General features: G+C 70.0%; 60 protein-coding genes (1 of these 60 running past the window's edge). 24 read left to right on the top strand and 36 right to left on the bottom strand.

Annotated elements, in window-relative coordinates; all coding sequences use genetic code 11:
* Positions 1-110 precede the first annotated feature (110 nt).
* Complete coding sequence (locus NL112_RS07305; RefSeq protein ID WP_255151984.1) at positions 111-566, bottom strand: ferritin-like domain-containing protein; 456 nt, start codon at positions 564-566, stop codon at positions 111-113.
* 116 nt (positions 567-682) lie between these two features.
* Between NL112_RS07305 and NL112_RS07300 the strand changes: the two genes are divergently transcribed.
* Positions 683-1,225 carry a DUF3592 domain-containing protein gene (locus NL112_RS07300; protein WP_255151983.1) on the top strand — a complete coding sequence of 181 codons (543 nt, stop codon included), beginning with the start codon at positions 683-685 and terminating at the stop codon, positions 1,223-1,225.
* A gap of 45 nt (positions 1,226-1,270) precedes the next feature.
* Here NL112_RS07300 and NL112_RS07295 read toward each other — a convergent pair whose 3' ends face one another.
* Together NL112_RS07295 and NL112_RS07290 are read right to left on the bottom strand one after the other, a co-directional pair.
* The gene (locus NL112_RS07295; RefSeq protein ID WP_255151981.1) at positions 1,271-1,816 is read right to left on the bottom strand and encodes a DUF8054 family protein; all 546 of its coding nucleotides are present in this window, start codon (positions 1,814-1,816) and stop codon (positions 1,271-1,273) included.
* On the bottom strand, positions 1,813-2,577 hold the full coding sequence (locus NL112_RS07290) for a nucleotide-binding protein (RefSeq protein ID WP_255151980.1): 765 nt from the start codon (positions 2,575-2,577) through the stop codon (positions 1,813-1,815). The genes NL112_RS07295 and NL112_RS07290 overlap by 4 nt, the downstream gene beginning before the upstream one ends.
* Before the next feature lie 144 nt (positions 2,578-2,721).
* Here NL112_RS07290 and NL112_RS07285 point away from each other — a divergent pair, with 144 nt between their 5' ends.
* Positions 2,722-2,868, top strand: a complete 147-nt coding sequence (locus NL112_RS07285) for a hypothetical protein (RefSeq protein ID WP_255151979.1) — start codon at positions 2,722-2,724, stop codon at positions 2,866-2,868.
* Positions 2,869-2,934: 66 nt separating this feature from the next.
* Complete coding sequence (locus NL112_RS07280) at positions 2,935-4,176, top strand: hypothetical protein (RefSeq protein WP_255151978.1); 1,242 nt, start codon at positions 2,935-2,937, stop codon at positions 4,174-4,176.
* A 9-nt stretch (positions 4,177-4,185) separates the two neighbouring features.
* Here NL112_RS07280 and ygfZ read toward each other — a convergent pair whose 3' ends face one another.
* The 3 genes from ygfZ to NL112_RS07265 form a co-directional block, all read right to left on the bottom strand.
* Positions 4,186-5,271 carry a CAF17-like 4Fe-4S cluster assembly/insertion protein YgfZ gene (gene ygfZ, locus NL112_RS07275; protein ID WP_255151977.1) on the bottom strand — a complete coding sequence of 362 codons (1,086 nt, stop codon included), beginning with the start codon at positions 5,269-5,271 and terminating at the stop codon, positions 4,186-4,188.
* Between the two features lie 51 nt (positions 5,272-5,322).
* A complete protein-coding gene (locus tag NL112_RS07270; protein ID WP_255151976.1) occupies positions 5,323-6,648 on the bottom strand; it encodes an arylsulfotransferase family protein in 1,326 nt (441 codons plus the stop codon).
* Between the two features lie 62 nt (positions 6,649-6,710).
* Positions 6,711-7,004, bottom strand: a complete 294-nt coding sequence (locus tag NL112_RS07265; RefSeq protein ID WP_255151975.1) for a DUF6432 family protein — start codon at positions 7,002-7,004, stop codon at positions 6,711-6,713.
* A gap of 124 nt (positions 7,005-7,128) precedes the next feature.
* Here NL112_RS07265 and NL112_RS07260 point away from each other — a divergent pair, with 124 nt between their 5' ends.
* Positions 7,129-7,809 (top strand): DUF7093 family protein, encoded by a 681-nt coding sequence (locus NL112_RS07260; RefSeq protein ID WP_255151974.1) that lies wholly within the window; start codon positions 7,129-7,131, stop codon positions 7,807-7,809.
* A gap of 45 nt (positions 7,810-7,854) precedes the next feature.
* Positions 7,855-8,250: a DUF5611 family protein gene (locus NL112_RS07255; RefSeq protein WP_255151973.1), complete on the top strand. Its 396-nt coding sequence runs from the start codon at positions 7,855-7,857 to the stop codon at positions 8,248-8,250.
* 1 nt (position 8,251) lies between these two features.
* On the opposite strand, the gene NL112_RS07250 is transcribed toward NL112_RS07255, so the two are convergent.
* From NL112_RS07250 to NL112_RS07240, 3 genes are all read right to left on the bottom strand, one after another.
* Positions 8,252-8,875, bottom strand: coding sequence for a hypothetical protein (locus tag NL112_RS07250; RefSeq protein ID WP_255151972.1), 624 nt, complete (start codon positions 8,873-8,875; stop codon positions 8,252-8,254).
* A gap of 37 nt (positions 8,876-8,912) precedes the next feature.
* Positions 8,913-9,089 (bottom strand): hypothetical protein, encoded by a 177-nt coding sequence (locus tag NL112_RS07245; protein ID WP_255151971.1) that lies wholly within the window; start codon positions 9,087-9,089, stop codon positions 8,913-8,915.
* A gap of 69 nt (positions 9,090-9,158) precedes the next feature.
* The gene (locus NL112_RS07240; RefSeq protein WP_255151969.1) at positions 9,159-9,737 is read right to left on the bottom strand and encodes a DoxX family membrane protein; all 579 of its coding nucleotides are present in this window, start codon (positions 9,735-9,737) and stop codon (positions 9,159-9,161) included.
* A gap of 41 nt (positions 9,738-9,778) precedes the next feature.
* Here NL112_RS07240 and NL112_RS07235 point away from each other — a divergent pair, with 41 nt between their 5' ends.
* Positions 9,779-10,894 carry a DUF7972 family membrane protein gene (locus NL112_RS07235; protein ID WP_255151968.1) on the top strand — a complete coding sequence of 372 codons (1,116 nt, stop codon included), beginning with the start codon at positions 9,779-9,781 and terminating at the stop codon, positions 10,892-10,894.
* Here NL112_RS07235 and NL112_RS07230 read toward each other — a convergent pair.
* Together NL112_RS07230 and NL112_RS07225 are read right to left on the bottom strand one after the other, a co-directional pair.
* Positions 10,891-11,691, bottom strand: a complete 801-nt coding sequence (locus NL112_RS07230) for an ABC transporter permease (RefSeq protein WP_255151967.1) — start codon at positions 11,689-11,691, stop codon at positions 10,891-10,893. The genes NL112_RS07235 and NL112_RS07230 overlap by 4 nt on opposite strands.
* Entirely contained in the window at positions 11,688-12,629 is a 942-nt protein-coding gene (locus NL112_RS07225) for an ABC transporter ATP-binding protein (RefSeq protein WP_255151966.1), read from the bottom strand. The genes NL112_RS07230 and NL112_RS07225 overlap by 4 nt, the downstream gene beginning before the upstream one ends.
* A 107-nt stretch (positions 12,630-12,736) precedes the next feature.
* On the opposite strand from NL112_RS07225, the gene NL112_RS07220 reads away from it, so the two are divergent.
* Positions 12,737-14,686 carry a S15 peptidase family protein gene (locus NL112_RS07220; RefSeq protein WP_255151965.1) on the top strand — a complete coding sequence of 650 codons (1,950 nt, stop codon included), beginning with the start codon at positions 12,737-12,739 and terminating at the stop codon, positions 14,684-14,686.
* A 6-nt stretch (positions 14,687-14,692) separates the two neighbouring features.
* Here NL112_RS07220 and NL112_RS07215 read toward each other — a convergent pair whose 3' ends face one another.
* Complete coding sequence (locus NL112_RS07215; protein WP_255151964.1) at positions 14,693-15,046, bottom strand: cell division protein SepF; 354 nt, start codon at positions 15,044-15,046, stop codon at positions 14,693-14,695.
* Between the two features lie 160 nt (positions 15,047-15,206).
* Here NL112_RS07215 and NL112_RS07210 point away from each other — a divergent pair, with 160 nt between their 5' ends.
* Genes NL112_RS07210 through NL112_RS07200 form a run of 3 tightly spaced genes read left to right on the top strand, consistent with a single transcriptional unit; the run spans position 15,207 to position 17,506 of the window.
* Positions 15,207-16,415 carry a S8 family peptidase gene (locus NL112_RS07210; protein ID WP_255151962.1) on the top strand — a complete coding sequence of 403 codons (1,209 nt, stop codon included), beginning with the start codon at positions 15,207-15,209 and terminating at the stop codon, positions 16,413-16,415.
* 44 nt (positions 16,416-16,459) lie between these two features.
* Complete coding sequence (locus NL112_RS07205) at positions 16,460-17,158, top strand: DUF1028 domain-containing protein (RefSeq protein WP_255151961.1); 699 nt, start codon at positions 16,460-16,462, stop codon at positions 17,156-17,158.
* Positions 17,159-17,506, top strand: a complete 348-nt coding sequence (locus NL112_RS07200; protein WP_255151960.1) for a YrdB family protein — start codon at positions 17,159-17,161, stop codon at positions 17,504-17,506.
* 21 nt (positions 17,507-17,527) lie between these two features.
* Here the strand turns inward: NL112_RS07200 and NL112_RS07195 are convergent, their stop codons facing one another.
* The 3 genes from NL112_RS07195 to NL112_RS07185 all read right to left on the bottom strand — a co-directional run bounded on the left by NL112_RS07195 (position 17,528) and on the right by NL112_RS07185 (position 19,489).
* Complete coding sequence (locus NL112_RS07195; protein ID WP_255151959.1) at positions 17,528-18,373, bottom strand: M14 family metallopeptidase; 846 nt, start codon at positions 18,371-18,373, stop codon at positions 17,528-17,530.
* Between the two features lie 72 nt (positions 18,374-18,445).
* Positions 18,446-18,925, bottom strand: a complete 480-nt coding sequence (locus NL112_RS07190) for an RNA-binding protein (RefSeq protein WP_255151958.1) — start codon at positions 18,923-18,925, stop codon at positions 18,446-18,448.
* A 66-nt stretch (positions 18,926-18,991) separates the two neighbouring features.
* Positions 18,992-19,489 carry a metallophosphoesterase family protein gene (locus NL112_RS07185; protein WP_255151957.1) on the bottom strand — a complete coding sequence of 166 codons (498 nt, stop codon included), beginning with the start codon at positions 19,487-19,489 and terminating at the stop codon, positions 18,992-18,994.
* Positions 19,490-19,546: 57 nt separating this feature from the next.
* Here NL112_RS07185 and NL112_RS07180 point away from each other — a divergent pair, with 57 nt between their 5' ends.
* Together NL112_RS07180 and NL112_RS07175 are read left to right on the top strand one after the other, a co-directional pair.
* Positions 19,547-20,776 (top strand): eIF2B alpha/beta/delta subunit family protein, encoded by a 1,230-nt coding sequence (locus NL112_RS07180; RefSeq protein ID WP_255151956.1) that lies wholly within the window; start codon positions 19,547-19,549, stop codon positions 20,774-20,776.
* A 66-nt stretch (positions 20,777-20,842) separates the two neighbouring features.
* On the top strand, positions 20,843-21,367 hold the full coding sequence (locus NL112_RS07175) for a GNAT family N-acetyltransferase (RefSeq protein ID WP_255151955.1): 525 nt from the start codon (positions 20,843-20,845) through the stop codon (positions 21,365-21,367).
* A 15-nt stretch (positions 21,368-21,382) separates the two neighbouring features.
* Here NL112_RS07175 and NL112_RS07170 read toward each other — a convergent pair whose 3' ends face one another.
* Together NL112_RS07170 and NL112_RS07165 are read right to left on the bottom strand one after the other, a co-directional pair.
* Positions 21,383-22,354, bottom strand: a complete 972-nt coding sequence (locus tag NL112_RS07170) for a DUF7351 domain-containing protein (protein ID WP_255151954.1) — start codon at positions 22,352-22,354, stop codon at positions 21,383-21,385.
* Between the two features lie 67 nt (positions 22,355-22,421).
* Complete coding sequence (locus NL112_RS07165) at positions 22,422-23,675, bottom strand: MFS transporter (RefSeq protein ID WP_255151953.1); 1,254 nt, start codon at positions 23,673-23,675, stop codon at positions 22,422-22,424.
* A gap of 356 nt (positions 23,676-24,031) precedes the next feature.
* On the opposite strand from NL112_RS07165, the gene NL112_RS07160 reads away from it, so the two are divergent.
* Positions 24,032-24,730 (top strand): class I SAM-dependent methyltransferase, encoded by a 699-nt coding sequence (locus tag NL112_RS07160; RefSeq protein ID WP_255151952.1) that lies wholly within the window; start codon positions 24,032-24,034, stop codon positions 24,728-24,730.
* Here NL112_RS07160 and NL112_RS07155 read toward each other — a convergent pair.
* Entirely contained in the window at positions 24,727-25,101 is a 375-nt protein-coding gene (locus tag NL112_RS07155; RefSeq protein ID WP_255151951.1) for a GerW family sporulation protein, read from the bottom strand. The genes NL112_RS07160 and NL112_RS07155 overlap by 4 nt on opposite strands.
* Before the next feature lie 76 nt (positions 25,102-25,177).
* On the opposite strand from NL112_RS07155, the gene engB reads away from it, so the two are divergent.
* Together engB and NL112_RS07145 are read left to right on the top strand one after the other, a co-directional pair.
* Entirely contained in the window at positions 25,178-25,798 is a 621-nt protein-coding gene (gene engB, locus NL112_RS07150; protein ID WP_255151950.1) for a GTP-binding protein EngB, read from the top strand.
* Between the two features lie 363 nt (positions 25,799-26,161).
* Entirely contained in the window at positions 26,162-26,812 is a 651-nt protein-coding gene (locus tag NL112_RS07145) for a hypothetical protein (protein ID WP_255151949.1), read from the top strand.
* 7 nt (positions 26,813-26,819) lie between these two features.
* Here the strand turns inward: NL112_RS07145 and NL112_RS07140 are convergent, their stop codons facing one another.
* On the bottom strand, positions 26,820-27,593 hold the full coding sequence (locus tag NL112_RS07140; protein ID WP_255151947.1) for a PHP domain-containing protein: 774 nt from the start codon (positions 27,591-27,593) through the stop codon (positions 26,820-26,822).
* Between the two features lie 84 nt (positions 27,594-27,677).
* Here NL112_RS07140 and NL112_RS07135 point away from each other — a divergent pair, with 84 nt between their 5' ends.
* Positions 27,678-27,977 (top strand): hypothetical protein, encoded by a 300-nt coding sequence (locus NL112_RS07135; protein WP_255151946.1) that lies wholly within the window; start codon positions 27,678-27,680, stop codon positions 27,975-27,977.
* 96 nt (positions 27,978-28,073) lie between these two features.
* Here NL112_RS07135 and NL112_RS07130 read toward each other — a convergent pair whose 3' ends face one another.
* Together NL112_RS07130 and NL112_RS07125 are read right to left on the bottom strand one after the other, a co-directional pair.
* Positions 28,074-29,924, bottom strand: a complete 1,851-nt coding sequence (locus NL112_RS07130) for a ribosome biogenesis/translation initiation ATPase RLI (protein ID WP_255151944.1) — start codon at positions 29,922-29,924, stop codon at positions 28,074-28,076.
* 1 nt (position 29,925) lies between these two features.
* Positions 29,926-30,240 carry an EMC6-like membrane protein gene (locus tag NL112_RS07125; RefSeq protein ID WP_255151943.1) on the bottom strand — a complete coding sequence of 105 codons (315 nt, stop codon included), beginning with the start codon at positions 30,238-30,240 and terminating at the stop codon, positions 29,926-29,928.
* A 226-nt stretch (positions 30,241-30,466) separates the two neighbouring features.
* Here NL112_RS07125 and NL112_RS07120 point away from each other — a divergent pair, with 226 nt between their 5' ends.
* Both NL112_RS07120 and NL112_RS07115 read left to right on the top strand, forming a co-directional pair.
* A complete protein-coding gene (locus NL112_RS07120) occupies positions 30,467-30,754 on the top strand; it encodes a MarR family transcriptional regulator (RefSeq protein ID WP_255151942.1) in 288 nt (95 codons plus the stop codon).
* 256 nt (positions 30,755-31,010) lie between these two features.
* The gene (locus NL112_RS07115; protein WP_255151941.1) at positions 31,011-31,721 is read left to right on the top strand and encodes an SDR family oxidoreductase; all 711 of its coding nucleotides are present in this window, start codon (positions 31,011-31,013) and stop codon (positions 31,719-31,721) included.
* A gap of 18 nt (positions 31,722-31,739) precedes the next feature.
* Here the strand turns inward: NL112_RS07115 and NL112_RS07110 are convergent, their stop codons facing one another.
* The 3 genes from NL112_RS07110 to NL112_RS07100 all read right to left on the bottom strand — a co-directional run bounded on the left by NL112_RS07110 (position 31,740) and on the right by NL112_RS07100 (position 35,261).
* Positions 31,740-32,633, bottom strand: a complete 894-nt coding sequence (locus NL112_RS07110; RefSeq protein WP_255151940.1) for a universal stress protein — start codon at positions 32,631-32,633, stop codon at positions 31,740-31,742.
* 115 nt (positions 32,634-32,748) lie between these two features.
* Entirely contained in the window at positions 32,749-34,590 is a 1,842-nt protein-coding gene (locus NL112_RS07105) for a PINc/VapC family ATPase (protein ID WP_255151939.1), read from the bottom strand.
* Between the two features lie 74 nt (positions 34,591-34,664).
* Positions 34,665-35,261 (bottom strand): riboflavin synthase, encoded by a 597-nt coding sequence (locus tag NL112_RS07100; RefSeq protein WP_255151938.1) that lies wholly within the window; start codon positions 35,259-35,261, stop codon positions 34,665-34,667.
* 90 nt (positions 35,262-35,351) lie between these two features.
* Here NL112_RS07100 and NL112_RS07095 point away from each other — a divergent pair, with 90 nt between their 5' ends.
* Positions 35,352-35,600, top strand: coding sequence for a DUF7533 family protein (locus tag NL112_RS07095; RefSeq protein ID WP_255151937.1), 249 nt, complete (start codon positions 35,352-35,354; stop codon positions 35,598-35,600).
* A gap of 173 nt (positions 35,601-35,773) precedes the next feature.
* Positions 35,774-35,863 carry a DUF7533 family protein gene (locus NL112_RS22965; protein WP_434084197.1) on the top strand — a complete coding sequence of 30 codons (90 nt, stop codon included), beginning with the start codon at positions 35,774-35,776 and terminating at the stop codon, positions 35,861-35,863.
* A 23-nt stretch (positions 35,864-35,886) separates the two neighbouring features.
* Here NL112_RS22965 and NL112_RS07090 read toward each other — a convergent pair whose 3' ends face one another.
* Positions 35,887-37,734 (bottom strand): UvrD-helicase domain-containing protein, encoded by a 1,848-nt coding sequence (locus NL112_RS07090; protein ID WP_255151936.1) that lies wholly within the window; start codon positions 37,732-37,734, stop codon positions 35,887-35,889.
* Positions 37,735-37,838: 104 nt separating this feature from the next.
* Here NL112_RS07090 and NL112_RS07085 point away from each other — a divergent pair, with 104 nt between their 5' ends.
* Positions 37,839-38,771 (top strand): EamA family transporter, encoded by a 933-nt coding sequence (locus NL112_RS07085; RefSeq protein WP_255151935.1) that lies wholly within the window; start codon positions 37,839-37,841, stop codon positions 38,769-38,771.
* 39 nt (positions 38,772-38,810) lie between these two features.
* Here the strand turns inward: NL112_RS07085 and NL112_RS07080 are convergent, their stop codons facing one another.
* The 7 genes from NL112_RS07080 to NL112_RS07050 all read right to left on the bottom strand — a co-directional run bounded on the left by NL112_RS07080 (position 38,811) and on the right by NL112_RS07050 (position 46,197).
* Complete coding sequence (locus tag NL112_RS07080) at positions 38,811-38,978, bottom strand: HVO_0416 family zinc finger protein (protein ID WP_255151934.1); 168 nt, start codon at positions 38,976-38,978, stop codon at positions 38,811-38,813.
* A 153-nt stretch (positions 38,979-39,131) separates the two neighbouring features.
* Positions 39,132-40,634, bottom strand: a complete 1,503-nt coding sequence (locus NL112_RS07075) for a carboxypeptidase M32 (RefSeq protein WP_255151933.1) — start codon at positions 40,632-40,634, stop codon at positions 39,132-39,134.
* A gap of 48 nt (positions 40,635-40,682) precedes the next feature.
* Positions 40,683-41,888 (bottom strand): branched-chain amino acid ABC transporter permease, encoded by a 1,206-nt coding sequence (locus tag NL112_RS07070; RefSeq protein WP_255152585.1) that lies wholly within the window; start codon positions 41,886-41,888, stop codon positions 40,683-40,685.
* Positions 41,889-42,009: 121 nt separating this feature from the next.
* Complete coding sequence (locus NL112_RS07065) at positions 42,010-43,278, bottom strand: branched-chain amino acid ABC transporter permease (protein WP_255151932.1); 1,269 nt, start codon at positions 43,276-43,278, stop codon at positions 42,010-42,012.
* Positions 43,275-43,985 (bottom strand): ABC transporter ATP-binding protein, encoded by a 711-nt coding sequence (locus NL112_RS07060; RefSeq protein ID WP_255151931.1) that lies wholly within the window; start codon positions 43,983-43,985, stop codon positions 43,275-43,277. The genes NL112_RS07065 and NL112_RS07060 overlap by 4 nt, the downstream gene beginning before the upstream one ends.
* Positions 43,982-44,782 carry an ABC transporter ATP-binding protein gene (locus tag NL112_RS07055; protein WP_255151930.1) on the bottom strand — a complete coding sequence of 267 codons (801 nt, stop codon included), beginning with the start codon at positions 44,780-44,782 and terminating at the stop codon, positions 43,982-43,984. The genes NL112_RS07060 and NL112_RS07055 overlap by 4 nt, the downstream gene beginning before the upstream one ends.
* The gene (locus NL112_RS07050) at positions 44,782-46,197 is read right to left on the bottom strand and encodes an ABC transporter substrate-binding protein (protein WP_255151929.1); all 1,416 of its coding nucleotides are present in this window, start codon (positions 46,195-46,197) and stop codon (positions 44,782-44,784) included. The genes NL112_RS07055 and NL112_RS07050 overlap by 1 nt, the downstream gene beginning before the upstream one ends.
* 93 nt (positions 46,198-46,290) lie before the next feature.
* On the opposite strand from NL112_RS07050, the gene NL112_RS07045 reads away from it, so the two are divergent.
* A complete protein-coding gene (locus NL112_RS07045) occupies positions 46,291-47,202 on the top strand; it encodes an alpha/beta hydrolase (protein ID WP_255151928.1) in 912 nt (303 codons plus the stop codon).
* 1 nt (position 47,203) lies between these two features.
* Here NL112_RS07045 and NL112_RS07040 read toward each other — a convergent pair whose 3' ends face one another.
* Together NL112_RS07040 and NL112_RS07035 are read right to left on the bottom strand one after the other, a co-directional pair.
* Positions 47,204-47,908: a helix-turn-helix domain-containing protein gene (locus NL112_RS07040; RefSeq protein WP_255151927.1), complete on the bottom strand. Its 705-nt coding sequence runs from the start codon at positions 47,906-47,908 to the stop codon at positions 47,204-47,206.
* Between the two features lie 162 nt (positions 47,909-48,070).
* Positions 48,071-49,153 carry a PrsW family intramembrane metalloprotease gene (locus NL112_RS07035; protein ID WP_255151926.1) on the bottom strand — a complete coding sequence of 361 codons (1,083 nt, stop codon included), beginning with the start codon at positions 49,151-49,153 and terminating at the stop codon, positions 48,071-48,073.
* Positions 49,154-49,257: 104 nt separating this feature from the next.
* Here NL112_RS07035 and NL112_RS07030 point away from each other — a divergent pair, with 104 nt between their 5' ends.
* Complete coding sequence (locus NL112_RS07030) at positions 49,258-49,626, top strand: DUF7532 family protein (protein WP_255151925.1); 369 nt, start codon at positions 49,258-49,260, stop codon at positions 49,624-49,626.
* A complete protein-coding gene (locus NL112_RS07025; RefSeq protein ID WP_255151924.1) occupies positions 49,623-50,996 on the top strand; it encodes a ribonuclease FAU-1 family protein in 1,374 nt (457 codons plus the stop codon). The genes NL112_RS07030 and NL112_RS07025 overlap by 4 nt, the downstream gene beginning before the upstream one ends.
* Here the strand turns inward: NL112_RS07025 and NL112_RS07020 are convergent.
* Positions 50,993-52,432 (bottom strand): LVIVD repeat-containing protein, encoded by a 1,440-nt coding sequence (locus tag NL112_RS07020; RefSeq protein WP_255151923.1) that lies wholly within the window; start codon positions 52,430-52,432, stop codon positions 50,993-50,995. The two genes, NL112_RS07025 and NL112_RS07020, sit on opposite strands and share 4 nt — an antisense overlap.
* A 57-nt stretch (positions 52,433-52,489) precedes the next feature.
* A protein-coding gene (locus NL112_RS07015) for a bifunctional metallophosphatase/5'-nucleotidase (RefSeq protein WP_255151922.1) crosses the window boundary here: on the bottom strand, positions 52,490-53,555 show its 3' portion. Its footprint extends 881 nt past the window's final position; 1,066 of the gene's 1,947 nt are visible here — the last part of the coding sequence; the start codon falls outside the window, past its right edge — the gene reads right to left on this strand; the stop codon is at positions 52,490-52,492.

Here is a 53,555-nt window from a genome sequence, read left to right as displayed (position 1 = left end):
CGGGAGTGGGTCACGGTTGAAATCGACCGGTGAGTGGGTGGAAAAAGCTTAGTTGTCGGAATAAAAACCCGTAATTAGCCGGCGCGTCGCCCGCCGCTCGACACGGCGCGTCAGTCCCGTCGGTACTCCTTCTCGAAGCCGCGGAACTCGGTGTGGTGGGCTTCCTCGTCGCCGAGCAGTTCGACGGCGAGGTCCTCGGTGAGCGGGTCGTCCGCCTCCTCGGCGGCGTCGATGAGTTCCCGGTACGTCTCGATAGCGTCCTTCTCCGCGTCGAGCACGCCCCGAATGACCGAGAGTACGTCCGTCGAGTCCTCGGGCGGCTGGAGCGAGTCCTGCCGGGCCGTGAACTCCGAGGATGCGGGCGGCCGAGCGTCGAGTTGCTTGAGCCGCTGGCCGATGCGCTCGGCGTGGCCGAGTTCCTCCTGGATGTCCTGCTGGAGGCTCTCCTTTATCTCTTCGGCGCGGACGCCGTCGAGCACGATGGCGTTCGTCTGGTAGTTCATCACCGTCTCCATCTCGTCGCCGTACGCCTTGCGTAGCAGTTCGATGACGCGGTCGGAGGTCATTGCACCTCCCAGTTCGTGCTCGACGGGCAAAATAGGAGGTGGCGCCGACCCGCGGCCGTCGCGTGAGCGGGCCGGGCGACCCCTAGAAATAATAAACTGGTTGCCAAGTCCTCGGTGTGAGGAACGTACTACGGGCCATCGCGGTGGCCGCAGGGGTGGTGTTCCTGCTCGGGGGCGTCGTCTTCGCGGGCCTGCCGATACAGAACGAACTCCAGCGCAACCAGGTCGTCGCCAGCGCCGAACCGGTCGACGCGACGGTGCTGTCGACGAACGTGACACACAGAGTCGGCGGCGGGATAGACCGCAACGACGAGGCCGACCCGTACTACTCGGTCACCGTCCGGTACCGGTACACGGTCGACGGAACGACGTACGACGGGAGCAACGTCACGCCACCGGGCGCGACGGACAGCGGGACGGACCTGCGGAAGCCCACCCGGTCGGCCGCGGAGTCGTTCGTCGACGACTACGAGGTGAACTCGACGGTGACGGCGTACCACCTCCCGGACGACCCCTCGACGTCGTTCTTGGTGAAGCGGACGACGCCGATGGTTCAGCTAGCAATTCCGGCCGCATTCGGGCTGTTCTTCGGAGTTCCCGGTGCCGTCCTGCTCGGCCTCGGCCTCGGCGTCCTCGACCTCGGGTTCCTGCGTAGGTGACGCCACCCGGCACGGCCACGCGGTGGCACGACCCCCGGACCGGTATCACTCCTCGACCGCGTCGTCGAACCCCCACTCCTCGGCGCGGCGCTCGGCCTCCTCGCGGGCCTCCTCGCGGATAGCCTCGATGCGCTCGGTGTCCGCGAGGAACGCCTCGACGGGGTCGTCGGCCGCATCGCGGTCACCCGCCCCGTCGCGGTCGGCCGGGGCCGCCCGCCGGGTGCGCTCCGCGAGGGCCGGCGCGCCGGCCACCTGCTCGGCGGGGGCACCGGGCGCGACCCGGAGTTCCTCGACGTCGTGAACGGCGTCGAGGTCGCCCGGCGACGACTCGTACAGTTCGACGCGATACGGGCCGGGTTCGGCCAGCGCGCCCAGCGCGGCGGAGCCACCCCGGTCGCTCTCGACGTGGTAGGCGACGACGGGAACGCCGGCCTCGAAGGTGAGCACGGCCCCCTCTCGGCGGGGGTCGAGGACGGCCGTCGGCGCGAGCACGGCGTAGCCCGTGAGTCGGCGGTCCAGCGCCGCCTCCAGCGCCGCGCGGGCGTCGGGCACGACCCGCGAGCGCACCAGTTCGCCGTCGGGGACGTTCATGGCGGGTCGGGGATGACGGCCGACCGGAACCGGTCCGCGACGGCCCCCTCGTCGCCGGGGCGCACGTCGAGCACGGCGGCCGCCTCGCGGTAGGCGGCGGCGGCCCGCGAGTCGGGTGCGTGGGCAAGCAGGGGTTCGCCCGCGCTCCGCGCCCGGCGGACGGCGTCGCTGTCGGGCACCTGCGCCAGCGTCGGCCCCTCGAAGTAGCGGTCGGCCTTCTCGACGGTCCCGTCGGCGTCCTCGCGCACCTTGTTGAACAGCACGCCGGCCACGCCCGTCCCGTAGGAGAGCGCGTACTCCTGCACTTTGAGGCCGTCCGACAGCGCCGGCACCGTCGGTTCGAGCACGACGACGGTGCGGTCGGCCAGCACGACCGGCAGGACGGCTGATTTCGAGGCGAGCGTCGCCGGCGAGTCCAGCAGGAGGACGTCGGCGTCCGCGGCGAGGTCGGCCACGACGTCCCGGAGTCGTTCGGGGTCGGCGGCCTCGAACGCCGCAAGCGACGTGCCACAGGGGACGACCCGCATCCCGAACCGCTCGTAGGTCGCCGCCTCCACGTCGGCACCGCCCGTGACGAGCACGTCGTGGAGCGTCGGGTCCGCATCCGACAGGCCCGCGTGAAACAGCAGGTTCGCCATCCCGGTGTCGGCGTCGACGACGGTGACGTCGTGCTCGTCGGACAGCGCCATCCCGAGCGCCAGCGTCGTCGTGGTCTTGCCGGTGCCGCCCTTCCCCGACGCCACCGCGAACGCCTCGACCATACTCTCGGGTGGTCGACCGCTGAAACAAAAACGTTCGGTCGTCGTGATGGACCGCCCGGCGGGCCGCCCCGGCAAGAGTTGCGGCAACTATGATGATAGAACATGAAGGTTTATGGTGGTCGCGTTCATCGGGGTAGATACACGATGACACCCACCGACGAGATCGAACCGATGGTCCCGGAACTGCCGCGACAGCCGATGACCGACGGCGGCCGCCCGCGCCGCCGCGTGCGGACCAAGACGTTCGACGACCCGGAGGACGGCGCGCCGCTCGTCCCCGACCTCTCCTGAGTTTCCGTCCCGCACTCCGCGCCACCGACCCGTCGATTTTAGTGTCGGCGCCGTCACGGCCCGCGCATGGTCCCCCGCTCCGCCGCCAGCGTCGCGCTCGCCGCGTTGCTGGTTCTGGCCGGCTGTAACGCCCTGCCCGCTGACCCGACTGCCGAGCCGTCGGCGTCGCCGACGGTGCCCGAAACGCCCGCGGGGACGCCGACACCGACGGCAACCGCCACGCAGACACCCGAACCGACCGCCACGCCGGCGCCCGCCGTCCGCGTGCGCGACGGGTCGCTGGCGTTCGACCCGAACCGGACGTTCGGGCGCGTCGAGCAACTGCTCGGACGGACGGCGACGCCGCCGACCGTCACCGTCCTCCGGCCCACGGGCGGGAGCGGGGAAGTCGGCCTGCTCGGCCCGCTCTCGAACCGTCTCGGCCTCGGCGCGCGGGTGCCGAACTGGAGCGACGCCCGCGCCGGCGGCTACATCCGCGAGGGCGACGTGAACCTCGTCCGGCCGGCGTCGGCCCCGCCCGCCGTGGTCGAGGCGGTGCTCGCCCACGAGTTCGTTCACATTCTCCAGGCCCAGACGCCCGCCTACGAGGCCATCGACGACCGGACGGCGCTGAACGCCGGACTGGAGACCGACCGACGGCTGGCCGCCCGCGCTGTGAAGGAAGGCGTCGCCACCCACGTCGCGTCGGTGTACGCACGCCGGCATCTCGACACCCCGACCGAGTACGAGAACGTCGCCGGCAAGTACCGGACGACGACGCCGGGCGGTCGCGCGTTCCTCTCGGCGTACTACCACGGGACGCGGTACGTCCGCGCCCACCTCGACGACCCGGCCGACGCCGAACGGCTGTACCGCCGGCCGCCCGCGACGACCGAGCAGATGCTCCATCCGTCGGTCGAGGAGTCGCCGCGCCCGCTGTCGGTGAACGCCTCCGTCCCCGGGTGGGAGCGGGTGCGCACCGATACGAAGGGCGAACTGGTCGTCCGCCTCACGCTCCAGACGGAACTCGACCGGAACGCCTCGGTGCGTGCGGCCGCAGGCTGGGGCAACGACACGGCGCTCCGCTACGAGCGCGGCGACCGGACGGCGTTCGTCTGGCTGTTGCGGTGGGACTCGGCCGCCGACGCCGACGAGTTCGCGGCCGCCGCCGAGCGGTTCGGGAACCGCGAGGAGGGCGTCGCCGTCCGCCGCGTCTCGAACGCGACGGTCGGCCTCGTCGTCGGTCCCGACTCGTTCCGCGAGGCGACGACGCTCGCGGGCGAGAAAGGCGACGTGCGCGTCCGGCTGAACGCGACCGCTCGGTCGTAGCGCGACCGCTCAGTCGTAGGTGGGGAGCCGCGCCGAGGTGTCGCTCCCCTCGACGAACGGGAGCGCGCGGCGGGTGGCTTCGCGCTCCTCGCCGTCGACCCTGACGGTCGCGCTTTCGATATCAGCGCCGTAGTCGACCAGCGCGAGCGCCAGCGGCTCCTCAAGCGTCGGCGAGTCGACGGCGCGGGTCACCTCGCCGGCGTGGTCGTCGCCCGCAAACACCGCCGCGCCGGCGTCGGGAACCGCGTCCACCGCGAGGCCCACGAGCCGACGGGAGGGCCGCCCCCGGTTTTCGATTTTGGAGACCACTTCCTGCCCGACGTAACAGCCCTTCTCGAAGTCCAGCGCGTTCCGCAGGCCGAGCACGTTCGGCACCTGCCCCTCCAACTCCGTGGCGAACAGCGGCGTCCCGGCTTCGAGCGTGAGCGTGTTCCAGGTCCGGTGGCCGAACGGGACGGCGTTCATCCCCCGCGTGAGCAGGGTGTCGAACACCTCCTCGGCGGCGTCGGCCGCACACACCACCTCGTACCCCTCCTCGCCGGTGGGGGCGTCGCTGGCGACGACGGTGACGCCGGCGTCGCCCATCGACCCGCGGACGAAGGTCAGGTGGCCGTCGGGCGAGGCGGCGCCGTTGAGCACGCTGGCGACCTTCTCGGTCGAGGTGGGGCCGTGGACGCCGAACACCCCGAAGTCGGTCGAGGCCTCGCGTATCTCGACGTCCTGGATGAACGTGTTCTCGCGCCACTCCTCGGCCAGCGGCCCCGCCTGCGCGGGCGGCGTGAAACACAGCAGGCGCTCGCCGGCGTTGTACACGTACAGGTCCGTCCGGACGGCGCCCTGCGGGTCCAGAAGCAGGGCGTAGACGCCGCGGCCGTCCTCGCTCGGGACGCGGTTGGAGACGGCGTTGTCGACGAACTCGACGCGGTCCTCGCCCGTGAGTTCGAGGACGCCGTACCCCATCTCGATGACGCCGACGCCGTTACGGACCGCACGGTGGGTCCGCTCGGGCCGGCCGTACTCCTCGACGACGCGGCGGCCGTCGTGCTCGGCGAACGTCGCGCCGTGTCGCTCGTGGGTGTCGGGGACGACGGTCATTACCGGGGGAGAGGCGCGCCCCGGTGAAAAGTGGCTCGCGACGGGCGGACGCTACCGACGGTACAGCGGCCACTGGACGCCGAGGTTCGCCCACCGGAGTTCCAGCGCGACCCAGGTGGCGGCCGTCGCCAGCCCCACCCCGAGCGGGAGGACGTGGACGGCGTCGAACCACGAGGGAATCACGAACAGCAGGCCGTGACGCAGTTTCGCCGGAATCAGCGACAGCAGGACGCCGACGGGACTGCCGCCACCGCTGCCGTCGCCCCCGCCCGGTTCGCGCGACTGGAGGTTCGCCGCCGTCGCGGCCGGGCCGTCCTCGGACTCGTCGGGCGAGGAGAGCCGTTCGGCCTCGTAGGGGTTCGTCACGTCGACGCTCCAGGTGACGCTCCCGTTGGGCGCCACCACCGCGATGCGGTCGCCGTGGGTGTCCGTGACCAGCGTGTCGCCGTCGGGCAGGCGGTCGGCGTCGCGGGGCCACGAGAGGCGCGCGTCGGCCCACACCCACGACTGCTCCCACCGGCCGTCGACGCGCTGGAACTCGACGAGGCGGTCGTTCTCGGAGTCCGCGACGACGACGGCGGGGCCGCCCTCGCCCGCGGGGATGTAGTCGGGGTTGTGCTGTTCGTACAGCACCGAGTGGTCGCCGTCCTCGCCGAGCGTCCACGCCTCCTGGACGCCCGACTCGTTGATGAAGATGACCTCGTCCATGTTGCGCGGACTCGCCATGTAGCGGCCGTCCGGCAAGCGCTCCACGTCGTTGAGGTGGGTCCAGTCGGAGGGGTAGCCGCCGCCGGCCTCCAGCGGGTAGTGGCTCTGGGCGTTCCAGCGCCACTCGACGACGTCGGTGGTCGTGTTCAGGACGAACACGCCGTTGCCGCCGATGTCGGCGACGAGCAGGCGCTGGTCGTCGATACGGTCGACGTCGTGCCACTCGTGGCCGTGGTAGTCCTCGACCACGGTGGCGTGGAGTCGCTCGACGTCGCCGGTGGTGAGGTTCACCCGCTCGATGACGTTTCGGGCGCATGGGGGCTGGTCGCAGACTCCCGAACGCTCGGTTATCTCGGAGACGGCGACGTACTCGACCGTGGCGGCGGTACCGGACACGGGGTCGACGTCGAAGTACGCGTCGTAGGTGTCGTTGGTGTAGAGCCGGGAGCCGTCGGGCGCGTAGGCGACGATGTGGCCGATGGGGTCGAACGCGTGGACCGTGACGACGGTGATGCCGTCGGTGGGCGGCGCCTGCCGGTCGGCGACGGCGCCGCTGTCGGCGGTGGCGTACGCGAACCCCAGCGGGAGCGCCGACAGCACGACGAGGAGGGCGAAGGCCGCACGCAGTACGCGTCTGTCGGGGACCGGAACCCGGTCGGGAAGCTCCATCGTCAGTCGTCGGGGAGCCGGCGGGAATAAACCCCGGTGGTCCGGGCGGACGAGCCGCCGCGTCAGAACGGGAGCTTCTCCCGGAGCCGGTCGACGAACGAGGGGTCCGGCTCCTCGGTGCCCGAGGGGACGACCCGGTCGGCGGGGTAGATGCGGGTCCCGCCGTCGGCGTCCTCGACCGTGATGAGTCCGTCCGCCTTCAGTTCGGCCAGCGCCGTCTCGATGCGGTCGATGTCCACGTCGACCCGAGACCGTATCTCGAGGACAGTCATCCCTTCCTCCTGGCGGTCGACGAGCGCGTCCAGCACCGCGACCTCCGTCCGTTCGCGGTCGCGGTACTCCCGCTTTGCCTGCATACCTCCGGGTAGACGGCGGCCGGTCTTAACGGTTCGCGGGACGACCCCGTCCGTGCGGGACGGCAGGCCGGCTGTGCGCCGTCCGTCGGTAGCCTTAAGCGTTCCACGCCGGCAACCCCGGGTAATGGGACTCAAGTGTACGCTGCTCGGGCACTCGTTCGACGAGACGGACGTCGAACGCGAGCGCGAGGAGCGGGGGAGCGAGGTCGTGACCATCGTGCAGGAGGTCGAGCGGTGCAGTCGGTGCGGCGAGACCCGGGTCGTCTCCGAGAACAAGGAGGTGACGTCCATCGTTGAGCCCGACGACGTGGACGGGGCGACCGGCGAGGAGACCCGAGAGGACGCCGCGCTCGGCGAGGCGGCCACGGACGCCGAGACCGCAGGCGGCTACGAGAGCGGGAGCGACCTCGACGAGTACGAGCCGACCGCCGACCCCGAGGACGACGACGCCGAAATTCTCGAGGACAACCGGCCGGTGGACCGCCAGCCCGGCCAGTGGCCCGGCGACGACGACGAGTGGACGCCCGACGACCTGACCCGCGATGCCGCTGGAGCGGGCCAGTCCGAGCCGGAGGAGACCGACGCGTCGGAGGCGGCCGAGGCCGCCGACGAGCCCGACCGCGGCGACGGGGCGGAGGCGGCCGACCGCGACGACGGGCCGACGCTGGCGGCCGGCAACGACGCCGAGGGCACGTACGTCTGCCCGGGCTGTGGTTACGAGGTGGAGGCGGGCGACTCGCCGTTCCGGGCCGGCGACGCCTGTCCCGAGTGTCAGGCCGGCTATCTCGAACCGGCCGGCGAGTAGCCGACGAGCGAAATCGGTAAACCGGACCCTGCCGAAGCCACCCCCATGGAGGAGTACAAGATGCGGCGCGGCGAGTATCTCGAGGAGCGCGTCCCCGACCTGAAGGGGACCATCGAGGAGTACTTCGGTCCCATCACCAGCACACAGGAGTTCAAGGGGTCGGACCTGTACGTCGTAGGCGAGCCCGACAACCCCGTCTTCGAGAAGGTGGTCGCGGGCGCCGTCGCCTACTCGGGGAAGAAGGACAAACTCGCCGTCGAGTTCCACGAGCGCGAACTGGAGGACCTGATGGAGACGGGCGACGTCGACGCCGCCGGCGACGCCAACGACGCGAAGAACGACTTCCTGCTGGAGTGTACGGGACGGGACGCCAAATCGCGCCGCGAGTCGATGAAACGCGCCGTCGAGGACGACGCCGAGACGCCCGACGGCGTCGAGTGAGTCAGCCCTCGCGGTAGTCGAGCGTCAGCGACTCGCCGTACTGCCGGTTCGCCAGCGGCGACTTGCTGACCCGCCAGGTCACCGGTACCCGAACCAGCGTGTCGCCCCGCTCGGGCGACGACTCGACGGCGAACGTCGACCGGAAGGTGAGCGTCCGGGTGCTGTCCCGTGGCGGGGTGAACCGCACCGACCACGCCCGCGACGAGCGGCTCCGGTCGCCCGCGAGCGCGAACGCCGCCTCCGACCGGTCGACGGGGACCACGTCGGCGGCGTCGCCGTCGAGCCCCCCGAACGGGCGGGCGTCGAGCCGCCAGTCGTGGGTCACGTCGAACGCCGCGTTGCCCCACGCCGTCGTGCAGTTGTTGTGGCCGGTGATGAGGTCACACGCCGTCTCGACGGTTATCCGACCGGGCGTCTGGTAGGCGCGAGCGGTGAGACGACCCAGCCCGTGGGGACAGTCGTCGCCGAACTCGGTCTCGGTGCGGCCGACCGGCGTCGCCGCCTCGGGCCGGGGCGGGAGCGAGACGCTCGCGGCCGGGCTGTAGCGGTCGGGGCCGCCGACACAGCCGGCAAGCGACGCGCCGGCGGCACCCGCGGCGGCGAGAAGCGCGCGTCTGGAGGGCATCGACTCCGCTTCGGGGACCCGACTGATTGCGCTTTCGTTACATCACGCTCGGCTCGTCGCTGTCGTACGCCGCCTCGGTCAACAGCGCCTCCAGGTTGGCGTACGGTACGAACGCGAGCAGTTCGCCCGACTCGGTGTACAGTTCGACGCCCTTGCTCTCCTTCGCGTAGTCGGCACACTCGAGTTGGCCGTTCGGGAGTATCGCACGGTACATGCGCGGCGGTTGCACGTCCGAGGAAAAACAGGTTACCCCTCGAACGAGGGGTCGACTCGCCCGGTCACCCTACCCGAGGATGAGCCGGAGCACGCGGTTGTTCTTGACGAACTCGGTCTGTTCGAGGTAGGCGTCGACGCCGAGGATGCGGCCGGCGCCGACGGCGCCGAGGCCGAACAGCAGGGCGGCGTAGACCATGTGGTCGTCGACGACCCAGCCGTGGGCGAGGGGCAGGCCCTGCATCAGGCCGCCGGTGAGGCTCGCCGCCCAGAACATCATCATCATGACGGCGCCCCAGAACGCGTTCCAGCGCACCAAGGCACCGAGGATGAGCCCGAGGCCCGTCAGGGTCAGCCCCCACATGACGAGGATGTCGACCAGCGGGCTACCCGCCATGCCGGCGAAGGCGGCGGTGAACGGGTTGCCCTCGGGGATGGCGTTGGCGAGGTAGCCTGCGGCCGTCCAGTTGTCGCTGGGGTCGGCGTTCAGGTAGGTGATGAGCTTGGTGAGTCCGCCCTGCAGGAGGACCCAGCCCATCACCACGCGCATCGAGACCAGCGCGTAGCCGATCCAGTGCTCGGAGTACTCGAAATTCGTCTCACGGCCGAAGATTTCGGCGTCGATTCGTCGGGTTGTTTTGGTGGACATCGTCTTGTACCTCTACACTTACCAGTTCGACCGTACAGGATATGAACCGACCCGGCGAGTCTCAGAACGCGGGAATCGGTAGACAGCGGCCGCTCGCGTGTGGCTACGGGCCGGAGACGGCGGGGCCGGGTTCTATACGCCGAGCGTTCGACACGTGGGACGTGTCGCGAGAGATAACGACGTCGAGTTCGGTCCGGGACGTCGACGGCGTGGTCGACCGCCTGCTCTACTGGTTACTGCTCGACGGCAACCGGTTGCACGTCGCGCTCGCGATGCTCGTCGGCGTCTGTCTGCTCCTGTTCGCGGGCATCTACGGCGGCGTGCTCGCCGTCGGCGGCGACAGCGTCGCGGCGACGGTGTACGGTAGCGGTCTCGTCTCGGGGACGCTGACGCTGACGACCATCGCGCTGTCGGTGAACCAGCTCATCCTCTCGCGGGTGTTCGGCTCGCCAAACGAGTATCTCGACCGGCTGTCGGGCACGCGCGACCTGCGCGAGCGCGTCGTCGAACACACCGACGACCACGCGCTCCCGAACGACCCGGCGGGGTTCCTGTCGGCGCTGTCCGGCGCGCTCGTCGACCACGCCGAACGCCTCGGCGAGGAACTGGAGGCCGGCGACTGGGACCCCCCGGAGGGCGTCGAGGCGTACGTCGACGACCTGGTGGCGTACGGCGAGAGCATCGACTCGAAACTGGAGCGGCAGACCAGCATCGTCGACGCGCTGGCGGTCATCCTCGGGACGGAGTACGCGACGAACCTCACGGCGACGACCCGCGTCCGGGGCCGTCACGGCGACGCGCTCTCGGAGAGCGCCGACGAGCAACTCGACGCCGTCGAGGACCTGCTGGAGGCGGTCGCGGTCACCCGGCAGTTCTTCAAGACGCTCTCGCTCCAGCAGGACTTCGCCCGGCTCTCGCGGGTGCTCGCGTACTCGGGGCTGGTGGCGGTGGTCGTCAGCTTCGGCCTGACGCTCGTCTACCGGACCGGTAGCGTCACCATCCCCGATCCGTATCTCTCGCCGGTCATCGCGGTCGGCAGTACGGTGGTGCTCGCGCCGCTGACGGTGTTCATCGCGTACATCCTCCGGGCGGCGACCATCGCCCACGAGACGGTGTCGGTCGGCCCGTTCGTCCCGCCCGAGGGGCAGGACGGTTAGTCGATAATGCCGTAGCCGCGCCGGAACAGCACCACGTCCACCGCGAGCACGGCGACTGTCAGCGCCGTCAACACCAGAAGCGAGGCGTTGGGGTCCACGTCCGAGTAGCCGAGGAAGCCGAACCGGACGCCGTTGACCATGTACACCATCGGGTTGAGAAGCGAGACCTTCACGAACACCGGCGGCAGTATCTCCAGCGAGTAGAACACGCCGCCGAAGAACACCAGCGGCCGCAGGATGAACTGGTTGAGGACGGTCAGGTAGTCGAAGTCGCGGGCCCACAGCCCGCCCATCACGCCGAACCCCGCGAACAGGGTCGTGATGACGAGCATGAACGCCACCAGATACAGCGGCCGTGCGACCGGTACCGTTCCGCGCTCGATGGCGAACGGGACGAACACGAGGCCGACGCCGACGATGATGAACCCGACGACGATGCCCCGGAGCGCGGCCGCGGCCACGTACGCGAACACCTGGCTCGCGTACGACAGCGGCGAGGTCAGCACCTCGTGGATGTACTCGTTCCAGCGGCCATGGAAGATGGAAAAGGAGGAGTTCTCGAAGGCGTTGGAGATGGCCCCGAGCACGACCAGCCCCGGCAGGATGAACAGGATGTAGTCGAACCCCTGAATCTCGTCGATTCGACCGCCGAGGACGACGCCGAACACTGCGAAGTAGAGTACGTTCGTGATGGCCGGCGGCAGGAACGTGTTGCGGGGCCGGCGGACGAACCGCAGTATCTCGCGTTTCAGGAGCGAGCGGAACCCCGTCCCGAAGACGGAGTCGAGCGCGCTCACGCCTCCACCTCCGCCGGCTTCTCCTCGTCGAGCCGCGTCATGTCGACGAACACCTCCTCGAGGGAAGCCCGCCGGATTTCGAGGTCGGCGATGTCGAGGCCGGCACGGTCGAGGGTTCGCACCACGTCGGGCGCGACACTGCCGGCGCTGTCGGCGGTGACCGACAGCGTCCGGCCGTCGAGCGTCACGTCGTTGACCCCGTCGACGTCGAACTCCGGGACGCCGACGGCCTCCGAGGCGAGCGTGACGACGAGCGTGTCGGTGCCCCGCGACTGGAGTTCGTCCGGGGTTGCCACCTCCACCTTCCGGCCCTCGTCCATGATGGCGACGCGGTCACAGAGCCGCTCGGCCTCCTCGATGTAGTGGGTCGTCAGGAGCACCGTCGTCCCGTCGTCGTTGAGCCGCTGGACGAGGTCCCAGAGGTCGCGGCGCAGTTCCACGTCGACGCCCGCAGTCGGCTCGTCGAGGATGAGGAGGTCGGGGTCAGTGACCAGCGCCCGCGCGAGAAGGAACCGGCGCTTCATCCCGCCGGAGAGCCAGTCGAAGCGGGTGTCGCGCTTGTCGTAGATGCCGACCGTCTTCAGCGCCTCGTCGGCCCGGCGTGCGGCCTCCTCCGGGTCGATGCCGTGGTAGCCGGCCTTGTGTTCGAGCACCTCGTGGATGGGGAAGAAGCGGTCGACGTTGAACTCCTGTGGTGCGAGACCGATGCGGTCGCGCGCCTCGCGGTAATCGTCTTCCACGTCGAAGCCGAACACCTCGGCCCGGCCGCCCGACGCCCGGGCCAGTCCCACGAGGATGTTGATGAACGTGGTCTTGCCCGCGCCGTTCGGCCCGAGCAGGCCGAAGAACTCGCCGTCCTCGACTTCGAAGGAGAGCCCGTCGAGTGCGCGCACGTCCCCGTACTCCTTCACGAGGTCGTCCGCGACGATAGCAGTCATCACCGGACGGAGCGGACGGACGGGGTTAAGCGGCCCGGAACCGGCCGCATAAAGCCCGGGGTATGCTCGGCACCACGGCTTTCGAGCGCTCGGCCGAGCGACGACACATGGATAGACGACAGTTCGTGCAGGCGGCCGGCACCGCGGCGACGGTACCGGCGCTCATCGGGCACGCGGCCGGCGACGGCGTCACCACGGAGGACCACCGCATCGCCTCGTTCGACGGCGCCGACATCGCGGCGACGCTGTTCCTGCCGCCGGCGTCGGCGGGCGACGAGAACCACGTCGTGCTGTCGACGCACGGCTGGGGCGGCGACCGCGGCTCCGTCGAGAGCTACGCCCGACTCGCCGCCGAGCACGGCTACGTCGCGCTGACGTGGGACCAGCGCGGCTTCGGCGAATCCGACGGCGAGGTCGGTCTCTCGGGACCGAAGGAGGTGAACGACGTGTCGGCGCTCATCGACTGGGTGGCCGACCGCGACCGGGTCGCCACCACCGGCGGCGAGCCACGGGTCGGGATGATCGGTGCCTCCTACGGCGGCGGCATCCAGTTGAACGCGGCGGCCGTCGACGACCGCATCGACGCGCTCGTCCCCATCGTCCCGTGGCACGACCTGACGTTCTCGCTCGCCCCGAACGGCGTGCCGAAGCTCGGCTGGACCACCCTGCTGTACGGGTCGGGCGTCGCGGCCGCCCGCGGGTTCCAGTCGGGCGACGGCCAGCCGGACGGGGGCGACCTCCAGCGCGGCGTCTCCCCGCGACTCCACGAGATATACGCCAAGACGATGGCGCGCAACGAGCTCCCACAGGAGGGGGAGTCGTTCCTCTCGGTCCGTTCGCCGGCGACGAAACTCGACCGCATCGACGCGCCGGCGCTGGTCGTCCAGGGCTGGCCGGACACGCTGTTCGTCCCCAACGAGGGCCAGCGCATCGTCGAGGGGGTGCGTGCCAACGAGACGGAGGCGAAGCTCGTCTTCTTCGACGGCGGCCACACGGCCACCGGCACGACGGCGCCGTCCGGGCAGGTGGCGTATCTGGAATCGAAGGCCATCGAATGGTTCGACGAGCACCTGCGCGGCGACGGCGACTCCTCGCTCGCGCCCGTCACCTACTACGACGTGCAGGCGGCCGCCGACGGCGCAAGCGCCGCGGAGGCGTTCACGAGCGCGCAGTCGTTCCCGCCCGCGGCCACGAACTCGCGGGCGGTCGCGCTCGACACCGTCGCCGGCGACGGCACGACCCGGCTGGCCAACAGCGCGGCGCCGACCTCGGCCTCCCAGATATCGCCACAGAACGGCGACCTCGCACCCGGCGCGACCGCCGCGCAGTTCGACCTCCCGGTGCGGGCCGACGCGACCGTCGTCGGGACGCCCGAGGTGACGCTGTCGGTGACGCCGCTCGGTCGCCGCGCGTTCCTCTTTCTCAAGGCCTCGCACGTCTCCGGCGGGAGCGCGACGCTCATCAACAACCAGGCGATGCCCGTCGCTATCGAGGGGGCGCCCGGCGAGCGCCAGGAGGTGACGGTCGACCTCGTGGCGTTCCAGCGGCATCTCGCGGCGGGCGACGCGCTCCGCCTGACCGTGGCGACGACCGACGCCGGGTTCACGAGCGCGCGGCAGGCCGCCGGCGTCGAGATCGACCACGCCGGCTCGTCGGTGCGGCTCCCGGTCGACGGCCCCGCCGACGCCGTCGGCTCGCTCGCGGTCACGGGAACGCGGACCGACGACGCCGGCGTGTTCACCGGCGGCCAGGCCGACGAGGTGGCGCTGACGGTCGACGCCACCGACGCGGGCGAAGCCGTTCAGGTTCGCGATACGCTCCCCGAGGGCTGGTCGCACGTCGCCGGCGACGGGACGGAGCGGGACGGCCACGTCGTGTTCGATGGCGCGGCCGAGCGACACGACCTGCGCTACGTCGCGGAGGCGCCGGCGACCCCCGAGGCGAGCGGGCGGGCCGCGTTCGGCCCGGCCGAGTACAGCCTCGACGGGGAGACGTGGTTCACGGTGCCGGGAACGACGGACGAGAACGTGGTGGTGGGGGTGGAAACCGGCCGCTGAGTGCGGTCAGTTCTCCAGTTTCTCGCGGGAGACCGAGACGCCGCCCGGCGCGATGATGAGCTGGTCGTCGTCCTTCTGGACGATGTCGCCGCCCACCTCGCGGGCGACCTGTTTCAGTTCGTCGGAGATGTGCTCCATCGTCCGGTCGGTCGTCGTGTGGCGGGTGATGTCCGCGATGACGATGTCGCCGTCGTAGACGGCGTCCTTGATGGGGATGACGTCCTGTTTGTCGCTGATGGTCGCGATACGTATCTGTCGGTCCACTGCGTTCGCGGAGGCGTCGAAGTCGTCGATGTCGAGTTCGACGTAGTCGCCGGTGCTGCGTTGTCCTCCCCCGAGCAGTTTGCTCATCAGGCCCATGGCAACGAAACCGACGGCGCGGGGCAAAACTCTTACGTCAGACACGGACGCCCCGAAGCCGCCGCTCCCGGCAGTCGTCGCCGAACGTCCCCGGTTATATCCAGTTGATTATCAGATAGCAGTAGATTTATTTCACTTATACATCCATACATACAAGTCCATGTCGGGTGACAGCATCTCACGAAGGCAGGTACTGAAACGGGCCGGCGCGGCGGGCGCCGGCGCGATGGTCGCGACCGGCGGCGCCACAGCGGGGAAACCGCCCCGGCGCATCGTCGGTACCAGCGCCCGGAGCGGGACCCGGGCGGCGACAGACCGGGCGTCGTCGGTGCGGCGCACCCTCGAGTTCGGCGACATCGGGCAGGCCGTCGCCGGCCGGTTCTCCGACGAGGCGGTCGAGAGCCTCCGACAGCGGTCGGACGTGCGCTACGTCGAGGCCGACGTGACGGTCCACGCCATCCACCACCGCGAGGGGCACGGCGGCGGCCCCGGCGACGGTGGCGGCGGCGGGTCGACCAGCCAGCGACTCCCGTGGGGCGTCGACCGCACCGACAGCGAGGTGGCCCACGCGAACGGCGAGACGGGCGCGGGCGCGGACATCGCCATCATCGACAGCGGCATCGACGACGACCATCCCGACCTGCAGGCGAACGTCGGCGCCGGCAAGGCGTTCACCAAGTGCAAGGGACCGACCTGCAACTACGCGTGGTCCGACGACAACGACCACGGCACCCACTGTGCGGGCATCGCGGACGCCGACGACAACGACCGCGGCGTCGTCGGCGTCTCCACCGAGGCGACGCTCCACGCCGTGAAGGTGCTCGACAAGCGCGGGTCGGGGAGTCTCTCCGACGTGGCGGCGGGCATCCAGTACACCGCCGACCAGGGGTGGGACGTCGCCAGCATGAGCCTCGGCGCCTCCTCGGGCGCCCAGACGCTGAAGGACGCCTGCACGTACGCCGCGGACAGGGGCGTCCTGCTCGTGGCGGCGGCGGGCAACTCCGGGCCCTGCACGGACTGTGTCGGCTACCCGGCGGCGTACAGCGAGGTGGTCGCCGTCGCCTCGACGGCCAGCGACGACACGCTGTCCTCGTTCTCGTCGACGGGGCCGGAAGTGGAGCTCGCGGCGCCGGGCACCGACATCTACTCGACGGTGCCGGGCGGCTACGATACGTTCTCGGGCACGTCGATGGCCTGTCCGCACGTCTCCGGGGCGGGCGCGCAGTTGATGGCGAACGGCGCGACGGCCAGCGACGCCCGGTCGCAGTTGAAATCCACCGCCGAGAGCCTCGGCCTCGGGGACAGCGAATCCGGCGCGGGCCTGCTCGACACCGCGGCGGCGCTCGGCCTCGACTCCTCGGACGACTGACCGCAGGAGGGGGCTTTTTGCTCGCGGCCCCCCTGCCGTGGGGCATGACGTTCAGCATCTGCGCGCGGGAGACGTACACCGACGAGGACGGTGACCAGCAGACCCGCTACGGCGTCGCGGTCACGACCCGGCTGGCGGGCGTCGGCACGCTGTGTCCGTTCGCCAACGAGCACGGCGCCGTCGCCACCCAGTCGCTCGTCAACGTCGAACTCGGGGAGCGGGGCGTCGAGTATCTCGCGGACGGCCTCGCCGTCGAGGACGCGCTCCCCGCACTGTTGAACGCCGACGACGGGAAGCAGAGCCGCCAGTTGCACGGCGTCGACGCCGACGGCGCGTTCGCGTTCTCCGGCGACGACTGCAAGGACTGGTACGGCCACATCGAGCGGGAGACGTTCACCGTCGCCGGCAACCTCCTGACCGGCGAGGCGGTTCTCGACGCGACCGCCGACGCCTACGAGACCTCCGACATCGAGGAGCCGCTGGCCGAGCGGCTGATAGACGCGCTCGCGGCGGGTCACGCCGAGGGCGGCGACAAACGCGAGGACCTGGAGGTGCAGTCCGCGGCGGTCCGGGTCACCACCACCGAACAGCGGGAGATGGAGCCGTACTACGACGACCTCCGGGTCGACGCCTCTCGGACGCCCATCGAGGACCTCTACGACACCTACGACCTCGCGGTCGAGAGCTTCGAGGCGGCCGTCGAGAAGTACGCCGACGCGTACGCGGACGACGACCTGGAGTAGATGCTCGCCACGGCCGTCTACGCGCTCCGCTTCCTCGTGGAGCTGACCGCGCTCGTCGCGCTCGGCTACTGGGGCCTGCAGACGGGCGACGGTCCCCTCGTGTCGGTGGCGCTCGCCGTCGCCGCGCCGCTCGGGGCCGCCGGCGTCTGGGGCACGTTCGTCGCGCCGAAGGCCCCCTATCGCCTCCCGGGGGGCGCTCGGCTCGCGGTCGAACTGCTCCTGTTCGGACTCGTCGCCGTTGCGCTCGTGACGGTCGGTCGACCGACCGCGGCGGGCGTGTTCGCGGGGCTGGCGGTCATCACCAGCGGCGCGACGTTTCTACTGGAGCGCCACGAGAGCGGCGAGTGAGCCGGACGGCGACCCGAACGGCTACTCGACCGGCGGGACGCCCCACGCCTCGCGGGCCGCCGCCAGCGTCTCGCCGGCGACTTCGCCCCGGTAGCCGAGGATGTCGTCGTACCCCGTCTCGGACATGAGGACGGGAACGAACGGCTCGTCGGCGACGTACGCCCCGTCGTCGCTACGGGCGACCGTGGTGCCCGCCTCGACCGGTTCGAAGTTGTCGACGAGCAGGTCGTAGTCGCTGTCCGGCCGCTTCGAGACGGCGTCGGTCATCGTGTAGTACGTCGGGTCGGCCTCGGGCACCGTCCCGGGGAGCGCGTCGACGAGTCGGAGGAACGCCTCCACGATGTCGGTCGCATTCTCGGTAGCCTCCTCGGTGTGTTGCCGCCCGGCCTCGATGCTGAGGACGGGCGCGCTGACCGGGAACGCGCCGTCGACGCAGGGCGTCGGGTCGACGACGTGGGGGACGGGGAGCCGCGCGGCCAGCCCCTGAACGGAGGGGTGGGACCGCGAGACGATGGCTATCGGGTCGTCACAGGAGTGGGTGGAGTGCAACGAGAGGACGACTCCACAGCCCTCTATCTCTTTCAGGAGGGCGGCCGCGAGCCGTCGCTCCCGGTCCGGGCTCGTCGGGTCGCCCGGGAACACGCGGTTCATGTCCGCGTCGAGATACCGGCGGTGGCTCGCCACCGCGGGCGGGTTCGCCACCACGAGTTTCACCGGCCGCTGGAGGTCGGGGTTCGACTCGATGACCCGCCGCACGGCGCGGACGCCGCTGGGTTCGTCGCCGTGGATACCGCCGACGACGGCCACCTCGGCGTCCTCGCCGGGGCCGAGCACCGTCGACGCGGGCGCGATGTCCTCACCGAACACGACCTCGCTACCCGTCTCGAAGCAATAGGGTCACCGGTTCGACCGTGCCGTCGGCCGGGCGCGTCGACCACGTCAGACCGTGAACTCGAACAGGTCGTCGCCGACGTGGTGGAGCGACTCGACCACCTTCCCGCTGTCGCCGACCATCTCCTCGCCGTCGACCAAGGCGTGACCGACGGCGAGCACCTTGCCGTGGCTCTCCTCCGCGATGGCGACGAGGTCGCCCGCGGCGATGGAGGCGTCGGCCTCGGTGATGCCCGGCCGCATCACGTCGGCGCCGTCGGAGACGAACGAGACGGCGCCCGCGTCGACCGTGACGACGTTCCGCTCGGGCGGGAACGCCTGGGCGCCGTTGACGGTGAGCGAGGGCTCGCCGTCGAAGAAGGCGACCAGCGGTTCGCCGTCCACGAGGACGATGCGCCGGTCGGAGTCCGCGAGTTCGACGTCCTCGAAGGCGTCGCCCTCCACGCGGACGCCGAACGTCGCCTCGATGCCCTCGACGACCTCGTCTATCTCGTCGCCGCGCAGGTGGTGGCGGGACTTCACTTCCATGCCCGTCACTCGGCGCGGTTCGCGCATAAAACCGTCCGTTCGTGCGTCCGGGCGTGACCGCGCCCGCTACTCGACGCGGGGCTCGACCGCTATCTCACCGTCCGCCACCTCGACGACCAGCATCGAGGTCTCGGGCGCGGGGTCGGCACCGGTCGCGCTCCCGGGGTTGAGCAGTCGATAGCCGCCCATCTCCACGTCCCGGCGCTGGTGGGTGTGCCCCGAAATGCCGACCGTTGGGCGGTCGTCCACGGCGTGGTCATCGACCGCGGCGACCACGCGGTCGTCGTAGCCGTCGAGGTCGCCGGTGCCGTGGACGACGACGAACCGGACGCCGCCCGCGTCGAGCGTCGCCACCTCGGGCACGTCGATGCTCGCGGGGTCCATGTTGCCCGCGACGGCGGTGAGCGCGGGGCTCGCGTCGACCACCGACTCGTAGGCCGCGGGCGAGTCGAAGTCGCCCGCGTGAATCACGTGGTCGCTCGCGGCCATCTCCTCGCGCACCCACTCGGGAATGCTCGCGGCGCGGGACGGGACGTGCGTGTCGCTGATGACGGCGATGCGCATACCCGACCCAGGGCTCCCCACCCCAAAAGCTTCCGCGCTCGTCGCCGACTCCCGGGTATGGAGACGGTCCACGTCGTCACCGCGTTCCTGCGGAACCGCGGCGAGGTACTCCTGCTCCGGCGCTCCGGGGAGGTGGGATCGTACAGCGGGCAGTGGGGCGGTGTGGCGGGCCACGCGGAAGGGAGTCCCGACGAACTGGTCCGCGAGGAGATACGCGAGGAGACCGGGCTCCACGGGAAGGTGACGCTCGTCCGCGCGGGCGAGTCGTTCGACGTCGAGGACGCCGAGCGGGGAACCCGATGGGTCGTCCACCCGTACCTGTTCGACTGCGAGTCGCGCGACGTGACGCCCAACGAGGAGACGACGGAGTGGGCGTGGGTTCCGCCGACGGCCATCCGCGAGCGCGAGACGGTGCCGGCGCTGTGGACCTCCTACGACCGCGTGCGGCCCCGGCTTGGGGACGTGACCGACGACGCCACCCACGGGTCGGCGTACGTCTCGCTCCGGGCACTCGACGTTCTGCGCGACGAGGCGGCGCTTGCCGACGACTACGAGGCGGTCGCGGCGGTGGCCCGCGACCTGCTGGCGGCGCGGCCGTCGATGCACGCGGTGACGAATCGGGTGAACCGCGCGATGCGGGCGGCCGACGAGCGGACGCCCGCCGCCGTCGAGCGAGCGGCCATCGACGCCATCGACCGGGCGGCACGCGCCGACGAGCGGGCCGCGGCCACCGCCGCCGACCACGTCGAAGGGCGGGTGGTGACGCTGTCGCGGTCGGGCACCGTCACGGCGACGCTCCGGCGGGCCGACCCTCCGGCGGTGACGGTGCTGGAATCGCGGCCCGCCCGCGAAGGGGTCGGCGTGGCGGAGGAGTTGGCCGACGAGACGGACGTGACGCTGGCGGTGGACGCCGCCGTCGCGGGACTGCTCGACGCCGCCGACTGCGTGCTCGTCGGCGCGGACGCGGTGCTCCCGGACGGGAGCGTCGTCAACAAGGTGGGCACCCGGACCGCCGCGACGGCCGCCGTGCGGGCCGGCGTCCCGGTGTGGGTCGTCTGTGCCCGCGACAAGGTCGCGCCCACCGGAACGACCGACCCGGACCTCGAACCCGGCGACCCCGAAGCGGTGTACGACGGCGACGCCGACCTGCGGGTCCACAATCCGACGTTCGACCGCACGCCCGCGGCCCTCGTCGACGGGGTCGTCACGGAGGCGGGCGTGCTCGACGCCGAGGACGTGGCGAGCGTGGCCGACGACCACGCGGCGCTCGCCGACTGGGATTCTTGATATCAATCCTGATACAATAACTCGCTTTGCCAAATCACTAACTATCCGCGTAACCAGTAGAGAGACATGCCAGGCCCCGCGTTCACGACAGGCGAGAAGGTATCACTTCACCCGATAGAAGACGAGGACCACGCGTTCCTCCAGCGCGGCCGCAACGACCGGTCCACCCGGGTGCCGCTGACGGACACGACGATACGGAGCCGCGAGGACGTCTCGGAACTGGCCGACGACGACTACCGCTTTCTCGTCTGCACCCGCGAGGACGGCGAGCTACTGCGGGTCGGCGTGGTCGCGTTCGCGTACACGCGCGGCGACGACTGGGGAAGCCTGATGTACTGGACCGCGCCCGACCACCGCCGCGAGGGGTACGTCTCCGAGGCGCTGGACCTGTTCTTAGAGTACGCGTTCCGGGAGTGTGGCTTCCACAAGGTGGTCGGGCGCGTGCTCGTGACGAACGAGGCGTCCGTGGGGACCCTGGAGTCGCTCGGCTTCGAGCGCGAGGGGCAGTTCCGCGAGGAGCGGTTCGCCGACGGCGAGTGGACCGACGCCTACCAGTACGCGCTGTTGGCCCGCGAGTGGCTGGACACGTGAGCCGGCCGCCGGTCCCTACCGAGCGTCCGAGCGCGCGACGTCGACCACGGTCAGGTCGTCGTCCACCGTCAAGGTGAGCGCGTCGCCGTCGACGGTGAACGTGAACGACGCCTCGAACGGGTCGACGCTCGACACCGTCTCCTCGTAGTCCATCACGACCGAGAGGAACCGGTCGGAGGCCGGCGCGATGAGGTTGATGCCGTGGTCGGTCAGGAACGACTGGAGCGCGGTGTGGTCCAGCAGGGCGACGCCGAAGACGCCCCGTCGGGCGAACACGCAGTTCGTGCAACTGGCGGAGTGTTTCGCCGCGTACCGCTCGTTGCAGTTCTGACACCGGCCGTCCGCGGGGGCGTGGTCCTCACACAGAGCCAGCCACTCGTCGAGCGCCGCCGAACACCGCGGGCAGGTGCCGCTGGCGGCCAGCAACTGCTCGGAGAGTTGCCAGGTGACCGCGGCCCAGTGGACCTCCTCGGCCGTCCGGTCGGCGATGCCGACGGGTGGGAGACTCAGGTAGCCGAGGAACCCCTGTTCGGTGGGCTGGTCGTCGCCGCTGGTCCGCTCGCTCGCCCCGTAGGTGCCGTCACACTCGGTGCAGTAGACGGCGACCTGCTCCTGTCTGTAGTCCACCGTGACGGGCGCGCCACAGTACAGACACGACTGGTCGATGCGCGTCCGTTCGAGCACCGGGTCGTCGGTGACCGCTCCCGAGAGGACGGCCTCGGCCACGCGCTCGCCCGCCCGCCGGAGGTCGTACCCCTCGTCTGTCCGTTCGAGGAAGTGGCCGACCAGTTCCCCGAGATGGTAGTTGAACTTCGCCGAGTCGACCGTTCCGACGCGCTCGCGGAGCGTGGAGAACGCCAGCGGGCGCTCGGTCCGGTCGGCGGTCGCCAGCACCTCGACGATGCTGGCGCGTATCTCGTGGCCGAGCAGTGCAAACGCCTCCCCGGGCGCCAGCGGTCCCTCGTCGCCGTCGGACTCGTCGGTCATGCCCGTTGTACGAACGACCGGCCCCTAAAGCGTTCAGCTACGTCGAGAGGAGGGGCGACTCGGGGCGTCAGTCGGATACCCGCGTGTCCGCGGCGCCGTCCGAGCGACCGGCCGCGACCGGCGGCCGGAGCAGTTGCATCGCGCCGCCGGCCACCAGGAACGCGCCGCCGAGCGCCGCGACGGCGACCAGCGGCGAGAACAGGTCCGCGACGACGCCGCTCCCGACGGCGAAGGGGACGCGAGCGAGCGCGTACACCATCGAGACGGCCGACAGCACCGTCGCGCGACCGACCGACTCGACGTGGTCGTTGACGAACTGGCCCGCGAGCGGCCGCAGCAGCGACCGCGCGGCCCGCACCCCGAAGAACATCGGCACCGCGAGGACGGGCACGGCGGCCGGCACGACGACCAGAAGCGCCGTGACTCCGGGGACCACGACCAGCGCCGTCCGCATCCCGACGGCGGCTTCGAGGTCGCTCGCGTACTCGCTGGCGACGGCCGAGACGGCGGTGAACGCCGCGTACAGGACGCCCAGCGCCATCGGCTCCGCGAGCCCGAGCGACGACAGCAGGCCGCCCGTCGAGGGGCCGAGCGTCCGCTCGGCGATGGGCTGGACGAACACGTCGACGGTGGCGACGACGCCGAAGAACAGCGCCGCGTACGCCACGAACGACGCGACCGGTGGGGTCGTCAGCCGCTCGCGGACCACGGGGACCGCCTCGACGACGGTCAGCCCCCCGTCGTCGTGCTCGCCGTCCTCGTCGGGGGTCGGGAACGTCAGGACGACGAGGCCGGTCGCCACGCGCGCGACCCCCAGCGCGACGAACGGGAGGACGTGACCGACGACGTAGAGGTACCCGCCGGCGACCATCGTCACGGCCGTCACCCACTGGCCGATGGCCCCGCCACGGCCCCGGACGTGACTGAACCGGTCACTGCCCAGCGTCGCGTCCAGCGTGTCGTACAGCCACGCGTCGCCGCTCCCGGAGACGAACGTCTGCCCGACCGACAGCACCACGAACGCGGCGAGGAACCCGACGAACCCCTCGGAGACGACGAAGCCGGTGGCCGACAGCGCGAACAGCAGTTGCCCGACGAGCAGACTGTTCCGGCGGCCGATGCGGTCGCCCACGTACCCCGTCGGCAACTCCCCGACGAGCACCGCGACGGACTGGACCGCGCCGATGGTGCCTATCTGTGCGAACGTCAGGTCGTGCGACAGCAGGTACAGCACGTAGATAGGGTACATGAACCCCGGCCCGCCGACGGCCCGATACAGGTAGTACTTGTAGACGGTGACGGTCGCGTCGTCGCTGAACATGAGTATCGACGCCCGCGTGGAGGGCGACGGGACGGTGGGGCGGAACCCCGAAAACGGTTATCTGAACTGCAGTATTGTAAGGAGACCGTGAAGTCAGTACGACGAGGAACGGAACGGGTTTTGCTCCCCGCCGTCCTTGGAGTCGAGGACGGCGATGACGACAGTTACCCCTCATACTGTCGACGCCTACTGACAGAACCCAGCGGACGGCACCGTCGAGTCGGCGTACGAGAACGCATCTACTAACTACCACGAACCGCGACGGAACTCACCGAGTTGAGCGGCGTCAGCCGAGCGACGGTGTACCGGCCGCCGGTAGCACCGACAGCTAAACCGCCCCGTTCCGTACGGCAGGTGTGAAACGCGCCGTCAAGGAGAACTTCGACGCCAGCGCCGACGCCTACGCCGCTTACGAGGCCCGGACCGGCCGGTTCGCCGCGCTCGCGGAGCGGTTGGCGGCCGCGATGGAACCGCGGGGGCGCGTCCTCGATGCGGGCGCAGGTACCGGCGCCGCGACCGACGCGCTCGCGGCCCGCGCCGACGAACTCGTCGCGCTCGACGCCTCGCCCGCGATGCTCCGGGCGAACCCGGCACCCGCGCGGGTCGCCGGCGACATCGACCGTCTACCGCTGTGTGACGACAGCGTCGACGCCGTCGCCTTCACCGCGTCGCTGTTTCTCGTCCCCGACCCCGCGGCGGCAGTCAGGGAAGCGCGACGCGTCCTCCGACCCGGCGGCGTGGTCGGTGCCGTCGCGCCCGACGGCTGGACCGCCGACGGCGAGGGCGTGTTCGCCGCGCTCGACCGCGAATCGCGGTCACCGGCACCGACCGAGGCGGTCGTCGACGCCGTCGACGCGGCGTTCGAGACGGCGAGCGGGACGTGGACGTTCGACACCGACGCCGACGACCTGCGAGCGTTCCACGCGATTCCCGCGATGGCGGCGCGACTCTACCCGAAACTGCCGCCCGACGAGCGGACCGAGCGGGCGCGCGAGGCGCTCGCGGCGGTCGATGGAGGCCTCGAACAGCACTGGCGGTGGGTCGTCGGTCGCTAGCCGCGCCGGCCGAGCGCCAGGCCGACGGCCATCCCCGCGGCCGCACCGAGCGCCGCGCCGACCGCTCCCCGTCGCCACCCGCGGTCGAACCGGACGACCCGCGTCCCCGCGTCGCTCACCTCCACCACGCCGACCGGCGTCGCCGTCGCGTCGCCGAGCCCGCCGCCACCGCCGCCCTCGGACGCCTCGGTGTCGTCGCCCGCGTCGCCGGTGCCGGCACCGAACCCGCCGGCGACCCGGTAGCGGACCCGCGCGACGGGGACGACGGTCCGGTCGTCGCGCTCGACGGGGTCGCCGTACACCAGGTCGGCGCCCGGCGCGTGCTGGAGCCACTCGGTCACCCGGTCGAAACCGGAGAGCGCGTCGTCCATGCATATCGGTACCACGCCTGGTGACATAACTCCGTGCAACCGGGGAGGGTATCAGTCTCGACGGGAAAGAGGGGGTATGTTCGACACTCGCCCCGACCGCGACGCCGAAGTCGTGCTCGTGGGCCGGTCCAACGTCGGGAAGTCGACGTTGATGCGGGAGATAACGGGCCACACGTTCGACACCGGCGGCAAGCCGGGCGTCACCCGGGAGCCGAACCACTACGACTGGGCCGCCGAGGACTTCGTCATCACGGACCTGCCCGGGTTCGGCTTCATGTCCGGCGTCCCCGACGAGGTGCGCGAGCAAATCAAGACCGACGTGGTCCGCTACGTCGAGGCCCACGCCGACGACATTCTCGTGGGCGTGCTGGTCGTCGACGGGAAGGCCGTCGTCGACATCATCGACCGCCACTCCGGGCCAGACGAGATTCCCCACGACGTGGAGATGTTCGGCTTCCTCCAGGAGCTGGGGATTCCGGTCGTCGTCGCGGTCAACAAGATGGACAAGGTCGACGACCGTGACGAGCGGCTGAACGAACTCTGTGACCGACTGGGGCTCCTGCCGCCGTGGCAACAGTGGCAAGGCGAGTCCGTCGCGCCCATCGTCGCCAAGAAGGGTCGCATCCAGCCGCTGAACGACGCGGTGCGCCACCACCTCCACGAGGCGAAGCGCGACGACCTGTTCAAGTTCTTCTAACGCACCTTTTTGCACGGCGTGCTTCGCACGCCGGCAAAAAGTTGCGCTGTCGGACCTTCGGTCCGACAAGTCCTCGGCGGCCGGAGGCCGCCGGAGGACACCAAAAAGACACGGCGGCGCTCCTGCCGCGAGCCTTCGGCTCGCGTTAATCGCGCCTTGGTCCCGGAGCCTCCCTGCGGTCGGCTCGGATGAACCGCGCTCGCTTCGCTCGCGCGGATGCTGGTGGCCGACGACCGGACTCCCTCGGAGCGCGTTAATCGCAGTGAACCGCTCGGTCGCTCCGCTCCCCCGCGGACAGGGACGTGGGGAGCGGCACGCACGACTCGAACCTTTTACCCGACCGCCGGCTCACCATCCCCGTCGATGCCCTCCAACGACTCGCCCGCCGACGGAACGACCCGCAGACGCGCGCTCGGCGCGCTCGGAACCGCACTCGCCGGTGGTCTCGCCGGCTGTGCCGGCCGTGTTCCCGGCGCCGGCCCCGTCGAGATGGACGCCGAGACGACCGCCGAACCCGGCGAACTGCAGTGGCAGTACCCGCCCCGGGAGGGAGACCGCGACGGCGTCGGCTACGCCTCCATCGACACCGACCGACGGGAGCGGGCGGGGTCGCGCCCGCCGGTGCTCGGGTTGAGGTTCAACGCCACCGTCGGAGACATCGCGGCGAGCGAGCCGTACAGGGGGTACGAGACCGACTGGTTCCGGTTCAGCGTCCGCCCGCCCCGAAGCTACGAGGGCCGCCTCAACTACGAGATGCGAGTCCAGCCACCCGGCCAGTGGGAGGAGTTCGGAGCCTACTACGACATCGAGGCCGGGACCCGCACGTTCACCACGGAACTCCGGAGCGTGGACACGGAGGGCACAATCATCGTCCCGGCCGTGTTCGACCCCGGCGTCGAAGCGTTGCCCGAGAGCCTCTACTGTACGTTCACGGTGCAGGCCTCGCGGTCCGGTCCGCTCGGGAAGACGGTCCGAGCGAGCGACGACGGGACGCTCGAACTCGACGCCGAGTGACGCGGCCTTACAGCGACAGTTCCGTCGTCGGCACGCCGTGAGTCGCCACGAACTTCTCGAGCGCCGCCACGCAGGGGTCGATGTCCTCGGGCTCGTGGGCGTCGCTCCCGAGCACGAACTCGACGTCGTACTCCAGCAGTACGTCCATGAACCCGGGGACGGGGTGTATCTCGCCGTCGTCGTCGCGGACGCGCCCGGCGTTGAGTTCCGGCACCGTCGAGGAGGCCTCCAGCGCCGCCGCGACCCGGCGGTACTGCGACTCCGTGGCCAGCCCCCGGAGCGCCTCGTTGCGCTCGACGAGGTCGAGATGCGCCGCCACGTCGAACAGCTCCGACTCGACGAGCGCGACGAGGTCGTCGAAGTAGGCGTCGACCAGCCGCTCGCGCTCGGCGTCCGACTTGTCGACGAAGTGCCCCTCGTTGTGGACGTTCGTCCCGTCGAGTTCGTGGACGCTCCCGACGGCGTAGTCGAACCCCGCGTCGTCGAGGAACACGGCGACCTCGGACTCGTCGCGGGGTTTGTAGTCCATCTCGACGGCGTCGAACAGCCGCACGTCGGCGTGGTCGCGGAGCGCGGCCAGCCCCTCGCGGCGCCGCTCGTAGGTGGCGTCGAGGTTGAACCCCCACGCCCGCTTGACGGTCTGGAGCCACTCGTCGGTCGTGACGACGCAGTGGTCCGCGAAGCCGATGCCGTCGAGCCCCGCCTCCTCCGCGGCCCGGATCATCGACATCGGGACGGAGCCGTCGGAGTAGTTCGTGTGCGTGTGGTAGTCGACGGTCACTACCGGCCCGTCGGCGCCGCGACTTACCAATCTGCCGGCGGGGCGACAACCCTTAACAGGGGGCCGCACGACAGCCCCGCCCGCATGTTCCCCGATACGGTCCCCGGGCGCCTGCGGTGGGCGCTCCGGGAAGCCCTCGTCGTCGCCGGTATCCTCCTGTTCTGGGTCGGCGCCGCGCTCGCGCTGTCGCTGGTCGCCGGCCTGCTCCGCTCGGTCATCGTGAACCTCGAACTCGAGGTGCTGATCCCGGTGTACGAAGCCCTCGACAGGGGGCGACTGTTGCTCCCGGCGGCCGTCCCGCTGACCGGCGTCACCGCCACCATCTACGGGCTGGCGCGGGTCGGCACGGCCGTCGTCGACCACTACCGCGCGACCGCGGGGTGAGCCGACGAGCGTTCACCCCCTCGCGGTCGAGTCGCCCGCCCACGGCTCGCTACGCTCGCCGTTCGCGTCTAGGTGGCCTCGCTCCGCTCGGCCACCCTACTCCTCGTCGGCGTCGGGCGCGTAGTAGTACTCGCCGGCGTTCTTCTGCTCGCGGTCGAGTTTCGACCCCGGCTTGTTGATGCGGGGCCGACCGGTCCGCTCGTCGCGGCGGAACGTCACGTCGAGGTTGGCGAGGAACTCGTTCATCCCCTCGCGCATCCCGACCGGCTCGCCGGCGTGGCCGTACTCGGCGGGCGTACCGTCGAACACCTGCAGGCGGTCCGCAAGCAGGTCTATCATGTAGATGTCGTGGTCGATGACCATCGCCGTCGCGCCGTGGTTCTCGGTGTAGCGGCGGATGGCGCGGGTGGCGAGCACCCGCTGTTCGACGTCGAGATGCGCCGAGGGTTCGTCGAGCAGGTAGAGGTCCGCCTCCTCCGAGAGGCAGGCGGCGATGGCGACGCGCTGGCGCTCCCCGCCGGAGAGGTCCGTGAGGCTCTGCTCCATGATGCGCTCCAACTGGAGCGGCTGGGCGATCTCGGTGTTCCAGTACGAGGAACCGAAATCGTCCGTGATAGACGAGAGGAACGCGTCGACGCGCATCGGCTGGTCGATTTCGACGTACTGCGGCTTGTACGAGATGTCGAGCCGGGTGTCGAGGTCGCCCTCGTCGGGCTCCAGCCGGCCGGCCAGCAGTTGCGCGAACGTCGACTTCCCGATGCCGTTCGGGCCGACGATGCCCAGCACCTCGTCGTTGCGTATCTGTCCGGCCTCGACCTCCAGCGTGAACTCGCCGTCGCCGTACGACTTGCGCATCGCGGGGTACTCGACGAGCACGTCGCGGGCGCCCGTCCGGACGCTCCGGGGGGCGTGCTCCTCGAACTCGATGGCCTCCTGCCGGATGCGCATGTTCTCGTTCTCCAGATACCCCTTCAGATACTCGTTGATGCCGTTCTTCGTCGACTTCGGGGGCGTGACGACGCCGAACGCGCCCGGCCGACCGTACGCGACGTGGATGGAGTCGGCGAGCAGGTCAAGCACCGCGAGGTCGTGTTCCACGACCAGCATCGAGCGGTCCTCCTCCTCCGCGAGTTCTCGAATCAGGCGCGCCGCGGTGACGCGCTGGCCGATGTCCAGATACGGCGTTATCTCGTCGAGGAAGTAGAAGTCCGCGTCCCGCACCAGCGTCGCCGCCAGCGCGACCCGCTGGAGCTCCCCGCCCGACAGCGTGTCGATGTCCTGGTCGATGACGGGCGCGACGTTGAGCCGCTCGACGAGGTCGTCCGCGACGCCGCGCTCGTCGACGCTCTCGATGAGTTCGCGCGTGTTGCCCGAGAACTGGTCGGGGATCTTGTCGACGTACTGCGGCTTGCGCGCGACGGTCACGTCGCCCGACTCCAGCGATTCGAGGTAGGTCTGGAGCTCCGTCCCCCGGTACTCGTCGAGCACCTGCTCGAACGACGGGGGGTCGTTGTACCGGCCGAGGTTCGGGTCGATTTCGCCGGCCAGCACGCGGACGGCGGTGGTCTTCCCGATGCCGTTCGGCCCGAGGATGCCCGTCACCTTCCCCTCCTGTGGCGCAGGAAGCCCGTACAGCGCGAAGGCGTTCTCGCCGTAGCGGTGGGTCGGCTCCTCGTCGAGTTCCTGCGGGAGGTTGATTATCTCGATGGCGTCGAACGGACACTTCTCGACGCAGATGCCACACGACTCGCCGAGACATATCTCCTCGGAGATGGACACCTGCTTGGGGCCGCCCTCGTACGGTTCGTTCTCCTCGTAGCGGTCCTCGCGGGGGACGATGCACTCCTTGCCCGTCCGGTTGGGCGGGCAGAAGTTCGCACACTCGTAGTTGCAACGGTCGGGTTGACACCTGTCGAGGTCGACGACCGCGATGCTGTCCTCCGCCATGTTAGAACGTCGTCCCCGCCGTCAGGAAGATGCCCCAGCAGACGAACCAGAGCGCGAACGTCATGAACGCAACGTAGAGGTAGTCCTTCGCGCCGAAGTCCTCCACGTCGATGCCCACGAGCTTCAACAGGGGGAACTGGACGAGGATGGCTCCAGCGAGCACGTACGTCGCGCGGGGGTCCGTCGCGGGGGTCGCGGCGCCCGCGGTCACGATAGACGAGACCACGGCCGCGGCGACGCCCAGTACGGACGCGAGCGCGGTGACCGTCAGCCCCCGGAGATGCGGGGAGAAGCGGCCGGCCGATTCAGTCGCCATACCGCCCCTACGTCGCCGTGGGGGGAAAAGCGCTCCGAACCCACGTGCCCCGTTCGGCGCGGCGCGACCCTGCGCCGCGCGTGCCTACTTGAATCCGCCGTGAACCGTCGGCAACAGAGATATACGTTTACTCCACGATTTCGGCCCGTACGAACCGTCTACCTGCCAAGTGACACAGATGTCCCCTGAACGTTTAAACAGGTGGAACCCATTAGTGTGAGACACGATGGCAGAATCCGACGGGGAGACCATCGAGGACCTTCCGCCGAGTGCGAAACTCGTGTTCAAGGTGCTCGAGTACAACGGCCCGATGACACAGAAGGGAATCGTCGAGGAATCAATGCTCTCGGCGCGCACCGTGCGGTACGCCCTCGAACGCCTCGAGGACATCGACATCGTCTCCGAGGACGTCTACTTCGCGGACGCCCGACAGAACCTCTACGAAATCGTCCCCGAGGAGACGGGCGAGGTCGACGAGAACGGCGAACCGGTGACGGCCTCCGCCGACGACTGACCCGGCATCCGGACGGACCCGGAGACCCGGCCCCACGCTTTCTTCGCGCTCGTCACCCGCGACAGCGGCCGCTCCGCCGTCCACCGGATATTTTCATTTTTTCATGTAGCATTCTAAAATCGCTATAGCGGCGTGAACCGACATGGTTCTCCGGAGCACCACGGTGCTGTGCGGAGTGCTCGTGCTCGCGGGCTGTAGCGCCCTCCAGCCGGCGCGCCGCGTAGCGTTTTAGTGACACCCAGCCGAACGCCGGGTGATGCCCTCCAGTGAGAACGTCGCGCTCGTCACGGGCGCGTCGTCGGGAGTCGGTGAAGCGACGGCACGCGAACTCGCGGCCGACGGCTACCGGGTGGTGCTGGCGGCCCGCCGCGAGGCGGCGCTGAGAGACGTCGCGGACGGCGTCGAGGCGGCCGGCGGCACGGCCCGCGTCCACCCGACGGACGTGACCGACCGCGACGCCGTCGCCGACCTCGTCGGGACGACGGTCGACGAGTGGGGCCGCATCGACGCCGTCGTCAACAACGCGGGCGTCATGTCGACGGACCCGGTCGACGACGCCGACCCGGAGGACTGGCGCCGGATGGTCGAGGTGAACCTGCTCGGCCTGATGACCCTCACCCGCGAGGCGCTGCCGACGATGTACGAACAGGGGCACGGCGACGTGGTGTTCGTCTCGTCGGTCAACGCCCGGAAGTCGTCGCCAGGGGGGAGCGGCTACTGCGCGTCGAAGGCCGGCGTCAACGGGTTCGCCGAGTCGCTCAGACAGGAGGCCGCCGACGAGGAGGTCCGCGTCACCGTAATCGAACCGGGGCTGGTCGCCACCGAGATGCAATCCGACGAGGTGACGGCGGAGATGCCGACGCTGGACCCCGAGGCCGTCGCCCGCGCCGTCGGCTACGCGCTCGCACAGCCACGGGACGTGGCCGTGGGCGAACTGCTGATCCGACCGACGACCCAGGCGTTCTGAGCGCGGCCCGCGGGTCGCTCACCCGCTCCGCTTGACGACGACGACCGGGACGTCGACGGTGCGGAGGACGGTCGAGGCGACGCTCCCGAGCAGTTGCCGCTGGAGGTTCGACCGGCCGTGCGACCCCATGACGACGAGGTCGATATCGTTGGCGTCGACGTACTCGCGGATGCCGGCGGCGGCGCCGTCGAACGACGTCGTCCGCTCCACCGCCGGCCGCACGTCGAGGTCGGCGTCGAGCGCCTCGAAGTCGGCCACCACGCCGTCGACGGCCTCCCGGCCGCGCGCTTCGAGGCGCTGGACGAACTCGCGTTCGAGCCCACCCGCGCTGAACACGCCGCCCGCGGCCTGGAGGTCGACGACGTTCAGGACGTGTATCTCCGCGCCGTAGGGGCGGGCGATGGCCGCCCCGTGGCGGGTCGCCGCCGCGGCGTTCTCGCTCCCGTCGGTCGGAACGAGAAGCCGGTCGTACTCCGTTCCCTCGGCCACCCCGTCGCCGCCCGGGACGACGAACACCGGAACGTCGCTCCGGTGGAGGACGCTCTCGGTGACGCCGCCGATGAGCCGTCTCCCCAGCCCGGTCGTCCCCTGGCGGCCGACGACGACGAGGTCCGCGCCCGCCTCGGTCGCGTGCTCGCTGATGCGTCGGGCGGGTCTCCCCTCGACGAGCGTCGTCGTCACCTGACGGTCGAAGTCGGCCGCGAGCGATTCGACCGCCGACAGCGCCGCCTCGCCGCGCTCGCGCAGTCGGCTCCGCTCGTCGTCGGAGCGCGTCAGTTGGAGCGAGCCACGGGGAACGACGTGCAACACGTCGACGCTCGCGTCGACCGCGGCCGCGAACGCCAGCCCGTGACGCGCCGCGTGTTCCGCCTCCTCGCTCCCGTCGACGGCGATGATGATGCGGTCGTACATTCCCGGGCGAGGAGTTCGTCATCCACGCACTTCACCGTTTGCGCGAGCGACCGGCGGACGAGAGGGCGACGGGTCGGCCGGCGGTCCGCCGAACCGGGAGCCGGAAGCGGCCCGTCTACTGCGGCGCGACCGTTATCGTGCGCCCGCGGTCGACGGCCATCTCCAGTTCCTCGGCGATGGCCGACCCGCGGGACACCTGCACCTCGCCGCCCCGGGAGACGGTGGCGGTGAACAGGTACTCGCCGTCGGCCTGCACCTCGACGGTCTCGCCCTGGTGGCCCTCCAGCGGGATGACGACGTGCCGAGAGGTGATTTCGGGCTGGACGATTTCGCCCTGTGTCGACCCCCCTCCGCTCGCGTCGCCGGTGCCGCCGGCGTTGTGGCCCGGATGCTCGTCGAGCGTCCGCACGTCGATGTCGAGGCCGAGGCGGTCCTCGATGTCCGAGATGCGGCCGCCGCCCTTCCCGATGACCGAGGAGATGTCGTTCTCGGAGACGTACACCGCCGCCGAACTGCTCCCGGTGAGTTCCACCTCGACGCGGCCGTGCGCGATGGACTTGATTTCGCGTTCTATCTCCTGGCGGGCGATGCGGTCGACGCCCGACTCCGGCGTGCCGCCCTCACCCTCGTCCAGCGGGACGGTGACGACCTGCCGGTTGAACGTGTATATCTCGTAGGCCGGCTCGCCGGTCTCGAAGTCGTCGATGACGATGACCGGTCGCGCGAGGTCCTCCTCGACCAGCCCGTGGGGGACCTTGACCTCCGTGCGCACGTCGTACACCGTGTCCACCTCGCCGGCCTCGATGTAGACGACGGTGTCGACCACCTGCGGTATCATCCCGAGTTCGACCCGGCCGACGAGCCGCTGGAGCGCGTCGATGGCGCGGGTCGCGTGGACGACGCCTATCATCCCGACGCCCGCCAGCCGCATGTCCGCGAACGTCTCGAAGTCGCTCGTTTTCCTGACTTCGTCGTAGATGGTGTAGTCCGGCCGGACCATCAACAGCGAGTCGGCGGTGTTCTCCATCGACCCGCCGAGTTCGGTGTACTGGGTGATGTTCGGGCCGACCTGCAGGTCGCGGGGCTTCTCCATCGTCTTGACCGCGAAGTCGCTGTCCGCGAGGAACTCCGCGACGGCCTGTGCGAACGTCGACTTCCCGGCGCCGGGCGCCCCCGAGATGAGCACGCCCCGCTGGCGCTCGGTGACCCGCTCGCGGAGTTCGTCGGCGAACTCGTAGTCGTCGAGGTCCGTCTTCACGATGGGCCGCACCAGGGTCACCTCGATGCCGTCCGAGAACGGCGGCCGGGCGACGGCGATGCGCATGTCCCGGAACTGCACGATAGTCATGCCGGGCTGTTCGAGTTCGATGAACCCCTCGCTGGAGGCGCGGGCCTTCGACTCGACGTCGTGGGCGTACTCGGCCATCTCAGCCTCCGTCAGCGGGTCGTCGCCGATGGTCTCGTAATGCATGTCGCCGATTTCGCCGCGCTTCGCCATCGGCGCGACCCCCGTCTTCAGGTGGACCGACATCGTCTGCTCGTCGAGGAACTCCTCGACGGCGAGGCGGCTCGTGTCTTCCGTCTCGGGTTCGACGTACTCGACCGTGAGGCCGGTCGCCCGCCCCACCTCCGCCTGCACCACGTCGCTCGTGAGGAGGGTAGCGTCACGCTCCGCGGCAAGGTCACGGATGAGCGCGTCGATGTCGCCCTCGCCGGCCCCCTCCATCTCGCCGGAGGTGGGGCGGCGGCCGACGTACTCCAGGGTGAACGCGCCCTCGTCGGCGCGTTCGACGAGGCGCTGGAGTTCCTCCAGGCCCGACCAGCCAGCGTCGCGGCCCGCGTTGGCCTGCGACTCGAGTTCCGCGACGACGGCCTCGGGCACGTACACCGTCCCGAGGTCGTCGCGCTCGGACACGCGGCCGTCGATGACCGCGCTCGTGTCCGGTACTACGTCCATGCAGTTGTTCCGGCGGGAAGCCGGATAAACCCTTCAACAGCGCGTCAGGGCGCGACACGGCACCGGGACGCACGCTACCCGTCGACGTACCCCTCGGTCAGCGACTCGACGTACTTGGCGACCACGTCCACCTCCAGATGTACGGGGTCGCCCGCCGCCTTCGCGTGGAGGGTCGTGATGTCGTAGGTGGCGGGAATGACCGCGACGGTGAACTCGTCGTCCCGCAGGTCCGCGACCGTCAGTGAGATGCCGTCCACCGAGACGGAGCCCTTCTCGACGACGTACCGCCGGAGGTCGTCGGGCAACGAGAACGCGAACAGCCAGTCGTCGCCCACTTGCTCGACTGCCCGGACTTCGCCGACGCCATCGACGTGGCCCTGCACGAAGTGGCCGTCGAACCGGCCGTCCGCGGGCAGGGCACGTTCGAGGTTGACGGCGTCGCCCTCGCGGAGCGTGCCGAGATACGTCCGCTCGACCGTCTCCTCGGAGCAGAACAGCGAGAACGCGTCGGCGTCGTGGTCCTCGACGGTCAGACACGCCCCCGAGACGGCGACGCTCTGCCCGTGTTCGAGTTCGTCGGCGAAGGGCGCGGCGACCCGCAACCGGAGCCCCTCGGCCGTCTCCTCGCGTTCGACCACCTCGCCCGTCGCCTCCACGATTCCGGTGAACATACCCGCCCTACGCGACGAGTGTGACAAAGGCGTTATCGTTCTCGTATCTGGAATCGGACGGCTTTTGCCCGCCGGGGCGAACCGGGGAATATGGCGCGGTCCATCATGGGCACCGTCGGGCTGGCGGCGACGTTGGCGCTAGCTATCCCGGCGGGGCTGTTCGGCCTCGACAAACTCCTCTCGGGCGACACCGTCGTCGGCGGCGCGTTCCTCGGCCTGGCGCTGTTGATGGTGCTCGTCGAGGAGTACCTGACGACGCCGATGGACGTCCCGGGGAAGGTGGCGGAGAAGACTGTGGGGGCAGTGGTGAAAGAGCCCGAGGAACCGGACGAGGAGTAGTACCGCGACCGAGCGACACGAGGTCGAACGGAGTGAGACCTCGGTGCGAACGGGGAGGAGCGAAGCGACGACCCGTGAGCGGCGCGAGGTCGCGGCTTTTTGGTGCAGATTTTTCGCGGGGTTCGACCGAGCGAACGTGAGGGAGGACCCCGCGAAAAAGGTGCAGGACGTACCTGACGACGCCGATGGACGTCCCGGGGAAGGTGGCAGAGAAGACTGTGGGGGCAGTGGTGAAAGAACCCGAGAAACCGGACGAGGAGTAGCGAAGCGTGAGCGGTAACTGGCGTCAGTCCGCGGCGCCTTCGACTTCCATCGGCTCCTGTGCCTGTTCGACGAGTTCGGTGAGCGTGAGGTTCTTCGGCTCGTTGTGGAGCAGGACGTCGAGCGGGAGCGTCGGCGCGCCGTCGATGAGGTTCTCCAGCAGGACCAGCCGTTCGCGGGCCCGCGACATCCCGACGTAGAACACGCGGCGCTCGTTGTCCGTGAGCACCGGAACCGGGTCCGAACTCTTCACGAAGTCGATGCCCGCGGGGATGTCGTCGTCGCCGACGGAGGCGGCCATCTGCTCGACCACCTTCTCGGTCAGGTCGGTGGCGATGAACACGTGGTCCGCTTCACGACCCTTCGCGGAGTGGATGGTGCCGACCCGCACCCGGTCGGGGTCCGCGCCCTCGTACGGGCCGGAGAAGTACGCCTTCACCGACCGCTCCTGGAAGTTGGAGACGCGCGTTATCATGTCCGACGCCGAGGCCGGGCCGGGCGTGAACGGCGCGTACTCCTGGACGAACTCGGGGTCGACGGTGAACTCCTCGAGGCGGGCGTCCTCCGTCTCCTTCAGGTCGTCGAGCGCGTCGAACATGTCGTCGCGCTCGCCGGTGCCGAACGCGCTGTCGGCGAGCATCTCCGCGAGCCGTCGCGCCTCCAGCCCCGTGATGGGCTCGTCGTCGCCGTACTTCTCGATGGCGTCGATGTAGCCGGTGAGCCGGTCGTCCCACATGCTCATGTCCGTCAGCGAGCGGAACGGGATGCCGGTGCCGACGAACTCGTCCATGAACTGGAACAGCTGGTAGCGAGCGCGGAACAGCACCATCACCGTCTCGCCGTCGTCCTCGGTGGCGTCGAGCGTCTTGCGGACGTTCCGCACCAACTCGACCATCGACGGCGACCGCACGGCCTCGACGGTCCCACCCTCTTTGCGGGGTTTGAGGTCCTTTTCCTGTCGCTCGGCGATGTGGCGTATCTCGCGGTTGACGACGTTCAGGACGTTCGAGGGGAGCCGGTAGGAGTTCGGGAGGACGACGTCGTCGTCGGGGTCAGCTTCGAGCAGGAGCGCGGGGTCGGCGCCCTGCCAGGCGTAGACGACCTGGTCGTCGTCGCCGGCGATGAGCACCGACTCCATGTGTGGCTTCCACTCCTCGAACACCCCGTGCTGGAGGGTGGTGATGTCCTGGAACTCGTCGATGACGAGGTGGTCGACGCTCGGGACGAGCGAGCGCTGTTGGACGCGTTCGAGCATGTCCGCGAAGCCGACGAGCCCGTGTTCGCCCTTGTAGGCGCGCCAGGCCCGGATGACCTCGGGCACGTCGATGCGGTCGTCGTCGGAGGGCCACGTCGGCGTGTACTTGTTGCCCGTCTGGGCGTTTGGGTCCTCGTCCGGCGGGAGGCGCACCTCGTCGACGTTCCACTGGAAGGGGACGTCGTACCAGTCGGCGGCGTCACGGCGGGTGCGCTGGAGCCACTGTGAGGTGGCGATTATCTTGTTGCCGATGGTGGTCGAACGGGCCGACCGCCGGCGGTTGTTGTCGTACTCGTCCTCGTACTCGATGCCGTACTCCTCACAAAAGTCCGACTTGTCTGACTCGCCGACCACGTCGCCCCGCGAGAGGTTGAGCAGGCCGTACGCCTTCGCGTGCATCGTGCAGACGTTCCCCTTCAGCGACTTCGGAGGGCGGTCGAGACGTTCGGCGAGGCGTTCCCGCACCTCGGCGGCGGCCGCCCGGGTGTACGAGACCACGAGGATGTCGTCGACGGCGACGCCCTCGTCGAGCATCTCGTCGACGCGGTCGAGTAACGCCGTGGTCTTCCCGCTCCCGGGTCCGCCGAAGAGACGCGTCACGCGCGGACCGTCTGTCATGGCCCTAGAGTGTGGCCTGACGACCATAAGCGGCGTGCTTCGGTCGAACGAGCCGGTCGCCGGAACCGCCCGGCTTTATCGCGCCGACGGCCGTCGGTCGGGCCGTGAACCTCGCCGACCTGTTCGCGGCGCCGCCGGAGGTGTACCTGCTGGCGCTGGTGCCCGCGGTGCTGTGGGGACTGTCGCCGGTGTTCTCCAAGCGGGGGATGAGCGGCGGCGGCAACCCGCTCCAGGCGTCGCTGACCGTCGTGGTCGTCGACAGCGCGCTCTACTGGGCGGTGTTGCTCGCGCTCCGGGGGACGGACGTGTTCGCTGGGCTGACGCCGGCGACACTCGCGCTGTTCGCCGTCGCCGGCCTCGTCGGCACCTCGCTGGGCCGCATCGCCGTGTTCATCGGCGTCGAGCGGGTCGGCGCCGCGGTCAATAGCGCGGCCATCTCGACGCGGCCGCTGTTCGCGACGGCACTGGCGGTCGGCTTCCTCGGCGAACGGGTGACGCTCACGACGGGCGTCGGCGTCGTCGGCATCGCCGCCGGCCTGCTCGTCTTGGCGACGGCGCGGGGCGGCGACATCTCGGGGTGGGAGCCGCGCGACCTGCTGTACCCGGTCGCGGCGGCCGGCGCGTTCGCCGTCGGGAACGTCCTCCGGCGGTTCGGCCTCCAGGCGACGCCTACCGGGGCGCTGGAGGCCGTCGCGCTCAACGAGACGGCCGCCTTGGTGGGGCTGGCGGCGTTCGTCGCCGCGACGCGGGGCCGTGACGTACTCGACGCACCCCGACGGACGTTCGGCTACTTCGCGGCCAGCGGCACCCTCACCGCGGTCGCGCTGCTGTCGCTGTTCGCCGCGTTCGCCCACCCCGCCGGGAAGGTGGCCGTCGTCGACCCGCTGGCGGCGACGGCGCCGCTGTTCACCGCGGGGTTCGCGGCCGTCCTGCTGGAGGACGTGGAGGCGGTGACCCGGGGCGTCGTCGCGGGCGCGGCGCTCATCGTCGTCGGCGTCGCGCTCGTGGTCGCCTCGACGGGCGGCGCGCCCGCCTGAGCGGCCGCTGGCCGGTCGGCGAACCGAAGGAGGGCGGGTCTACGGTGCCCAGCCGCAGACGGAACACTCTACCGCGGACGTCTCGTGGAGTCCCCCGCAGTCAGGACATCGCTTCTTGTTGTAGTCCTGCTCCCACGTCGCCGTCTCGGTCTCGTGGCCACGGTCGGTGAGGAACTCGTCGAAGATGTCGTCGTTCGCGGTCGCCATACACGGTTGCCTTCGCCAGCACCGGCCATAAATCTGTGGTAAGCGGACACATGGGTCAGGGGCACACGGCGAGGCAACACTTGCCGGCCGAGGTCGTCCGCGCGGCTGGTCGAAGCATCGAGACAGCGACGCGAGAACGGGACCGCGGGCCGGTTACAGCCCGTAGAGGTCGCCGAACTTCTCGTTCGCGTACTCGACGAACGCGTCGGCGGTGAACTCGGAGCCGGTGGCCTCCTTCACGAGCCGGTTCGTCTCGTAGCGCTGGCCGTGGCTGTGGACGTTCTCGGTGAGCCAGTCGTGGAGCGCGTCGAACTCGCCGGCCCGGAGCTTGTCGTCCAGCTCGGGGATGTCGTCTTCGGCCGCGTCGAACAGCTGTGCGGCCATCACGCTCCCGAGCGAGTAGGTGGGGAAGTAGCCGAACGAGCCGTGCGACCAGTGGATGTCCTGGAGACAGCCGTTCGCGTCGCTATCGGGGCGAACGCCGAGGTACTCCTCCATCTTGTCGTTCCAGACGGCGGGCACCTCCTCGACGTCCAACTCGCCCGCCAGCAGGGCGCGCTCGATCTCGAACCGGAGGATGATGTGCATGTGGTAGGTGAGTTCGTCGGCCTCGACGCGGATGAGGTTCTCCGGGTAGATCTGGTTCGCCGCCTCGTACCCCTCCTGCGGCGAGACGTCGGTGCCGAACTGGTCGTTGACCATCGGCGCGTACCCCTCCCAGAACCCCCGCGAGCGGCCGACGTGGTTCTCCCAGAGCCGCGACTGCGACTCGTGGACCGACAGCCCGCGATGCTGACCCAGCGGCGTGCCGTACTGCTCCTGGGGCAGGCCGAGCGTGTACGTGGCGTGGCCGAACTCGTGGATGACCGAGCCGATGGAGGAGACGGGGTCGGACTCGTCGAACCGGGTGGTGACGCGGGCGTCGAACTGCGTCCCCGTCGAGAACGGGTGCGGGGCGGTGTCGATGCGGCCGCGGTCGAACGGGTACTGGAGGTACTCCAGGGTGTCCCGCGACAGCGCCATCTGGTCGTCCTCGGGGTAGGTTCCCCCCTCGAACGGCGACGCGAGGTCCGCGTCGGCGTCCTTCAACTCGGCGATGAGGGGGACGAGTTCCTCGCGCAGTTGTTCGAGGATGTCCTCCGCCACCGAGAGGTCGAGCCACGGCTCGTAGTCGGCAAAGAGGACCTCGTAGCTGTCGGCGTCGGGGTCGATGTGCTCGGCGTACTCCCGTTTCAACTCGAGCAGGGTCTCGACCTGCGGTGCGAACTGCGACCAGTCGCTCTCCTCGCGGGCTTGCTTCCAGACGGGGAGGGCGTTCGACGTCTCCTCGGAGATGCGCTCGACGAGCGATTTGGGCACCTTCGCGGCGCGGTCGTACTCGCGGCGAATCTCTCGGACGACGCTCCGCTCCGGCTGGGGGAGGTCCGCGGCCTCGCTGGCCTCCAGCGAGTCGGCAAACTCGTCGCTCGTGAGGACGTCGTGTTTCGCGCCCGACAGCGCGGACTTCTGTTTCGAGCGGGCGGGCGTCCCGCCCTCGGGCATCATGACCTCCTGGTCCCACGAGAGCACCTGCCCCGCGTCGGCGATGTACGTCGCGCGCTCGTAGCGTTCCAGCAAGTCGTCGTAGGCGTCGGGGACCGAGTCCTGTGTCGCCATACCGACCGGCAACACTTGCACGACAAGAAAAGCGTCGGTTCGCGGGTGTCAGCGGCGGAGTCGGGCCAGTCGTTCGGACACCTGCTTCGCGACGGTGCCGCCGAGCCGGTCGCGGAGCGTCCCGAGCAGGCCGTTCGGGACGAACAGCACGAACAGCACGAACAGCAGACCGAGATAGAGGCTGGCGTGGCCGTTCAGGAACGTCTCGATGGCCTCCTGGACCGTGAGGCCGTTGAACAGCTCCGTCGTCAGCGCCGACTGCGATAGCTGTTCGCGCAGGAACGGCAGGAGACCGCCGCCGGAGCCCTCCTTCGAAAGGAACTCGCGGACCGACTCGTCGAACAGCCGGCCGAAGATGGGGCCGGCCAGCGTCCCGAACCCGCCGATGATGGAGGCGAGCAGGGCGTCGCCGGAGACGAGGAAGTACAGCGAGTTGTCGGGCGCGACCGACCGGCGGAAGCCGGCGAACAGCGCGCCCGCCACGCCCGCGAAGAAGCCGCTGACCGCGAACGCCGCCAGTTTGTAGCGGAACGTGTCGTAGCCGACCGCGCGGGCCCGTTCCTCGTTCTCGCGGATGGCTATCATCACGCGACCGAACGGCGAGTGGATGACCCGTTGCATCAGCAGATACGAGACCAGCACGACCAGTCCGATCATGTAGTAGGAGACCTCCGCCGTCGAGAAGGAGAGGGTCCCGAACAGCCCCTCGACGCTCTCCCCGGCCAGTTGGCCGATAGCGAGGTTCAGCGAGTCGACGAACGGGACGCCCACGTCGAAGGCGGGCGGAGTCGCCCCCTCCGGACCGACGACGGCCGCGCCGTCCGCGGGCGACTCCGAGACGAACGACCAGTCGCGGACGAACACGTAGACGACCTGCGCGAACCCGAGCGTTATCATCGCGAAGTAGACGCCCGTCAGCCGGAACGAGACCAGGCCGATAAGCACCGCGAGCACGAGCGCCAGCAGTCCCGCCAGGACGACCAGCACCATGAACTGCGTGTCGTACGCGAGCAGGCGGATGCCGGTGAACGGCACCGTAACGGCGAGTTTGCCGTTCGCGGCCAGCACCACGAGGTACGCGCCGGCGCCGTAGAACACGGCGTGGCCGAAGGAGAGATACCCCGTGTAGCCGGAGATGAAGTCGAAACTGGCGGCGAACAGCCCGAAGTAGAACACGGCGACCATCGTCTCCACGCGCGGCAGGAACATCGTCGCCTCGGCCGCCACCGCGGAGTTCGTCAGGACGTGGTACAGGCCGGGGTACGCGACCAGGAACACGACGACCCCGATGTGGACGACGTGGTCCCGCAGGTAGCGGACGGGCCAGGCCGTCGCCCCGCTCGTACCGGCCTCCGTGCCGGTCGCGGTGTCGGTGCTAATGGCCCCCCACCTCCGCGACGCCGAACAGTCCCTGCGGTTTCACCACGAGCACGAGCACGAGGATGAGAAACACCGTCATCTGCGGCAGGCCGGAGAAGTCGACGACGTTGACGAACCACCACGTCATCGTCGCGTCCACCAGGCCGACGAGCAGGGCGGCGTACACCGTCCCGCGGAACGTACCCAGGCCGCCGATGATGACGACCACGAACGCGGGCAACAGCGTCTCGGCGGCCAGCGGCACCGACGCGCCCCACGTCGGGTCCCAGGCGAGCAACAGGCCGGCGACGCCGGCGATGCCCGCGCCGAGCGCGAACACGGTGGTGAACACCCGGCGCACGTCGATGCCGAGCGCCTCCGTCATCTCGGAGTCCTCGCTCCCCGCCCGGACGACGAGGCCGTAGCGGGTCCGGGTGAGGAAGCCCCAGACGACGGCGACGGTGGCGACGCCGAACGCGATTTGGAACAGCGCCAGCCCGTTGACCGTCACCTCCGAGAGGTCCGCCAGCGCGAGGCCGGCGACGCCGACGAGGAACGCGGCAACGGCCGCGCCCGCAGTGGCGAGGGTCAGCGGGTCGACGGCCGAGTCGGCTCCCCCGGGGGTGAGCCGGCGGACGTTCTCGCGGGCGCCGTCGCGCAGGCGCTCGAGGGCGTCGCTCCGAGCGAACGTCCCGGCGACGACCGCCGCCAGCAGGCCGCCGCCGAACAGTTGCAGGACCGACAGCCCCCCTACCGAGATGGCCGCGAGGTCGAACGACGACGACAGGAACGCGGGTTTGGTGCCCAGCGCCGCCTGCCAGTCGGAGATGGGCTGGATGTCGTAGAAGCCGACCGTGATGCGCGCGAGTTCGTCGAGCACGAGCGTCAGCCCGAACGTCAGCAGTATCTGGTAGATGGGCGGGCGGTCGTACAGCGGGCGGATGAGCCCCACCTCGACGACGCCACCGAGCGCGGCCAGCAGGCCGAACACGACGACGACGGCGACGAAGAAGTACGCCACCCGCGCGACGGGCCCGGTCGCTTCCGACACCGCGAGCACGAGCAGGAGGCCGCCGGCGTACGCGCCGAACATCGTCAGCGAGCCGTGCGCGAAGTTGAGCACGCCCATCAGCCCGAAGATGAGCGTCAGGCCGCCGGCTATCATCACGAAGATGGCCGCCTTCGCCAGCCCGTTGACTATCACCTCGGTCAGCGTCGAGGGGCCGAGGAACTGTACCAGGGCGTCGAGGAAGCTCACGAGCGGAGGTGCGGCGAGCGAGTTCATGCCGACAGATACCTCCGTATCTCCTCGTCCTCGGTCACGCCGCTGGTCGCCTCACCCTCGGTGACGACCTGCCCGTTGTCCAGAAGGTAAAAGCGGTCGGCGAGGTCCATCGCCAGCGGGAGGTTCTGCTCGACGAGCAGGACGGTCGCGTCCTCGCTCGCGGCGTCGACGGCCCGTGCCACGTCGGCGACGATCTGGGGTGCCAGCCCCTCCGAGGGTTCGTCTATCAGCAGGAGGTCGTTGTCGCCGACGAGCCCCCGCGCGATGGAGAGCATCTGCTGTTGGCCGCCCGACAGCGTGCCGGCCTTCGCGTTCGGCCGCTCCCCGAGAGCGGGAAACGTGTCGTACATCCGTTCTATCTCGCCGCGCGTGTCGTCGTGGTCCGGCGGGACCGCGATGCGGATGTTCTCCTCGACGGTTAGCTGGGTGAACACGCGTCGCTCCTCGGGAATCCAGCCGATTCCCTTGCGGGCCACCTCGTTGGTGTCACGGCCCACGAGTTCCTCGCCGCGGTAGCGGACCGACCCCTCCTCGGGCGGCGTCAACTGCAACACCGTCCGCAGGGTGGTCGTCTTGCCGACGCCGTTGCGGCCGATGAGCGCGACCACCTCGCCGGACTCGACGGACAGCGAGACGCCTTCGAGGATGTGGCTCTCGCCGTAGTACGTGTGGGCGTCCTCGACGTCGAGAAGCGTCTCGCCGGTCATGCGACCTCCTCCCCGGGCGCGTGCTCGCTTCCGTCTGCCTCCCCGTCGGTGAGGTCGCCCGGTTCGTAGCCGCCCAGATACGCCTCCTGCACGGCGGGGTCGTCGCTCACCTCGTCAGGGGTGCCGTCCGCGATGACCTCGCCGCGGTTGAGCACGACGATGCGGTCGGAGACGTTCATCACGATGTCCATGTTGTGCTCGACGAGGAGCACCGCGTGGTCCGAGGCGACGTCCTCGATGAGGTCGATGATGTCGTCGACGCTCTCCGAGGAGACGCCGGCGTTCGGCTCGTCGAGCAGGAGGACGTCGGGGTCGCCCGCCAGCGCGATGGCGACCTCCAGTTGGCGCTTCTCGCCGTGGCTGAGGTTCTCCGCGACGAGGTCGGCCTGGTCCGCGAGACCCACCCGGTCGAGGATGGCGTGAGCCTCCTCGTAGTAGGCGTCGAACGCGCCGACGTTGCGCCACATCTTCATCGAGTCCTCGCCGTGTGCCTGCGCGGCGACCCGCACGTTCTCGAGGACGGTGCTCGTCGGGAACACGTTCGTCACCTGGTAGGAGCGGTGGAGTCCACGGCGGGCGGTCTCGTGGGGGTCGAGGCCCGTCACCTCCTCGCCGTCGAGATACACCGCCCCCTCGGTGGGGGAGAGCACCCCCGTCAGCAGGTTGAAGAACGTGGTCTTGCCGGCCCCGTTGGGACCGATGAGCGAGCAGAGTTCGTCCTCGGCGAGCGCGAAGTCGACCGCGTCGACGGCCGTGAGGCCGCCGAACCGCTTGGTCAGGCCCGCCGTCTCGAGCATTAGAGGTTACAGCCCATCTCCGAGCTGTCCTTCGGGATGGTGGTCGACCCCTTCCCGATGGTCGCGACCGGGTCGCTGGGCTTGATGGGTGCGTTCCAGCTGTCGGTGTCGTTGGGCACGGTGTTGGCGATGGTCATCGCCGACCGCGCCTGGTTGTTGTACGACTGGAACTCGTAGCCGTCCTCGCCCTTCGGGGTGTCGGCGACGACCATCCCGCGCATCTCCGCGGCGATGTCAGCACCTTCCGTGGAGCCGGACGCCTCGACGGCCTGCGTGAGCGCCGAGGCGGCGGTGAACGTCCCCGAGGTGAACAGGTCGGGGACGATGCCGTGGGCGGAGGTGTAGCTGTCGACGAACGCGCTGTTGATCTCGTTGTCGTACTGGTTCCAGTGGTAGCGGGTGGTGAACGGCCCCAGGTTCGCGTTCATCAACTTCTCCTCGCTGAGCGGCTTGCCGAGCACCTTCTGGAGCGTCTGCCCGAGGATGCCCGTCGTAATCTGGGTGGCGAAGCCGCCGAACACGCGGTAGGAGTAGTCGCCGTTCAGGAACGTGGTGAACAGTTGCGGGAGCGTCGCCACCGTGAAGCCGGCGACGATACCCTCCGCGCCCGCGCTCTCGGCGTTTTCGAGCAGGCCCTCCCACTCGCTGTACCCCTGCGGGACGAACTTCTCGCCGACGATGTCGATGCCGTTCGCCTCCAGCACAGTCCGGTAGTTGTTGACGACGGCCTTCCCGAACGAGTAGTCCGCACCGAACAGGTACACCGACGAGACGTCGGTGTTGTCCGCGACGTACTGACCGCCCGAGCGGGCGTCCATCGCGGTGTTCTCGTTGGCGCGGAACACGTTCGGCGCACAGGTCTCCGACGCCGAGGTGATGCTCGCCGAGGCCGCCGGCCCGATGATGGTCGGCGTCCCCGCCTGCTTCGCGACGGTCTTGACGACGCGGGTGGCCGACGCCGACGACGTACAGCCGAACAGCACGTCGACGCCCTCGTTTTGCACCAGGTCGGTCGCCAGCGTCTGGGCCGTGTCCGCGCTCAACTGCGTGTCGCGGACGACCATCTCGTAGTCGACGTCGCCCACCGTCGCGGTCTGGGTGCCCGTCTCCGCGGTCATGCTGAAGTCGGGTTCACCCTTGTAGTTGAACCCCTGGCCGAACCCCCAGACCGCCTGCTGGCCGTAGTACTTCAGGTCGCCCGACAGCGGCTGGAGCACGCCGATTTTCACGGTGCCGGAGGCCCCGCCGTTCATCGTCGTCCCGTCCGTCGACGTCGGGGAGTCCGTGCTGTCGCCGCCGCCGTTGCCCTCGTCGTCGGTGTTGGTCCCGCCGCCCGTACAGCCCGCGAGGCCGACGACGCCGGCCGCCCCGGCCGTCGCCAGCATCCGTCTGCGTGTGAGTCTCTTGGCGTCCATGGCACGTAGTATCGTAGCAACTCCACCGGCAAGGTACCGGAGGTTAACATGTAAACGAGCGGCTACTCGCGGGTTCCTGCACACGGTTCACGCATGGACCCGATACCGACGACGGTCGACAGTGCCGACGGCACGACCCTGCGGCTGTGGAAGCAGACGCCGGACGACGCGAGCGAGGCCGTGCTGTACGTCCACGGCTCTATCACGTCCTCCCGGGCGCTCTTTGCGCCGCCCGTGGAGCGCGACGGCGAGCGCGACGACTCCTACTCGTGGCTCGCGGCGACCGCCCGCGCGGGGCGGGCGGCGTACGCGCTCGACGTGCGGGGGTACGGCGACAGCGACCGCCCGCCCGAACTGAACGCGCCGCCCGAGGCGAACGACCCGCCCGTGCGCGCGCCGCTGGCCGCCGAGGACATCCAGGCGGCGTACGACGAACTGGCTCCCCGATACGACGCGGTCCACCTCGTCGGCGTCTCGTGGGGGACGATGACCGGCGGCTACTTCGCGGTCCACGGCGACCACGACCTCGCCTCGCTGACGCTGTGTGCGCCCGTCTACCGGCCGCCGTGGTCCTTTGCCGAAATCACTGCGGCGCTGAACGTCGACCCCGACCTCGACGCCTACTACCACCAGCGGTACGACGCCGTCAGCGACCGGCAGGGCGGCGACGACGCGCTGTTCGAAGCCATCTGGACCACGCAGGTCGAGTCGAACCAGGGCGAAGACCCGGAGACGTACATCGCCCAGGCCGGGGCGCTCGCGGACACGAAAGCCGCCGTCGAGGGCGAGCGGGTGTACGACGCGACAGCCGTCGAGACGCCGACGCTCGTGGTACGGGGCGACGAGGACGCCATCTCGGTGCGGGAGGACGCACTCTCGCTGTTCGACGAACTCGACTGCCGGGCGGAGTACGCGGAGGTCGGCGGCGGCGACCACTACGTGATGCACGGCGAGAGCAGGCAGGCGCTGTACGGCGCGGTGAGCGCGTTCCAGGACCGCGCGTGAGCTACTCGTCGATGTCGTCGAGCGCGTCGACGGCGTTCTCCGCGAGCTTCCCCTGACCGCGGCGCAGTCGCTTCGAGACGGCGGGTTTCGAGACGCCGAACCGGTCCGCGAGGTCGCCGAGCGTCGCGCCGCGTGGCGACTCGAAGTAGCCCTCCTGGACGGCGGTCTCGAGCGTCACCCGCTCGGTGTCAGACAGGTCCTTACAGCCGTCGACGAGCGTCATCGCGGCGCCGACGTTCTGGACGAACCCCGAGAGGTCCGACAGCGACATGTCCGACCGCTCGACGACCGAGAACTCGTTGTCCGCGTCGAGCGACCCCAGCGTCTCGTCGGCGACCGGCTCCCGGTCGAAGCCGACGTGCCAGCGTTCGCTCCCGGCCTCGATGTGGAACGGGCCGGTGATGTAGCCGTCGTTCGCGCGGATGGTGCCCATCGCCGCCGTCTCCTCGATGGTGGTGCGGATGTGGGCGACGTTCGCCTGCTTCGACAGCAGGTCGAGTTCGTGCATGTTCGCGTGGTCGTCCAGCGTGTGGAGGCCGTTCTCCAGTGCGCCCCGGTCGTCGCCCTCCACGAGCATCCGCGTCGCGAGCTGGTGGCGCGCCTCGTCGAACTCCCAGTGGACCGCCGAGAACGCCACGTCGTTGGCGACGGTCGTGTCGATGAACGGGCAGTCGTACTGCTCCATGTCGAGTGTGAGGTCTATCATGGGCCTGCCCCGCTGGGGTTTCACGTACGTTCCCCCTCATCAATCATAACACTTGTCCCGGAGTGGTCAGCTGTGAGCCCCGCGATATCGGGAGTTTGCGGTCGTCGCGGCGGCGGTCGGGGGGTGCCGCGACGACCGCAGATTCCGACAACGACGGCCGCGTCACTCCTCGAACTCGGTGGCCTCCGGCTCGATTGCCGTCTCGGCGTGCTCGTCCGCCGCGTGGACCGCCTTGTACGCCGTCCGGTACCGGGAGATTTTCCGGTACAGCAGGTAGCCGAACAGCCCGTCGTACACGATCACGAACCCGAAGAACAGCACGAGCGGGGAGACGCCCGGGTAGAACAGCGAGACGACGCCGGGGACGATGCCGACCAGCGTGTTGTACGTCGCGTGGATGAACGCCGCGATGAGCAGCCCCTTCACGACGATGGGGCCGGCGCGCTCGCCGTTGAACTTCGCCAGCCCCAGATAGTAGCCGGCGAACGCCGAGTAGATGACGTGACCCGGTCCCGCCAGCGCCCGGACGGCCGTGATGCCGCCGCCCTCGTTGAGCGCCTGCTGGAGCAGGCCCCCGACGTCTATCTGGAGGCCGAGCGCACCGAGCGCGCCGACCACGCCGAGCGGGACGGCCTCGGCCCCGGGGGTCGGGGAGACGTTCAACTGCCGGGTGATGTACAGCGCGTTCTCGATGGTCGCGAAGCCGAGGCCGGCGACCGCACCGTACACCGCGCCGTCGATGACCGCGTCGAAACTGCCGCTCCGGTAGGCGTACAGCCGGACCGCCAGCAGTTTCACCGTCTCCTCGACGGGGCCGACGACGAGATAGAAGAACAGGAACGGGACGAGCTGGAGGAACGCGAAGGCCGTGTTGACGATGGCGGCGAACCCCGCGAACACCACCCCGAGGAGGAACGTGCCTATCAACAGCGGGAGCGGTTCGCTACTCGTGATGTCGGTCATGTAGATGTAGCCGACCAGAAACACCGCCGGAACCACCGACAGCACGACGAGACCGATGACGTACGGGTCCCGCACGAACGTCGCGCCGATGCTCCCGAGGATGATCTGCGTGCCGATGATGACGATTCCCACCAGGACGACGAGGATGCGGGCGACGGATATCAGCCCGCTGTGGACGCGCACCGCGAGGCGGTCGAGGGCGGTCCGTGGCTCCCACGTCGAGACGTCGTAGAGGTCCCGCGTCCCGTCGGACCGCGACTCGACGGGGTCCCGTTCGGTCATACGCGGCCTGTGGGACGGGACCCCCCTAAACCCACCCGGTCGTGACACGCGGGCGGCGACCGCGAACTACCCGGCTTTTTGCCCCATCGCCCCAATCCACGGGCATGCACTTCGACCAGCGGGAACAGGCCGCGCTCCGCGAGGTCGGACTCTCCACCGACGACCTCCAGCGGGCCTCCGAGTTGGTCGCCGAGCGCGTCGAGGCGACGGCCGCCGACCTCGAGGCGTTCTTCGACCGCGAGGTGGTCTACTCCGAGATGGACCTCGCGCACAGCGCCGACGACCACGCCGAACACGAGGTGCGCTTCCTCGACACCTACACCCACGCCGCCGACCTCCAGGGCTGGCTCCGGTTCGAGACGTGGGGCGTGGCCGTGACGGACGGCCGCGTGCTCTCGGAGGAGCGCGTCGAGTTGACGCTGGAGGGGCGGCACGGCCGCACCCGCTTTGCCACCTCGCCGGAGGCACTGTGAACGTCCGCGTCCGCGGCATCTACACGACCGCCGTCACCGAACTGTTCCGGCAGAGCGACGCGCAGGTCGTGCAGGCCTCCCCACCCATCCGCGAGCGGTTCGACGCCGACTTCCCCGTCGCGGAGGCGGAGGTACGGGCCGAAACAACGTTCGACCGCCAGGGGCTCACGCTCGTCGGCGCGCCCGACGCCGTCGACGCCGCGACCGACCGCCTCCAGGGGGTCGCCCGCGACACCCTCGCGTGGGCCGACCCCGCGCCCGTCGACGCGGTGTTCGACGGCGTCGTCACCGACACGCTCGGCTCCGGCGCCGTCGTCGAGTTGGGCGACGCGGAAGGCTTTCTCCCGTACGACAACAGCGACGACTACCTCGACGGCGGCGAGCGCGTCCGCGTGCAGGTCCGCGACACCGAACCCCCCTGGGGGTCGAACCGGCCGACGCTCGACACCGACCTCCGGGTCGAGACGCCGCTGGTGACGCTCGTCCGCGGCGGCGCGAGCGAGCAGGCGGGCGCCGCGCGGATGGAGGACCTCCTGCCGGTCGACCCGCCGGAGGGGTGGGCAGTCCGGTGGGGCCGCGACGACGATGAGGCGTCGATGGACGCGCTCGCTGACGCGCTGGAGGCGGCGGGCGCGGCGGCCGACGCCATCGACGCCGGCCTCTCGGCGGCGGACCCCGACGAAGTGCCCGGACGACTCGCCGCGCCGACGGCGACCACCCACGCCTGGTTCGGCCGCGAGAGCCGGTTCGCGCTCGACGAGTACCGCCGCGAGGTGACCGCGACGATGCCCGGCCACCACCGCGTGAAGGCGGCGACGAACGCCGCCAGCGCCGCCGTCGACTTCGCGGAAGCGATGTGTGAGCCGTCGGGCGAGTTCCCGTTCGACGTCGTCACCCGCCAGTTCGGGCCGCTGGAGGGCGACAGCGTCGCTATCGGCCACGGGAAGCCGGACGGGCGGCTCATCACGCTGGGCCACGGCGAGGTGACCGACCGCGACCCCGCCGGGAAGATAACGGTCGAGCGGGAGATGCACCCCGGCGGCACCTACGACGCGCTGGGCGTCGAACGGCAGGCTGGCGACGTGGCGACGACGAAGTTCGCCGAGGGGCGCTGGTGGTACGCGACCGTCTACCGGGGCGCCGAGGGCACCCGCCGGGGGACGTACGTCAACGTCTGCACGCCCGTCGAAGTGTTCCCCGAGGCCGTCCGGTACGTGGACCTCCACGTCGACGTGGTGAAACACGCCGACGGCACGGTCGAGCGCGTCGACGACGACGAACTCGACGCCGCCGTCGACGCCGGACAGGTGCCGGAACCGCTCGCCGAGAAGGCCCGCGAGGTGGCGTCGAAAGTCGAGAACGCACTCTAATCGTCGCGCCGGAACGCGCGCCACGCCGCGCCCGCGCCGAGCGCCAGCGCGCCCCCGAACAGGCCGAATCCGGGCTGTCTCACCGGGGTCCCCGTCGCGGACGGCGTGGCGTCGGCGGTCGACCCGTCGGCCGGCTGGTCGGCCGGCGTCGCGGACGGCGAGGGCGAGGCGGTCGGCGACGCCGTCGGCACCGGGCCGTCGGGGTTCGGGAACGTGTAGATGGCCGCTCCGGGGCCGTCGCCGGCGGCCGACGCCGTCTCCATCTCCGAGGGGTCCTTGCGGCTGGAGGCGACGAAGAAGGAGTCGCCGCCGTACTGGGCCGTCCAGAAACTCGTCGTCGCGCTGTCGCGGAACTGTGCGAGTTCGCGCGGCGCCGAGGGGTCCGAGATGTCGTGGACCCGGACGCCGCCCCGGTACCACGAGGTGAACAGGCGGTCGCCCGCGAACTCGAAGTTGTGGGAGGTGGTCCAGACGCCGGTGAACCCCTCGTCGTCGGTCGTCGGGGCCTCGATTTCGGCGACCTTCGCGGGCGATTCGGGGTCCGAGACGTCGTACAGGTGGATCGACCCCGGCCGGACGTCCTCCTCGGGCGGGTCGACGTCCCACGCCTCGACGCTGATGCCGACGAGCGTGCCGTCGTCGTTGGGCGCGACGAAGTGGTCGTTGCCCGGCGGCTGGCGCCCCTCCTCGAACGACTCGCTCTGACTCAGGTCGATGAACTCCTCGGCCGAGCGGCCCCGCACCTTCGCCCGGAGCGTCGGCTCTGCGGGGTCGGAGACGTCGACCAGCCACGTCCCCGCATCCCAGTAGGCGAGGTAGGCGACGCCGTCCTCGACGGTGATGTCGTGGAGCGGCCAGTGGATGAACGGCACCTCCTGCCACGTCTCGTCTTGCGAGACGATGGACCATCGGCCGAGTTCCTCGCCAGTCTCGGCATCGACGGTCACGAGCGGGTTGCGCTCGCCGTCGTTGCCACAGAGGTAGACGGTCCCCTCGCTGATGTCGCAGTTGTGGTTGAAGAACGTCGTCTCGTGGGTCGACACGCGCTCGGGCGCCGTGGGGTCGGAGACGTCGAACACGACGACCCCCTGGAGTTCGGGGCCGGGGTTCGCGGGGCCGGTAACCGCGAGGCGGTCGCCGTCCACCTTCACGTCGTAGATGTCCTCCAGCGGGCCGTCCTCGTGGTCGCTCCAGACGTCGCGGTTCTCGTGGAGTACCGCGGGCGCGGCGGGGTCCGAGACGTCGACGACGGCGAACCCGTCGGTCACCGCGACGTAGACGTAGCCGTCGGGGCCGACGACGGCCTCCTTCGCCCCGGTCAGCGGCGCCTCTCCGAGCGGTTCGAACGCGTCCTGGGTCGCGGCGCCGGTGCCGGCGAGGAGGGCGGGGAGCGTCAGGGCACCACCGGTCGCGCGCAACACGTCGCGTCGTCGCATGCCCCCACCTGGGGGCCGCGCCGACAAAAGAGAGGGGGTCGGTTCGCCGTCGCGGAGTCAGGCGTCGGCGTTGCCGCCCTTGTTGCCCTGCGACTCGCCGCGGTTCTCGCCCTGCGAGGCCAGCACCGTCAGGTCGCCGCTGACGACCGAGCCGTCCCAGTAGGACCGGTCGTCGGTGTAGCGTGCGTCAGTGTAGGTGCCGTACAGTTCGACGCGGGCGTTGCCCTGCCCGTCGGCGAGGCGGTTGAGTTTGGCGTCGTGGAACGCGACCACCAGTTCGCCGTCCGACCGGTACACCTTCTCGGGCGCGACGCGGGCCGTCCCGTTCGTCGCGTAGAAGCTGTCGGCCGCGATGCCGGTGGCGTTCTCGGGCACGTCGTAGCGGATGGCGGTCGTGCCGTCCTCGTCGACCCACACCATCCGGTCGGGCAGGGCCGTCGTGTACCGGACGGCGCGCCCCTCGACCGTCGGTGAGACGGTGCCCTTCGCCTCCATGTAGTCGATGACGACCTCCGCGAGCAGGGTGTCGGTCGTGGAGACGCGAGTGGCGTTCTCCAGCGGGTAGCCGGAGCCGCCGGCGGCGATGTAGCTGTTGACCGCGACGGTGTACGTCTTCCCGTCGCGGACCGGCTTCCCGCCGACCCGGAGGTCACGCACCTCGCCGGTCGCGCCGTTCCACTCGAAGCTGACGCCGGAGACCTGCTGGCTGATTTCGGCGTCGTACGGGTTGTCGGGCCCGACCGTGATGACCTGCGATTCGAGCGTCTCCTCTAACTCCTCGCCCGTCAGTTCGACGGTGACGAGCGTGTTCGCGAACGGCAGGGTGTTGAACACGTCGCCGCCGGTGATGTTGCCGGGGCCGTACACCGCGTTCGAGCGGATGCCGCCGGCGTTCGTGATGGCCACGTCCGCGCCGGCGGCGTTCCGCATCGCGTCGGTGACGAGGTTGCCGTAGTTCGACTCGCGGTGGTAGTTCGTCGAGAACCGCGCGTCAAGCGCCACCTCGCTGTACGCGGCCGTCGAGTCGAGCGAGACGTTGTCACGGTAGCCGTTGATGATGCGGCTGGCCGTCTCGTTGCGCTCGGCGCTCTCGGTGACGTTGATGAGCCGCCCGTTCCAGGCG

Source organism: Halorarius halobius (genome assembly GCF_024298865.1).
GTDB classification, from domain to species: Archaea; Halobacteriota; Halobacteria; order Halobacteriales; family Haloarculaceae; genus Halorarius; species Halorarius halobius.
The sequence above is the reverse complement of the archived record's forward strand: the minus strand, read 5'-3'. Positions and strand labels throughout refer to the sequence as shown.

Bases quoted from the DNA above. Each gene is read 5' to 3' on its own strand.
- NL112_RS07165 (WP_255151953.1), bottom strand. From the start codon at position 23,675: ATGTTCAGCGACGACGCGACCGTCACCGTCTACAAGTACTACCTGTAT.
- NL112_RS07245 (WP_255151971.1), bottom strand. From the start codon at position 9,089: ATGTACCGTGCGATACTCCCGAACGGCCAACTCGAGTGTGCCGACTAC.
- NL112_RS07255 (WP_255151973.1), top strand. From the start codon at position 7,855: ATGGAGGAGTACAAGATGCGGCGCGGCGAGTATCTCGAGGAGCGCGTC.
- NL112_RS07225 (WP_255151966.1), bottom strand. From the start codon at position 12,629: ATGACTGCTATCGTCGCGGACGACCTCGTGAAGGAGTACGGGGACGTG.
- NL112_RS07175 (WP_255151955.1), top strand. From the start codon at position 20,843: ATGCCAGGCCCCGCGTTCACGACAGGCGAGAAGGTATCACTTCACCCG.
- NL112_RS07055 (WP_255151930.1), bottom strand. From the start codon at position 44,782: ATGCTCGAGACGGCGGGCCTGACCAAGCGGTTCGGCGGCCTCACGGCC.
- NL112_RS07170 (WP_255151954.1), bottom strand. From the start codon at position 22,354: ATGACCGACGAGTCCGACGGCGACGAGGGACCGCTGGCGCCCGGGGAG.
- ygfZ (WP_255151977.1), bottom strand. From the start codon at position 5,271: ATGACCGTCGTCCCCGACACCCACGAGCGACACGGCGCGACGTTCGCC.
- NL112_RS07250 (WP_255151972.1), bottom strand. From the start codon at position 8,875: ATGCCCTCCAGACGCGCGCTTCTCGCCGCCGCGGGTGCCGCCGGCGCG.
- NL112_RS07080 (WP_255151934.1), bottom strand. From the start codon at position 38,978: ATGGCGACCGCGAACGACGACATCTTCGACGAGTTCCTCACCGACCGT.
- NL112_RS07100 (WP_255151938.1), bottom strand. From the start codon at position 35,261: ATGTTCACCGGAATCGTGGAGGCGACGGGCGAGGTGGTCGAACGCGAG.
- NL112_RS07065 (WP_255151932.1), bottom strand. From the start codon at position 43,278: ATGAACTCGCTCGCCGCACCTCCGCTCGTGAGCTTCCTCGACGCCCTG.
- NL112_RS07115 (WP_255151941.1), top strand. From the start codon at position 31,011: ATGCCCTCCAGTGAGAACGTCGCGCTCGTCACGGGCGCGTCGTCGGGA.
- NL112_RS07155 (WP_255151951.1), bottom strand. From the start codon at position 25,101: ATGGACGACGCGCTCTCCGGTTTCGACCGGGTGACCGAGTGGCTCCAG.
- NL112_RS07265 (WP_255151975.1), bottom strand. From the start codon at position 7,004: ATGCAGGCAAAGCGGGAGTACCGCGACCGCGAACGGACGGAGGTCGCG.
- NL112_RS07145 (WP_255151949.1), top strand. From the start codon at position 26,162: ATGCCCTCCAACGACTCGCCCGCCGACGGAACGACCCGCAGACGCGCG.
- NL112_RS07045 (WP_255151928.1), top strand. From the start codon at position 46,291: ATGGACCCGATACCGACGACGGTCGACAGTGCCGACGGCACGACCCTG.
- NL112_RS07050 (WP_255151929.1), bottom strand. From the start codon at position 46,197: ATGGACGCCAAGAGACTCACACGCAGACGGATGCTGGCGACGGCCGGG.
- engB (WP_255151950.1), top strand. From the start codon at position 25,178: ATGTTCGACACTCGCCCCGACCGCGACGCCGAAGTCGTGCTCGTGGGC.
- NL112_RS07125 (WP_255151943.1), bottom strand. From the start codon at position 30,240: ATGGCGACTGAATCGGCCGGCCGCTTCTCCCCGCATCTCCGGGGGCTG.
- NL112_RS07130 (WP_255151944.1), bottom strand. From the start codon at position 29,924: ATGGCGGAGGACAGCATCGCGGTCGTCGACCTCGACAGGTGTCAACCC.
- NL112_RS07220 (WP_255151965.1), top strand. From the start codon at position 12,737: ATGGATAGACGACAGTTCGTGCAGGCGGCCGGCACCGCGGCGACGGTA.
- NL112_RS07285 (WP_255151979.1), top strand. From the start codon at position 2,722: ATGACACCCACCGACGAGATCGAACCGATGGTCCCGGAACTGCCGCGA.
- NL112_RS07110 (WP_255151940.1), bottom strand. From the start codon at position 32,633: ATGTACGACCGCATCATCATCGCCGTCGACGGGAGCGAGGAGGCGGAA.
- NL112_RS07240 (WP_255151969.1), bottom strand. From the start codon at position 9,737: ATGTCCACCAAAACAACCCGACGAATCGACGCCGAAATCTTCGGCCGT.
- NL112_RS07040 (WP_255151927.1), bottom strand. From the start codon at position 47,908: ATGATAGACCTCACACTCGACATGGAGCAGTACGACTGCCCGTTCATC.
- NL112_RS07135 (WP_255151946.1), top strand. From the start codon at position 27,678: ATGTTCCCCGATACGGTCCCCGGGCGCCTGCGGTGGGCGCTCCGGGAA.
- NL112_RS07290 (WP_255151980.1), bottom strand. From the start codon at position 2,577: ATGGTCGAGGCGTTCGCGGTGGCGTCGGGGAAGGGCGGCACCGGCAAG.
- NL112_RS07180 (WP_255151956.1), top strand. From the start codon at position 19,547: ATGGAGACGGTCCACGTCGTCACCGCGTTCCTGCGGAACCGCGGCGAG.
- NL112_RS07060 (WP_255151931.1), bottom strand. From the start codon at position 43,985: ATGACCGGCGAGACGCTTCTCGACGTCGAGGACGCCCACACGTACTAC.
- NL112_RS07210 (WP_255151962.1), top strand. From the start codon at position 15,207: ATGTCGGGTGACAGCATCTCACGAAGGCAGGTACTGAAACGGGCCGGC.
- NL112_RS07035 (WP_255151926.1), bottom strand. From the start codon at position 49,153: ATGACCGAACGGGACCCCGTCGAGTCGCGGTCCGACGGGACGCGGGAC.
- NL112_RS07205 (WP_255151961.1), top strand. From the start codon at position 16,460: ATGACGTTCAGCATCTGCGCGCGGGAGACGTACACCGACGAGGACGGT.
- NL112_RS07095 (WP_255151937.1), top strand. From the start codon at position 35,352: ATGGCGCGGTCCATCATGGGCACCGTCGGGCTGGCGGCGACGTTGGCG.
- NL112_RS07120 (WP_255151942.1), top strand. From the start codon at position 30,467: ATGGCAGAATCCGACGGGGAGACCATCGAGGACCTTCCGCCGAGTGCG.
- NL112_RS07020 (WP_255151923.1), bottom strand. From the start codon at position 52,432: ATGCGACGACGCGACGTGTTGCGCGCGACCGGTGGTGCCCTGACGCTC.
- NL112_RS07105 (WP_255151939.1), bottom strand. From the start codon at position 34,590: ATGGACGTAGTACCGGACACGAGCGCGGTCATCGACGGCCGCGTGTCC.
- NL112_RS07090 (WP_255151936.1), bottom strand. From the start codon at position 37,734: ATGACAGACGGTCCGCGCGTGACGCGTCTCTTCGGCGGACCCGGGAGC.
- NL112_RS07185 (WP_255151957.1), bottom strand. From the start codon at position 19,489: ATGCGCATCGCCGTCATCAGCGACACGCACGTCCCGTCCCGCGCCGCG.
- NL112_RS07215 (WP_255151964.1), bottom strand. From the start codon at position 15,046: ATGGGCCTGATGAGCAAACTGCTCGGGGGAGGACAACGCAGCACCGGC.
- NL112_RS07295 (WP_255151981.1), bottom strand. From the start codon at position 1,816: ATGAACGTCCCCGACGGCGAACTGGTGCGCTCGCGGGTCGTGCCCGAC.
- NL112_RS07200 (WP_255151960.1), top strand. From the start codon at position 17,159: ATGCTCGCCACGGCCGTCTACGCGCTCCGCTTCCTCGTGGAGCTGACC.
- NL112_RS07235 (WP_255151968.1), top strand. From the start codon at position 9,779: ATGAACCGACCCGGCGAGTCTCAGAACGCGGGAATCGGTAGACAGCGG.
- NL112_RS07270 (WP_255151976.1), bottom strand. From the start codon at position 6,648: ATGGAGCTTCCCGACCGGGTTCCGGTCCCCGACAGACGCGTACTGCGT.
- NL112_RS07030 (WP_255151925.1), top strand. From the start codon at position 49,258: ATGCACTTCGACCAGCGGGAACAGGCCGCGCTCCGCGAGGTCGGACTC.
- NL112_RS07075 (WP_255151933.1), bottom strand. From the start codon at position 40,634: ATGGCGACACAGGACTCGGTCCCCGACGCCTACGACGACTTGCTGGAA.
- NL112_RS07190 (WP_255151958.1), bottom strand. From the start codon at position 18,925: ATGGAAGTGAAGTCCCGCCACCACCTGCGCGGCGACGAGATAGACGAG.
- NL112_RS07280 (WP_255151978.1), top strand. From the start codon at position 2,935: ATGGTCCCCCGCTCCGCCGCCAGCGTCGCGCTCGCCGCGTTGCTGGTT.
- NL112_RS07260 (WP_255151974.1), top strand. From the start codon at position 7,129: ATGGGACTCAAGTGTACGCTGCTCGGGCACTCGTTCGACGAGACGGAC.
- NL112_RS07305 (WP_255151984.1), bottom strand. From the start codon at position 566: ATGACCTCCGACCGCGTCATCGAACTGCTACGCAAGGCGTACGGCGAC.